The following is a 57,671-nucleotide window of genomic DNA, read 5'->3' as shown; positions in this document are numbered from 1 at the left end:
GCTTCCGCATTTTGCTTTCTTGCTTCCGCACTTTGCTTTTTCGCTTCCGCATTTTGCTTTTTCGCTTCCGCACTTTGCTTTTTTGCTTCCGCATTTTGCTTTCTCGCTTCCGCACTCTACTTTTTAACTCCCATCACTCCCGTACCGAAATCCCAACCCGACCTCATAGGATACTCCGTTAAAAACAACGAAAGTACGCAGTGAGAGTGATCCGCGTAGTCGAGGAGATACGACGAGCGGTTCGGGTCACGAAACGCAGTACTGAGGTAGTTTTTAGGAGTAGACTATGCAGTCTTGACCTTTGCCGTGTCTCGTCCCTAGACGAGATTTCTGCCTGTCTCGTCATCAGACGAGATGTCAAGACAAAAAAGAAAAGACAAGTCGAGGAGGAACGACGAGCGGTTCGGGTCACGCAACGCAGTACTGAGGTAGTTTTTAGGAGTAGACTATGTAGTCTTGATCTTTTGCATCAAGGCAAAAGAAAAGAACATGAAAAATAGTTCGTTTTTAGATTCCTATTACGTCATCCCCTTCGGCCTCAGATTCGCAGGCGAGGTTCCAATTATTGAAGAATCCGTAAAAAGAAAAGCTGTTTGAGTCTCGTCAGTCATGACGAGATGAGTTCTTTTCTTTTAGGATTCGAAATGGAATTGGAACGCCGAGAATCGAAGCCTTGACTTTTTGTTTCTTTTGTGTCAAGACAAAAGAAAAGAGTAAAAAATGAGTTAGTTTTTAGGCGTAGACTATGAAGTCTCGGCATTAGACGAGATATCAAGACAAAAGAAAAGAAGTCACTTTGTACGATGCAGTCGAGCAAAAGATATATTCTCTATTTTTTTTTGGAATTTTGAGATTGGAATTTTGAGATTGGGATTTTGAGATTGAGATTTTGAGATTGGGATTTTGAGATTGGAATTTTGAGATTGAGATTTTGAGATTGGAATTTTGAGATTGGGATTTTGAGATTGAGATTTTGAGATTGAGATTTTGAGATTGGAATTTTGAGATTGGAATTTTGAGATTGGAATTTTGAGATTGGGATTTTGAGATTGAGATTTTGAGATTGGGATTTTGAGATTGGAATTTTGAGATTGGAATTTTGAGATTGAGATTGAGATTTTGAGATTGAGATTTTGAGATTGGGATTTTGAGATTGGAATTTTGAGATTGAGATTTTGAGATTGGAATTTTGAGATTGAGATTTTAAGATTGGGATTTGGAATTTGAATTCCAGAAAGTCGAACAATCTAACAAACCAATTTACTATTTTTGCCTTATGCGTAATAATAACATTGATCTTTTAAAAATCGTTCTGGCCTTTTTGGTTATTGCCTTACATATGTTCCCCGTAACAAAACTCAAAGGGATTGAGGGTTTGATTTCGTTTGAAATTGCCAGTGGGATTACACGTATTGCGGTGCCCACTTTCTTTTTGATTTCAGGCTATTTTTTACGCAACAAATTGAATGATGCCTCGTATTTGCTAAAATACTCCAAACGGATCTTGTTGCTCTATGTTATATGGCAGTTGCTTTACCTGCCTGATTTGATTCGGTTTTATCATTTGGGATGGTTCAAACGTACCGATATGATCCTAAAACTGGTCTACGGATATTGGCATTTGTGGTATTTACTAGCTACTGTTATTGCTGTAGGATTGTTGTATAGTATCCGAAATAGTGCAATCCGTTTCAAATGGATGGTAATTATCTTACTTTTGACTATAGGCTTTGTATTTCAGCTTTTAATCCAATCGGATGCTTTACACCGATACCTGAACATTCAGTTTGTTTATGCAGTAATGGGAACAAGTCGTAACTTTTTGTTTTTTGCCTTTCCAATGATGCTCGTGGGAACTTTATACGATTCTTGGCAGCCATTTGTTTCGAAGATAACAAAATACTACGCTCTTTTATGGATCGTCTTGTTAATTGAAGTGGCTTTGTATTACCGCTTTCAAGTAAAAGCCATGGATTTTTTATTGGTGTTACCGCTGTTAAGCATGTTAACCTTTAGTATCGTAAAAGAAAGAGCATCCTTTTCGGATGCTCCTGTCAGTGCTACTTTATCGTTAGGGATATATCTTACGCATCCATACGCCATTCGATTGGTCTATGAAATCCTACCTCAAAAAACCTTCGGTTATATTGTGGTGAAGTACTTTTTGGTTTGCCTCACCGCTGTACTGTTCTGGTGGATTTTGGATAGAATCAATAAGAAGTTCCCTTATTTCTTTTAGTTCAAAATCTCAGCAAAGAATTGCTTCATGGCTTCCCACGAACGTCTCGCTGCTTTTTCATTATAAGCCACACCCGAACTTTTGTTATTACCTGCGTTTTTATGTGTGAAGGCATGTACTGCATCCGCATAGTAAATCATCTGCCAGTCGGCATTGGCTTTTTTCATTTCTTCTTGGAACGCTTTGATTTCAGCTTCCGGAACATAGAAATCATCGGCTCCGTGTAAGACTAAAACTTTGGGTTGGATTGGTGCTACGGTTCTTGTTGCATCTCTTCCCAAACCACCATGGAAAGAAACAATACCTTGTACTTTGAAATTGCCTCTTGCTGCTTCAATCGCTCCTGAACCTCCAAAACAATAGCCAATCACAGCAATCTTATTTGGATTGGCTCCTGCTTTTATAAGTTCGTCTAACGCAAGTTGAATGCGCTTTTGGTATTCGGTATAATTGGTCTTGTAATACCCCGCTTTTTGTCCGGCTTCTGTCGTGTTTTGAGGTCTTTTATCAACACCATAGATATCAGCTACAAGGGTAATGTATCCCATTTTTCCTAATTCTATGGCGTTCTCTTTCGCATTGTCATCAATTCCCATCCAAGCGGGTAATAGCAATACGCCGGCTTTGTTTTTTTGTCCTTTTTTGGGTTGCGCCAATAGGCCTTCCAGTTTTTGTTCACCATCGGTATAAGGAACAGTTTTTAGCTGGGCTTGTAATGGTAGTATACTCATCAGTATAAGGGTTATCAGAAAAAATGTTTTTGTATTCATGACGCTATTTTTTTAAAACCTAAAGTTACAAAAGTTCTGTAGATGATTTCTTTTTTGGATAGTATACCCTAAAAAAAAAGGTTGACATAGTTCCAACCTTTTTGAGAATTATAATACGATTCTATCGGCCTTGAATTGACCATTTGTAATCGTTAATGTCGATCCTCCATTATCGCCACTGAAAGAAAAGGTTCCCACAATATAGTCCTCAGTAATGGATGTAATGGTAATTGTACCGGATGTTGCGTCCATGTTGATAGACTCACCTTCAGAAGAATAAGCTGCATTGTAAGTGTCTAAATCAGATGGAGTGTCCGTTACCGAATAAGTGCCTGTACTAACATCATTAGGCAACCATAAAGAAATTCGCTTTAAAGTAGTATCACTACCTGCATATCCTTGGATTAATGTTTTGTTACTGCTGATCGTTTCCGGTTCATAATTGTAGTTTTGACCATTTACAGTAAATTTTATAAAGGTTCCTGAACCTTCATTTGATCCTTCACTATCAGATGAACATCCTGCTAATAATAATGTAAACAAGGTTAATAAACCAAAAATTTTTTTCATAGTTGCTTTTTTTAAAATTTCAGTACACAAATCTATAAGAAAATTCTTTAAAGTCATATTGGTTATTTTAATTTCTCAGGACAAGAAATAAAAATAAATACGAAGGAGTACGTCTTGTAACTACTTTTTAGAAGGATTGTTATTTAAAGATAAATTTACCCTTTTGTTCATCAAACAGGATATCATCATCATCAAAAAGGGTATTAAAGATACCACTCTCAATTAGTTTGCAAGGATCATCCTGAACGATACCGTCTTTGGTCATAACTATCATTTCATCACTCAATTGAATGGCTAAATCAATATCATGAGTAGAAAATAGGATGCATTTTCCCATCTCTTTCGATAATTTCTTCAATAGTTTGAATAGTGAAACCTTATGGTGTAAATCCAAATGGGTAGTGGGTTCATCCAAAACGATCAATGGTGTATCCTGGGCCAATGCTCTGGCCACAAGTACTTTTTGTAATTGTCCGTCACTTATTTCAAAGTGTTTTTTATTACCGATTGCCTCGATGTTAGTCAGTTCAATGGCATTAATGACTTTCTCATAATCGTCGGGTGCCATTTTTCCTATCCAGTTGGTGTAAGGCTGACGACCCAAGGCAACCAATTCGTAAACGGTTAAATTACTAGGTGGCAGTTTTTCTGTGAGTACAACGCTAAGTTGCTGCGCCAATTCCTGGAGTTGGTAGGAGTGGATGTCTCGATCATTTAAGTATACCTTACCACTTAGTGGTTTCTGAATCCCAGTAATGGTGCGTAATAATGTCGATTTACCAATGCCGTTGGCGCCAATCAGGGTAATGAGTTTTCCTTCATGAAAATCCAAATTCAGGTTTTCAGCAATCACGATATTTCCCTTTTTGGTAGGGTAACCAATCGATAGGTGATCTGTATTTAGTACTTTTTTCATCACTAACGCACTATTTTTTGTTTTCTGACTAACAACCATATTACTACCGGCGCTCCAAAAATAGAGGTAATGGCATTGATGGGTAAAGTAATTTCCATTCCAGGCATTTGTGAAATGACATCACAAATTAACATAATAGCGGCGCCTAGAAGTAATGTACTCCAGTAGAGAATAAAATGATTACTTGTCTGAAATAGTAATTTGGCTATATGCGGTACTGCTAATCCCACAAAGGCAATTGGTCCGGCGAAAGCAGTAATGCTTCCTGCCAAAATACTCGTTGCAAATATGATGAGTAATCGGGTTCTCTTGAAGTTCAAACCTAAGCTTCGGGCATAATTTTCGCCCAACAACAAAGCATTCAAAGGTTTAATACACAGCATGCTGATTAGTAAACCTAAAAGTACCGAAAATGCCAGTATGATAATGGATAACCAAGAAAGGTTTCCAAGATTCCCCAAAGACCAAAAGGTGAATTTCTGTAATTGTTCCGCAGAACTGAAAAAGGTTAATATACCAACAATTGCACTTGTAAAACTTCCGAACATTAATCCTAAGACCAATATGGCCATGGTGTCTCTTAGTTTCTGGGAAACAAGCAATACCAAAAGTAATACGGCAAAACTTCCTATTGTTGATGCAATTACTAAGCCGTAGGGTGATAGGAAAATCGAACCTAAAAAGGAAGGCACTAAACCAGCTCCTAATATCACAAAGGCAACGCTCAAACTGGCGCCAGAGCTTAGACCCAATACATCGGGTCCGGCTAATGGATTTCTGAATAAGGTTTGCATTAAAAGCCCGCTGATAGAAAGCCCCATTCCCACCAAAATTGCGGTAATCGCTTTGGGTAAACGGTAATTAATGATAATATATTCCCATGTAGATTTACTGGCTTTTCCACCGGTTAAGCTATTGATAACTTCTTCAAATGGAATAGTTACCGAACCAAAGCTGATATTAACCAATAAAAGGAATAGTAAACCTATTGCTAGAATTACAAATAGTTGAATATTTCGTTTTTGATTCGACAATTTAGTTCAGTTTTTCAGCAAAGGTTAGTGTGTAATTCGGTAGTATATCTGGATGAAATATCTTGATGTAATCTTTCAGGATCAAATCAGGGCGGCTTGGCCCCAATTCATAATAAATGGTTCCTCCGGTTGCACCTAGTTTGCTCTCAAAAGTATATACATTTTTCTTTCCAAATGCATCAAATTGAGTATAATGCGGATTATTGGAGGATAAATCATTCAATGTCTTAAAAGTACCAGCAGCAATCCAAACGTCTGCATTTTTGGCTTTTTCCAATACCTTTTCAAAAGTCAGTGGCAAACTTCCAGTACCTTTTTCATTTGCCCACAAGTAATTGGCTTTGGCATCTTTTAGGAATTGTGCTACCCAGCTGTTTCCTTTGGCTACAAACCATTGGTCCTGGTACATATTACCATATAAAACAGTAGCTTTTGCTTTTTTATTTTTTACTGAGGTTTTAGCAGTTTCGTATTCTTTTACAATAGTCTCGAACAATTGTTTTGCTTCCTTTTCCTTTCCAAACAAAGCGGCATATAATTTTAACCATTCTGCCTTTCCAAGAGGTGATTGTTCCATCCAATCCCCTTGAATCATAACTTTTAAGCCACTTTTTTCTAGATTTTTAATCATAGGATTATTGTTGTCTACACCAAAAGTTACAATCAGTTCCGGAGATAAATCAATTAGTTTCTCCATGTTCAAACGTTCGTTTTGTCCTACGTTTTTAACAATACCTTGGTCTATTAATGCTCTTGTTTTTGGGGACGAAACGTAATCGGTATGTGGAAATCCAACCAATTTGTTTTCAACGCCCAGCATTTCTAGAAACGGAATATTCGTGGTAGAGGTAACTACTATTGATTTTAACGGTACTGGAATGGTAGTGTATTGATGTAAACTGTCGGGAACTACAGCATTTTTCTCCTGAAGTATATAGGTAAAATCCCTATTCGCATCGGGCCATGGATTGGTTACCTTCACTACAGAATAACCATTGTATTTGTATATAGATAATCCACTGGCATATTGAATATCATTTGGAGCAGTTGTATGTAGTGATGTAGCAATGACTTCCTTTTTCTTACAACCAATCGTGAATGCTAAAAAAGAAATAAAAAGGGCTTTATAAAGAAAAGTCTTCATTAGTTTGTGTTTCATTCTCGCAAAGGTAAAAGAATTTGCAAAAAAATTCGGATTCTTTTTTATGCCAAAAATCCACAAACACTATCTTTACAGCATGAATACCTTACGTGTTAAAAAATGTTCGACTTGTAAAACCGAGTTCAATTGTGGAGATTCTGTTGACGGGAATAAATGTTGGTGTAATGATTTTCCACCTATTTTTGCTCCTTCCGATGTAATTGATTGTTTATGTCCCAATTGTTTTAAAGAAGCTTGTTCGGTTAAGATTGACAAGTATGTGCAAACCGTAACGCCGGAATCAGCGCATGACAATATTGCAAAAGATTTGCCTCTGGCTCCTCATTTGATCGAAGGGATTGATTATTATCTTGAGGATGGAAAGTATGTTTTTAAATCGTGGTACCATTTAAAAAGAGGACATTGCTGCAACAACAATTGCCGCCATTGTCCCTATAAATTGAAAGACTTACAATAATGATATATCTTATAACAGGAGGAGAACGCTCCGGGAAAAGTAGTTATGCACAGGATTTGGCAATGCAACTTTCAGCCAATCCAATGTATGTGGCCACTGCCAGAAAATGGGATGGTGATTTCCAAAAACGAATTGACCGCCATCAGGCTGAAAGAGATGAACGATGGATTAATGTCGAAGAAGAGAAACACCTGAGTACACTCAATTTTTCAGGAAAAGTTGCCATTATTGATTGTGTCACTCTTTGGCTGACTAACTTCTTCGTAGATGCCAAAAATGATGTGGCTTTGTGTTTAGAACAAGCTAAAGCTGAAATCAATGACTTGATGGCACAAAAAGACGCTACAATAATCATTATTACCAATGAAATTGGAATGGGAGTTCACGCCGAAACTCATATTGGAAGAAAATTTACAGAGTTACAAGGTTGGATGAATCAGTTCTTGGCTAAAAATGCCGATGAGGTTGTTTTGATGGTTTCAGGTATTCCTGTAAAAATAAAAGGATAAGATGAATTTTATGACCTCCTGGAGTGGCGGAAAAGATTCCTGCTTCGCAATGATGAAAGCGGTTGAATTGGGTTTACAACCGAAAGTCCTTCTGAATATGATGAATGAAAACGGTAAAGTTTCTCGTTCGCATGGATTGCCTTTGCGTATTTTAAAAGAGCAGGCTGCCAAAATGAATTTGCCTCTAGTAGCAATTCCTGCAACATGGAATGATTATGAAGCTATGTTTATAGAAACATTACAAACGCTAAAAGCAGAATTTGAATTAGATGCTGCTGTTTTTGGAGATATTGACTTAGAGCCGCATAGAGAGTGGGAAGAAAAGGTGTGTAAAGCAGCAGGTTTAGAAGCAGTTTTGCCTTTATGGCAACAGAATCGCATCGATTTAGTTCAAGAAATGCTCGCGAACGGAATCGAAACTATGATTGTTTCCTGTAATACTCAAATGGGGGAGCACTACCTCGGTAAAATAATGACTAAAGAATTGGCAGAAGAGTTAGAAGCGAAAGGAATCGATTCTTGTGGCGAGAATGGGGAATTCCATACAATGGTCATCAATTGTCCGTTATTTTCTGAAGCGATTGAAGTGCCAGAGTTTACCAAACAAATCTATAACGATTATTGTTTTGTTGTTTGGGAACCCACAAAATTAAGTGTATGAGTTATTTAGATGATATTATGAAATCCCGCCGTGATACGCGTCATTTCTTAAGTGATGCCGTACCTGATTCGGTTGTAGAGAAGGCTTTACAGGCTGGACATTGGGCTCCTTCTGTGGGGTTGACCAATGCTACTAGGTATTATATCATCAAATCGACCGAAATAAAAAAAGCAATCAAGAAGCTGTTTTTGGAATACGATGAAAAGGCAGCGAATCAAACCGATAATGCTTTACAAAAAGAACAATACCAAGCATTAAAACTGGAAGCTATTGAGGAAGCTCCGCTCGGAATGGTGATTTGTTACGACCGTTCAGTACTGAATAGTTTTACAATTGGAACTGTAGGGAGTAACGAAGCAATAAAGTTTAGCGCGGTATGTGCAGCACAAAATATTTGGCTGTCATTAACTGAACAAGGTTATTCGATGGGTTGGGTTTCGATTTTGAATTACTATCAATTCAAAAAACTATTGGACTTACCGGAACATATAGAACCATTAGGGTATTTCTGTATCGGTAAACCTGCCACCGATTATAACAACCAACCGATGTTACAACAATTGGATTGGAAGCAAAAAGAGGAAAAGCCTTCGGTTACAGAAATTACCGAAATGCATAAAGATGAAGTTGTAAGAATACAAAATGAGAATTTAGAGAGGAACGATTTTTACTCACTTTCATCAGAATTGCAACATAAAATCGATAACAAAACTAAGCCAACGGGAGCTTTAGGTGTGTTGGAAACCTTAGCCAAACAAATCGGTACCGTATATCAAACTTTAAGACCGGAAATCAAGAAACCTTCAATAGTTGTTTTTGCAGCAGATCACGGAATTGCAGTCCACGGTGTTAGTGCTTATCCACAGGATGTTACACGACAAATGGTGACCAATTTTTTGGAAGGTGGTGCAGCTATCAATGTTTTTTGCAAGCAACACGATATCGAATTGTCGATTGTGAATGCTGGTGTGAATTATGATTTTCCACCCAATGCGAAATTGATATCGAATGCAATAGATAAAGGAACGCAATCATTCCTGCATGGTGCGGCAATGAGTCTGGAGCAAATGGAGCTTTGTTTTGAAAAGGGAAGTGACATTGTAGTCGAAATTGCAAAAAAAGGATGCAATTGCATCGGTTTTGGTGAAATGGGAATCGGAAATACTTCTACAGCTTCGGTTTTGATGAGTATCATAACCGGTATTTCTATTGAAGAATGTGTCGGTAAAGGAACGGGTGTGAATGCAGAAAAGCTGAAATTCAAAAGTGATATCTTGAGAAAAGCGATTGAATCGTATACCGGAAAGGAGGATTTGGAGAACAAATTGGCTTATTTTGGCGGATTTGAAATTCTTCAAATGGCGGGAGGAATGTTGGAAGCTTTTAAAAATAACATGCTTATTTTGGTTGACGGATTCATTTGTAGTGTTGCTTTTCTGATTGCTTATAAAATGAATCCGGCAATAATCCGGAATGCTATATTCAGTCACCAATCAGCGGAACAAGCACATGGAAAGCTGCTGAATTATATGAATGCCAAAGCTGTTTTGCAATTGGATTTGCGATTGGGAGAAGGAACCGGTTGTGCCATCGCCTTTCCGATCATTCAATCGGCCGTAGCTTTTTTAAATGAAATGGCCAGTTTTGAAACGGCTGGTGTAAGTAATAAAGAAAAAACAGAATGAAAAAAGAACTCGATATATTTTTTACTGCGCTGATGTTTTACACTCGCATTCCTTGTCCGAAGAACATCGATCACAATCCGGAATATCTCAATAGAGCATCCCGTTATTTCCCTTTGGTGGGTTGGATTGTTGGAATGATTTCATTTGTGACTTTCTATTTGGCTAATAGTGTTTTTTCGACTGGAATAGCTATTGTATTTTCAATTGTCGCCGGTATATTAACCACAGGAGCTTTCCATGAAGATGGTTTTGCCGACGTCTGCGATGGTTTTGGAGGCGGATGGACGAAAGAAAAGATATTGCTAATTATGAAAGACAGTGCTATCGGGGCTTATGGTGCCATTGGATTGATATTACTCTTCATGCTTAAGTTTTATTCGATTGGAGAAAGTGTACTATTGGGAAAAGCAAGAGAACCATATGTAAATGTAATAGTACTGTTATTTGTTTCGGCACATGCAGTAAGTCGTTTGGCGGCTATTTCTATTGTTTTTACCCATGAATATTCCCGTGAAGATGCCAAAAGTAAAAGTAAACCGATTGCCCAAAGTTATACTTGGCGCGAAGTAGTTGGTGCTTTCTTTTTTGGATTACTGCCTTTGTTTGTACTTGCATTTTTTCAATGGCAGTTGCTTTTGACGCTGATTCCTGTCTTTTTGATGCGTGTTTATCTGGCTCGTTATTTTCAAAAATGGATTGACGGTTATACCGGAGATTGTTTAGGTGCCACACAGCAAGTTTGTGAGGTTGTTTTTTATCTATCGACTATTGCAATATGGAAATTTATTTAATCAGACATACAGAAACAGTTTGTGAAAAAGGGATTTGTTATGGGCAATCCGATGTTGAATTGCGGCAGCCATATATGGATCAGTTTCAAGAAATCAAAAAACAATTGCCAGAAAAAGCCTTGTTTTATACTAGTCCGTTACAACGTTGTACTATTTTAGCTAATTTCCTGTCATCATCTGATTATACTGTCGACAAACGCTTAATGGAAATGGATTTCGGTAGTTGGGAAATGAAAAAGTGGGATGAAATTCCGTCCGATGAAGTCGATCCTTGGATGAAGGATTTTGTGACTGTGAAAGTTCCTCAAGGCGAATCATTTGTGGATTTGTACAATAGGGTTTTAACGTTTATGGATGGGCAATTAATCCATGAAGAACTACCTATTGTTATTGTGACTCACGCTGGTGTAATTCGCAGTTTTCTATGTAAAATAATGCACCTTGAACTGAAAGACGCATTCTCCAATTCGGTAGAATTCGGTCAGGTAATTAAAGTTATAATTTAAATTATGAATACAAGCTCTAAAGAATTCATGTTTGCGATTTATACAATCGTTTTTATTCACATTTTAGTGATCTCTTTGATACTATATAAAAGATATAAAAAGAAAAAGAAATAAACTTTTTGATTTAACATTTTTTAATATAATAATTAAAAAGTAGATAAAATTTGCATTATTCCTAATTGGAACTCTATATTTGCACCCGTATTGAGGTTGTCGTTTTTACAAGTAGTGAAAACGCATTAAAAGGGAATTAGGTTAAATGCCTAAGCTGTACCCGCAACTGTAAGCTAATTAGCTTGTTGTTATCTACACACCACTGTTTCGTTTTAAAATAGGAAATGGGAAGGTAAACAACAGGACGCAAGCCAGGAGACCTGCCTAGTACATTGAGTATCAAACTTTCGGGAAAAAAGGTTTGGGTATGGGTAAATTCTATACTTTTCTCCCAATTTAGTATTACAAATGTTTAATTAAAATGAACAAAAAGATTACAATGGTCAGTGCTTTTGTATTGGCTTCTCTTGGTGTATTCGCTCAAGAAAATGATTCTATCCGCAATTTGAATGAAGTAGTGGTTTCTGATTCAAAATTTGCTTTGTCAAAAGAGAAATCGGGTAAAGTTGTTGTGAAGATTACTGCAGAAGATTTAAAAAAGAAACAAGGACAGTCCCTAGCCACAGTTTTAAGTACCGTTGCTGGTGTTGAAATTAATGGAAATCAAAGCCGTAATGGAAAAGATTTAGGCTATTACATTAGAGGCGGTAGAAACCATCAGACTTTAATTTTAATTGATGGTATTCCGGTTACCGATGCTTCCGGACCTACTTTAGCTTTTGATATGCGTTTACTTCCTGTGGATCAGGTGGAAAGTATCGAAATTTTAAAAGGTGCTTCAAGTACTTTATACGGTACTGGTGCGGCAGCTGGAGTTATCAATATTACTTTAAAAAAATCACCAAAAAAAGCATTTCAAGGGAATGCATATATGAATGTGGGTTCGCAGGAAACTGTTGATAAAAACAATAACTATGAACCAAATGAATTCAATCAAGGTTTCTCTATTGGTGGTTCTGTGGAGAAATTCAACTATTCAGCAAGTTTAAATAGTACTTTTTCCGATGGTATTTCGGAAGCTAAACCAGTTAACAGCGCATCTATTTTTGAAAATGATGCTTTTTCGAGAGTGAATTCTGTGGTTAAAATTGGTTTTACCCCAACTAAGAAATTATCGTTCGACATTTTTGCGAATTACGACCGAATGAAAAACGAATTTGACACTGGTTCATTTGCAGATGATTTAACGAACTTCAGTACTTCCGAACAATATCGTGTTGGATTTACACCAAAATATAAATATAACAAAGTAGAATTTGTAATTAATTCTGGAGCGAATTTAGTAAACAGAGATTTCTTTTCTTACGGCACACCGGCAGAATACAAATCGAGAAGCGTAAATTCCGATTTGTATAATAAATATGAAATTTCAACACAGTTTTTTGTGGTGACAGGAGCACAATTCCAGTTTCATGATATGTCAAACTGGAGCCCAAGCAGCTCAATCGTAAAAGAATTGGCAAAATTCAATATGATTGATCCGTATGCTACAGTAGTTTATAATTCTGATTTAGGTTTCAATCTGAATGCAGGTGCTCGTTATAACATGCATAGTAAGTATGGTGAAAACTTAGTTTTCAATGTAAATCCTTCTTTCAATTTCTTGGATTCGAAATTTAAATTATTGGCGTCATATAGTACAGCTTTTGTAACACCAAGTTTATACCAGTTGTATTCTCCATATGGTCGTTTAGATCTTACTCCCGAAAAAGATGCTACAATAGAAGCTGGTTTCGACGCGAATGTTTTGGATAAAAAGCTGAATATTAATGCTGTATTTTTTCACAGAGAAGAGAAAAATGCAATAGGATTTGACATGACAACTTACAAATATTTCAATGTTGAAGGGAAAAACAAAGTAAATGGTTTTGAAACCATGGTTTCTTATGAAGTGAATGATAAAGTGAAATTGAATGCCAATTATACTTTTACAGAGTTGGAAAAACAATCCCGAATTTTAAATCCAAAGCACAAAGCAAATGCGTCTGTTGATTTTACAGCGACATCACGTTTAGGAATTAATGTAGCCTATCAATTTGTTTCTGATAGATTGACGCAGTATACTATTTATGATCCAATTACTTGGACTCCAACAGTGATTAATGAAATTTTAAAAGACTATCAATTAGTGAATACCAATTTGCGTTATGCATTGATTAAAGATAAGTTCAACGCGTTCTTAGCAGTGGATAACGTTTTAAACAAAGATTTTGTGGAAGCCAGAGGTTACAGTACAAGAGGCAGAAACTTCAAGATTGGATTCAATTTCTTATTTTAGAAATATTGAGTTTTTTGTTTGTCCCGGTTTAAGCGATTAAATCGGGATTTTTTTTTACCGAATTTTCTCATTATCTTGTACAAAATTGACATAGTTATGAATGAAAAATCTAAGATAAGTAGAACGCTGGTTTGGAGTTTGATTTTATTTTCGGTAATAGGAATATATGGTTTAATTACTTTTTTTTCGAATAATATTGAGTCGCAAGAGGCTAAAAATGAACTAGGTACTTTTAAAACGCCCGAAGAAGCTTTTCTTGAAACTCAAAAAGCGTTGAATTTATTATCTTCGAATATCAATTCTGGCATGGAAAATGCACAACATTTAAAAGAATATGAAATTGTCAAAAACAAAGTATTCAAAAAAGAAAAATAAAAGATGAAAAAGATAGTAGTATTATTCGCCCTGATTTTGTTACCCTTTTATGGTGGTGCTCAAACTGCTTTTGATAAATACGACGGTCAGGAAAATGTTTCTTCTGTTGTCGTTAACAAAAAAATGTTTGAATTGATGAGTAAAGTTAAGATGGAAAGTAAGGAAGATATTGCTTACCTGAACCTTATCAAAAAACTGGAAAATTTAAAAGTATATAAAACTTCGAGTCCCAAAACTACAGCAGATATGCGTTCAACAGTAGATAAGTATTTGGGAAGTGTTAAGATGGATGAATTGATGCGTATGAATGAAAACGGCAAGAATTCCAAAATCTTTGTGAAGTCAATAGCAGGTAGTAATAATGTAAGTGAATTGTTAATGTTTATTGAAGGTACTGGAGTCAAAGGAAATGAAACCGTTTTAATGTCTTTGACAGGAGACTTTAATATTAATGAAATCTCACTCTTGACTAAAAGAATGAATCTACCGGGCAGTGACGAATTGAATTCGGCGTCAAAAAAATAAAAGTGAAAAGCGACCATTAGGTCGCTTTTTTATTGTTTGAAATATTTTCTGGGTACAAGTAACATCCCAAAACATTCTCCATGTTCTTTACCAATATGTTTGTGATGCATTTTATGTGCTCTTCTGACTGCTTTTGCATAACGGTTGTTTACATTTCGAAAAAATTTGAATCGTTGGTGTATGAAAATATCATGAACCGTAAAGTAGGCTAACCCATAAGCGAAAATACCCAGCCCTATTGCTAGGCCTATTGCTAAAATATTATTTTGCCATAGGAGGAAAAAACCAATGCTAACTGCTGCATAGAACAAGAAAAAGGCATCATTACGTTCAAACCAGGAATCGTGATCTTTTTTGTGATGATCAGCATGCAGATGCCATAAAAAACCATGCATTATGTACTTGTGGCTAAACCAAGCCATGAATTCCATAAAGCAAAAAGTAAGTATAAAAACCAATAGATGAAGTAGCATTGTTTTAATTTTTAGTGAATGAATATTCGTGTCTTTTTATCCAATTTTTTGTACCCTCAAATTGAACATCCTTAATGATTGTATATTTCTTTGAAGATATAAAATAGGTATTTCTCAATAGTGCAGCTTTTTTATCATTTCCATCAGTACCTTTAATTTCAGTAATTATTTCAATAGCAAGCTTAGTTCGTTTAATTTTTTTAATGCTTTTTTTATTGAATAATGCACCGTCTTTTGAAATGACCAATGTGTCAGTTGAATTGGCCTTTGTTTCGTTAGGATAAATATTTTGATAAAGATAATTGTAGTTGTCAATTTTGTCTATAAAAACTTCTGCCGGCATGGTATAGGGTTTTCCTGAACTATAGTCCAAATAGGTTAATTCACCTTTCCATTTTCCAACCAAATAGGCTAAATCTTTTTCAATATCTAATTTTTTTTGTTGTGCAAATGAGTTGATACTGAATGTTAAAAGGAGTGCGATAAGTGATTTCATAATGAATGAGTTAGAGTAAATTCAATCGATATTTTACATAACAATTGGCAAGTAAACTTACTTTTTGATAATCGGGAACACGTATCCTTGTGTTTTTAATTTCAGTTGAAGGTGTTTTGTGTAACTTGGATAACAATTTTTTATAATAGATATAGGCAGTATATACTCCAAATTTAGCTTCTATGGGTAAATTTTTAATACCTTGAAATCCTGCTGCGAAATCGGCTTCAATGTCTTTAATGATTTCAGTCTTAGCTTCTTCGTTTAGGTTGTTTAAATCCGTATTCGGAAAGTAAGTTCTGTCAAGTTCATCATGATCAGTTTTTAAATCTCTTAAAAAATTTACTTTTTGAAATGCAGAACCCAAGCGCATCGCCGGATTTTTTAATTTGTCATACAGTTCATTATTTCCTTTTACAAAAACCTTAAGACACATTAGCCCAACAACATCCGCACTTCCATAAATATATTCCTCGTATTCTTCATTGGTAGTGTAGGATTTTTTGGTGAGATCAAGTTTCATGCTTTTCATGAAATCAGCTATCAGGCTGTAAGGTATTTTGTGCTTGTGAACGGTATCTTGAAAAGAGTTCAAAATAGGATTGAGACTGATTTTATTTTCCAGTGCTGATTCCAAATCCATTTCGAATTGAGCAAATAAGGATTCTTTATCATAATCGTGAAATGTGTCAACAATTTCATCGGCAAAGCGAACAAAACCATAAATGTTATAGATGTCCTGACGAATACTGGGGGCCAACATTCTTACGGCTGAGGAAAATGAAGTGCTGTACGATTTAGTGACAATCTTACTGCAATCAAACGAAACGGTATCAAAAAGTGATTTCATGGTCTTTTTTTATGAATATTTTTGAATTAATTCTGCGGCTAATTTTCCTGAAATTAAAGACGGTGGTACACCAGGTCCCGGTACTGTTAATTGTCCAGTGAAGTATAAGTTTTTTACTTTTTTACTTTTTAGTTTAGGTCTAAGGAAAGCAGTTTGTAGCAAAGTGTTTGCCATTCCGTATGCATTTCCTTTGTACGAGTTGTATTCTTTAACAAAATCATTCACACAAAAGGATTCTTTGAATAGAATGCTGTTTTTCACTTCTTGACCAGTTAATTGCTCAAAACGATCCATTATTTTATGGAAATATTCCTCTCTCAAAGCTGGAGTATCTTCAAGGTCTGGCGCTAAAGGAATTAAAAAAATACCAGCTTCCTTACCCTCTGGTGCAGTACTTTTATCGGTTTTAGAAGGGAAACTGGCATAAAATAAAGGGTTTTTAGGCCAATTGGGTTGATCGTAAATAGCTTTCGCATGCTCATCAAAATCAACATCAAAAAATAGGGTGTGATGCTCTGTATTTTCAATTTTTTTATCAAAACCTACATAAAAAAGTAGGGATGAAGGTGCGAATGTTTTTTTGTCCCAAAATTTTTCAGAGTAAGTTCTGTGTTCTTTGTCCAATAAACTTTCAGAATGATGGTAATCTGCACCAGATAAAATCACATCTGCTTCGATGATTTCTCCATTCATTTGAATGGCTCTAGCCTTTCCGTTACTTACAATTATTTTTTCAACATTGGAATTAGTAACTATCGTTACTCCTAACTTTAATGCTAATTTTTCCAAGGCGAGAATCACACTGTACATACCTTCTTTCGGGTGGAAAGTACCCAATCCAAAATCAGCATAATTCATAAAACTATAAAAGGCAGGTGTGTTCGACGGTTTAGCGCCAAGGAATAAGACAGGGAATTCTAGTATTTGTATTAACTTTTTGCTTTTAAATCGACTTCTGATTTCCTTAGAAATGTTACTAAAGAACTGATTTATTTTTTTTGCAGTTTCAACCGTAACTAATTCTAAAGGTGACAATCCCGGACGATAAACTAAATCTTTAATGGCAATATCATAGTTGTTTTTAGCTTCTTTTAAGAAGGATTCCAGCCGAAGTGCACTTCCTGGCTCTATTGTCTCAAATGTTTTCTTAATGGCTTCAATATTATCATCAATTGTGACAGTGTCATTTTTTCCAAAATAGACTTGATAAGCTGGCGATAATTTGATGAGTTCATAATAATCGGAAGGTTTCTGTTCGAAGTCTGAAAAAAAACGTTCAAACACATCTGGCATCCAATACCACGTAGGACCAATATCAAATGTAAAACCGTCTTTTTTCAATTGACGGGCTCTCCCGCCAATAGTTTGATTTTTTTCATAAATAGTTACATTCCATCCTTCTTTAGCTAGATAGCAGGATGCAGCAAGTGATGAAAACCCAGAACCGATAATAATGACTTTTTTTTCCATAATTTGTTTAACAAATATATAAAAAAGTTAAACAAAAAAAATAGATTTAATTGTTTAATTGTCTTAAAACTTCTTTTATGGTGTTGAAGACTTTTATATTTTGAGTAATATACTCCTTTTTTACATATGTTGCAAGTCTTCCCAAAATCCAATATTCTGAATTTCCGTAGGTTAGTATTTCTTTTTTTAGATTATCGATATATTCTTCAATAGTATCTGGGCTAGGTTGTGTTGTCCAATAACTTACAAAAACGATGTTGTCAAAGTATTTCTGAACATCTTGAAGGTTGTCAGTAGGGATGCTTTCCCCAAGATATATGGTATGACATCCGTGGCGGATGAGTTCGTAGTTAAGGTAAAGCAAGCCAATTTCATGAATTTCATTTTGAGGTAAATACAGAATGTAGGCTTTGTCGTTCTTTATGTTTGTTTCTAATTGCGCCTTTTCGGTGTGAAGAATAATCTTTTGGCGTATCAAATGACTAATAAAGTGTTCGTGAGCCGGTGAAATGGTTTCAGATTGCCACAACAAACCGATTTCATTCAGTAATGGTATGAATATTTCTTCAAAAATTTGATAAAATGGTTTTTCTTTGATTAGTTCTTCATATGTTTTAACAAATTGAAACTGATTGAAATTCATCATGGCTAATTTGAATTCGCTAATCGCATGATGATGAATGCTTTTTTCAGAGATAATTCCACGTGCAATAGTAGGTATTTCTTCATCTGAATAATTGGCTATTTTAGAAATCTTGTATCCATGATTGTGTAATAAAACGACATTAAGTAGTTTTTGGAGATTTTGTGCATCATAAAGTCTGATGTTTGTTTCTGTTCGCATTGGTTGTAATATCCCGTATCGTTTTTCCCAAATACGTATAGTGTGCGCTTTGATGCCGGATAGGTTTTCCAAATCTTTTATACTGAAAATGGATTTGATATTGTTCATTCTTTTTAACTTTATGTTAAACAAATTTAAAAATTAATTTCATCATTTGGTTATATTTGCTTAAATATCTAAATAAAGATGCGTTACGATTATATTTTTTCAGGAATGGGTTTGTCGAGTTTGATGATTTTGCATAAAATGATTCGGGCTGGGGTTTGTGATGGAAAAAAAATATTGGTAATAGAGCCTGAAACGCAAAAACGAAATGACAGAACATGGTGTTTTTGGGAGAAAGGCAGCGGTTCTTGGGATTTTTTACTTAAAAAGGCTTGGGAAGAAGCCTATTTTATGACTGAAGATGTGAATGTGAATTGTCTTGAAAGGGGATTTGTGTATAAAATGCTAGAATCTCAATCTTTTTATGATTTTGTATCTGAAGAAGTGTATCAGAACAAAGCTATTCAAATCGTGAGAGAGAAAACATTTTCATTCAAGGAATACGAATCGTACGTTGTGGTACAAACCGATAAAAGTGAATTTGAGGGATTGTGTTTCTTTAATTCGGTATTGGATCGAAAGGTAATGCAGCCAAACCGATATCCTTTGTTGCAACAGCATTTTGTTGGTTGGTTTGTGCAGACTGATGTGCCTGTTTTTGATGATTCCAAGGCCTTTTTTATGGATTTTTCGGTCAAGCAGAAAGGCAATACCCGATTTATGTATCTTTTGCCTGTGTCTGTCAATGAAGCTTTAGTGGAATATACTTTGTTTTCGCCGAATGTGTTGTCGGATGAGGAATATGAAACTGAAATAGTATCTTATTTGAAATCTCAGGGAATTGAACGTTTTACGATAACAGCTAAAGAAAAAGGGAATATACCCATGACTTCGTATCCGTTTTGGCAAAACAATTCGAAGAAGATCTTGCATATTGGTACGGCTGGTGGTTGGACAAAAGCGAGTACAGGTTATACTTTTAGAAATTCGGATGTGCTTTCTGATAGGGTTGTTGCACAATTAAAGCAAGGAACAATCGATTTTAGGTTTTTTAAAAGCCCTAATCGGTTTACTTTTTATGATCGATTGTTTGTAAGTGTGCTGTATGATGAAAATGCACTAGGTAAAAACCTTTTTACACGAATGTTTACAAAAGTACGTCCGGATAAGATTTTACGTTTTCTAGATGAAGAATCTTCAGTATTGGAAGATTTGGAAGTGATTTGGGCTTGCCCCAAATGGCCTTTTATCAAAGCGTTATTTAAAAAGTGACCTTGATGGGATTCGAACCCATACGTCTTGCGACACCACCCCCTCAAGATGGCGAGTCTACCAATTCCTCCACAAGGCCTGAAACAAAAAAAGTCAAACTTGCGTTTGACTTTTTGTGACCCCGCTGGGGCTCGAACCCAGGACCCCATCATTAAAAGTGATGTGCTCTACCAACTGAGCTACGGAGTCAGTGCTTTCAAGAAATTAATTCGGTCAAATTTGTGACCCCGCTGGGATTCGAACCCAGGACCCCATCATTAAAAGTGATGTGCTCTACCAGCTGAGCTACGGAGTCGAAATCATTTCCTGATTGCGGGTGCAAATATAATACCTTATTTTTAACATTTCAAAGGAAAATGATAATAAATTTGTCTTTTTTTTAAAATGGTTTTCAAAGTGTTTATTTATAGGGATTTATAATTATGAAAAAAATTGTCTTAGTGGGTTATATGGGGTCAGGTAAAACGAAAATCGGTCAACTTTTGGCGGATAAACTCGATTTGACTTTTCGAGATTTAGATTTTTTAATCGAAAATGAGCTAAAAAAATCGGTTATGGAGATTTTTTCCGATGAGGGAGAAGTGTTTTTTCGTAAAAAAGAGCATGAAATTTTCAAAAAAGTAATAGAAGAGGATGCTTCTTATATATTAAGTACAGGTGGAGGAACGCCATGTTATGCCAATAATCATGTTTATCTTCAAAATGAGGATGTTTTTTCGGTGTATTTGAAAGCAAGTATTCCGGTGTTGGTTGGAAGGCTTAAAAATGAAATAGCAAAGCGTCCGTTATTGCACAATTTGAATGATGAAGAAACCGTTGAGTATATTGCTAAACATCTTTTTGATAGAAGTTACTATTATAATCAATGTAAATACACAGTTGTGGTAGATGATAAGTCTCCGGAAGAAATTGTAGATGAAATCACACGCCTATTCTAAATAGGCGTGATTGTTATTGTCTTCGAAAACGACTTGAACGTGTTCTAAAATCGAGGTTGAAAGTGAAATGCCCTTAAAATCGGCTTTTACAGGGTATTTTTTATGATTGCGATCAACCAATACTGCAGTCTTGAATTTTTTAAGTGGTACATCCAGAAAATGACGTACACCATAGATTAACGTTGTGCCCGAATTTAGTACATCATCGACTAATATTAATCCCTTCTCGGTGTAATCCCTTTTGTCAATAGATGTGGTGATGGTTGTGTTGGGATTCTTTTTGTCAATTTTGACTTCACACAAAATAACTTTTATAGGCGATATTGATTCTAGTATGATACTTAGTTTTTGAGCAAAAACTAACCCGTTTCCCTGAATGCCTGCGATTACAATCTCTTTTTCTTCAATAAAGGTTTCATAAATCTGATATGCAATTCGTTTGATTTTGTAATCGATTTCCTGATGATTTAAGATTGTGTTGTGGCTCATAGTTTTGTTTTTTTGGTAAAGATAAAAAAGAGTTCGTTTCCTTGTCGTGGTTTGATTGAATTATGACAAGTTTCCAATACGTTAATATGAAATAATGAAGTAAACGAATTTTCATATTCCTTTTTGCTTCCTCCAAAAGGTGGTCCTACATCTGTTAGCGGAAATTGGAAGAGTAAACCTGATAGTTTACCGTTTTCAGAAAGCAGCGAATGCATCTTTTGGATGTATTTAGATCTCAATTCCGGAGATAATGCGCAAAAGAAAGTCTGTTCTATGATTAAATCATAAGAAGCGTCATGTTCAAAAAAATCCTGTTGAAGTATTTGCTTATGGTACGATTCGGGTAAACGATTTTTTAAATTTTGAACCGGGGTTGGGGCGTAGTCTAGTACAAAAACGTTTTGAAATCCGTTGGCGACTAAGTATTCAAATTCATAACTGTTGCCACAACCCGGAATAAGAATACGGATGTTTTTATCCTGAATCTGGTCAAAATATTCTTTTAAAGGAGTTGTGATGCTTCCTGCATCCCACGGAAAATCATTTTGACTGTATCGGTTTTCCCAATAGTCTTTATTCAGGCCCATCTTCTTCTTCGTTAAAGTCAAATTCAAATTCATCTAAATCACGACGGTCTTTTTTGGTGGGTCTTCCTTCTCCGAATTTTCGGTAATGGGATTTTGAAAGTTTAAGCATTTCCAAATGAGCAAAGGCTTCGGCTGGTGTTTCGTCGATTCTGTACAAGTCGACTAGCTTAGCGCCAACACGATTATCAGGAATTGCCAATACTTTTATAATATAGGTAATTTGGTCTTTTCTGAAAGTGATCTTGTCTCCAGGAAGAATGTCTTTGGATGGCTTAGCAATATTTCCGTTAAGGGTAATCTGATTTTTTTTACAGGCTTCAGTTGCCATGTTTCGTGTTTTGTAGTAACGAACGCACCACAGGTATTTGTCAATTCGCATAAATTTTAAAAAACTACGTTAAAATTTAAAACAAAAATAAATCAAAATTGTATCTTGCGAGCATTAAAATTAAAGTAATGAGTAGATTTTTTAAGACAATATTGGTAGTAACTGCCGGATTATTTGTTTTTTCTTGTAACAAGGATGATGATTCTAATGGGGCAAAGCCCGAGCCGTATGATGTACAATATAAAAAGGATTCGACAAGCATCAGGGAGTATATGAATAATCATTTCATGAAAGTGGATCCTGTTACTTTTGAAGTTGAGTTTACTAGAATTAAAACGCATGGGCCTGATAGTTTGCCTATTTTTAAACAGACTGAATATCCTATTGATTCTTTGGTTGTTGATAATTTAGTACATAAAGTAAAGTATAAAGTATATTACGTTAAATTTAGACAAGGCACTGGAACTAATCCATCACGTGTGGATTCTACACTTGTTTCTTATAGAGGAGAATATCTTTATAAAAAGAAAGTGGCTAAGGGTACGAGTCCTGAAACATATGATGAATTTATTACGGGTCAACAATTTGATCAGGCACAAAACCCAATTTGGTTTTCTTTGGATCAGGTAGTTGATGGTTGGAAAGAAATGTTGCCGTTATTTAAATCCGGAACATATTCTCATGATTCGGGTACGGGTGTTATTTCCTATGATAATTTTGGAGCAGGTATCTTTTTCCTTCCTTCAGGATTAGGATATTATTCGTCTTCTGGAACTATTCCTTCCTATTCGCCAATGGTATTTTCTGTTCAATTAAAACATATTAATAGAGTAGATCATGACTTTGATGGTATCGATTCTTATTTGGAAGATTTGAATGGTGATGGGAAATTTAAAGTTGTAGAAGGTGTAGATGCCAATACGGTGGATGATGATACTGATGATGATGGAAGGCCAGATTATAGAGATTTTGATGATGATGGGGATAGCTATTCTACAAAAGAGGAACGTCCAAATGGTGTAAGTATTGACACCGATAGTGATGGAAAACCTAATTACTTGGATAATGATGATGATAATGATGGTTTGATTTCTGCTGAAGAGAAATGGGGTGATGAGGATAATGACGGTATTAAGAATTACATGGATCCAGATACAGTGATTAGGAGATAATCAGACTAATATAAAATAAAAAATCCGCTCATTGAGCGGATTTTTTTATGAAGTAAATTCGTTGTGAATTATTTTCTTTTGATTACTTTTTCAACAGCTTCAACAATTGCTTGGTTGTTCAATTTGTATTTCTCCATCAATTGTTCTGGAGTTCCAGATTCACCAAAACTATCGTTTACAGCAACAAATTCTTGTGGCGTTGGCGTGTTTAGTGCTAATAATCTAGCAACGCTTTCACCTAAACCACCTAAGATGTTGTGTTCTTCTGCTGTAACTACACATCCTGTTTTAGCTACTGATTTTAAAATAGCTTCATCATCCAAAGGTTTGATGGTGTGGATGTTGATTACTTCTGCAGAGATTCCTTTTGCTTCTAAAGCTTCAGCGGCAACTAAAGCTTCCCAAACTAAATGTCCGGTTGCAACGATAGTTACATCAGTTCCTTCGTTTAATAGGATTGCTTTACCGATTACGAAAGGTTCGTCAGCAGGAGTGAAGTTAGGAACAACGGGGCGACCGAATCGTAAATAAGCTGGACCGTGATGATCTGCCAAAGCAATTGTAGCTGCTTTGGTTTGGTTGTAATCACATGTGTTGATTACAGTCATTCCCGGTAACATTTTCATCAAGCCGATATCTTCAAGGATTTGGTGTGTTGCACCATCTTCACCTAAAGTTAAACCAGCGTGAGAAGCACAAATCTTCACGTTTTTATCAGAATAAGCTACAGACTGACGGATTTGATCGTATACACGTCCTGTAGAGAAATTAGCGAATGTACCTGTGAAAGGAATTTTACCACCAATGGTTAAACCGGCAGCAATACCGATCATGTTTGCTTCAGCGATTCCAATTTGGAAGAAACGCTCAGGATGATTTTTTTTGAAGTCGTCAAACTTTAACGAACCGATTAAATCGGCGCAAAGTGCAACAACATTTTCATTCTTCTGACCTAACTCGGTCATTCCAGCTCCGAAACCGGAACGGGTATCTTTACTTCCTTGATTTGTATATTTTTTCATATTCAATGTATGATTGAAGTGATTTAAAAATTAAAAGTTACAGTCAAAATCATAACTTAAAATTCGTAACTCCTAATTCTTAATAATCGATTTCGTCTTCTAAATGGTTTTGAACCAATGCTTTTTCCAATTGCTCATCGTTAGGCGCTTTTCCGTGCCAAGCGTGAGTATGCATCATGAAATCTACACCATGTCCCATTTCAGTGTGTAATAGTACACACACTGGTTTTCCTTTTCCTGATAATGATTTAGCGTGAGTCATTCCGGCAATAATCGCTTCGATACTGTTTCCTTCTTTGATTTCTACAACATCCCAGTCGAAAGCTTCGAATTTAGCTTTTACGCTACCCATGTTCAATACTTCGTCAGTAGTACCGTCGATTTGTTTACCGTTCAAGTCGATAGTAGCAATCAGATTGTCTACCCCTTTAGCAGAAGCATACATGATTGCTTCCCAGTTTTGACCTTCTTGTAATTCACCATCACCACATAAAGCATATACTAAATGGTTGTCTTTGTTCAATTTCTTAGCTTGTGCTGCACCAATTGCAACAGATAAACCTTGTCCAAGCGATCCAGAAGCCATTCTGATACCCGGTAGACCTTCGTGAGTAGTTGGGTGACCTTGTAATCTAGAGTTTAACTTACGGAAAGTAGCCAATTCTTTTACAGGGAAATAGCCGCTACGTGCTAAAACCGAATAAAAAACTGGAGAGATGTGACCGTTGGATAAGAAGAAGATGTCTTCTCCGATACCGTCCATGTCGAATCCTGGTTTTCTGTCCATTAAATGTTGGTAAAGCACTGTGAAGAATTCTGCACACCCTAAAGAACCTCCCGGGTGACCTGAATTTACTGCATGCACCATACGAAGAATATCTCTTCTTACCTGTGTTGTAAATTTTGTTAGTTGTTGAATGTCAGACATTTTGAATACGTATAAATTATTTGCGTCCAAAATTACTTTATATTTTTCCGATAGGCAAAAGTTTTGTACAATTTGTGAGTGATTAGTAACTAGTAAAGAGTAATTCATGAGTTCCGCAATAGATGATATTGATTCCAGAATAGTTTACAGAGGCTCCGCAATAAATATATTGGCTCCACAATAGTTCATGGAGGCTATGGAACAGATTGTATTGGTTTTGCAACAGTTCACAGAGGCTATGCAACAAAAGATATTGGCTATGCAACAGATGTTATTCATTCTGCAATAGTTTACAGAGGCTTTGCAACAAAACATATTGGCTTTGCAATAGATGTTGTTCATTCTGCAATAGTTTGTGGAGGCTATGCAACAGATGCTATTGGCTTTCAACAGCTGTTGTTTATTAATCCATAAAACACTAAAACATTCCTAAATTTTCAAAAGAACTGATTTTCAAATTAACGAATTAACTTATCTTTGCCTTTCGAAATTTAAGGAAGAACGCATTATATGAAGTTTGATTTATTACACACCGATCCGCAAACACAAGCCAGAGCCGGTAAAATTACTACAGATCACGGAGTTATTGAGACTCCTATTTTTATGCCTGTTGGTACCGTTGCTTCGGTAAAAGGCGTGCATCAGCGCGAGTTGAAAGAGGAAATCAATCCGGATATCATTTTAGGAAATACCTACCATTTGTATTTACGTCCGCAGACACCCATTTTGGAAAAAGCGGGAGGTTTGCACAAATTCATGAATTGGGACAGAAACATTCTGACCGATTCGGGAGGGTATCAGGTATATTCACTTTCTTCCAATCGAAAAATTAAAGAAGAAGGAGTAAAATTCAAATCACATATTGATGGTTCTTATCATTTCTTTTCACCGGAAAGCGTAATGGAGATTCAGCGTACGATTGGAGCTGATATCATTATGGCATTTGATGAATGTACACCTTATCCGTGTGATTACCGTTATGCTAAGCGTTCAATGCATATGACCCATCGTTGGTTGGATCGTTGTATTGCGCATTTGGAGAAAACACCATTGAAGTACGATTATAATCAGGCTTTCTTTCCGATTGTTCAGGGAAGTACGTACAAAGATTTACGTCAACAATCGGCCGAATATATTGCGAATGCAGGAGCGGTTGGTAATGCGATTGGAGGGCTTTCTGTTGGAGAACCAGCAGAAGAAATGTATGCAATGACAGAAGTGGTTACGGCTATCCTTCCGAAAGACAAACCTCGTTATTTAATGGGAGTAGGGACGCCAATCAATATTTTGGAAAACATTGCGTTAGGTATTGATATGTTTGACTGTGTGATGCCAACCAGAAATGCTCGTAACGGGATGTTGTTCACGGCGCATGGTACGATTAATATCAAAAACAAAAAATGGGCGGATGATTTTTCACCTATTGATGAAATGGCGCATACGTTTGTGGATGTAGAGTATACAAAGGCGTATTTACGTCATTTGTTTGCAGCAGACGAATATTTAGGAAAGCAAATTGCGACCATTCATAACTTAGGGTTTTATATGTGGTTGGTTCGTGAGGCAAGAAAACATATCTTAGCAGGAGATTTCCGTGAATGGAAAGAAAAAATGGTTAAACAAATGAGCCAACGATTATAATGTTCAAGCAATTATTTTCTAAACTGACAATTATTGACAGGTACATATTAAGAAGGTATATTATGACTTTCTCTACTATGTTATTGTTATTTATTCCTATTGGGATTACTGTTGACGTATCTGAGAAGATCAATAGGATTTTAGAAAATAAAGTACCTTTTCCGAAGGTTGCTGCTTATTATTTGGATTTCATCATCTACTTTGCGAATTTATTATTTCCGATATTTCTCTTTTTATCCATAATTTGGTTTACATCCAAATTGGCTAATAATACAGAGATTGTAGCTATTTTAAGTTCAGGAATATCGTTCAGCCGATTTTTACGCCCCTATATTTTTGGAGCGACACTCGTATCAATTTTTGCATTGTTGATGGGTTTTTTCCTTGTGCCTAAAGCGAGTGATGGTTTTAATAACTTTAGGTATATGTATTTGCGTGGTGGCGGTCGGAGTGAGATGCGGCAAACCAGTGATGTGTATCGTCAAATCAGTGATACTGAATTTATTTATGCCAGTAATTTCAGTCAGGAAGCCAAAACAGGGTACAACTTTGTGTATGAGAAGTTTGATAAGGAAAAGCTTTTGTACAAGATAACGGCATCGTCGATTATGTATAATCCCAAGACGAAAGATTATACATTAATGAATTACATGAAGCGAACAGTAGGAGACTTGGACGATACTATTGTAACGGAGAACATGAAAAAAATGAAGTTCAATTTTGAGATGGACGATTTGACGCCTGTGATTTACATTGCCGAGACGTTGAACATGACCGAATTGAACAAATTCATAGAAAAAGAAAAACAGCGAGGATCTTCGAATATCAATCGTTATTTGGTGGTGAAATACCGTAAATACAGTATTCCGATTTCCGCTTTTATTTTAACCATTATTGCAGTAGCCGTTTCTTCGATGAAACGAAGAGGAGGGATGGGAATCAACTTGGCTATTGGTATTGCTGTAGCGTTTTCGTATGTCTTTTTGGATAAAATTTTCGGAACGATTGCTGAGAAATCTACTTTTTCCCCTTTATTGGGTGTTTGGATACCTAATATTATTTTCGGGATTTTAGCCTATTATCTACTTAAAAATGCCAAAAGATAAAGTTTTACAGAGTTATCTGCATCTGCACTTTATTGTGTTTGTGTGGGGGTTTACTGCGGTTTTAGGAGCGTTAATAACGTTAGATGCCTTACCCTTGGTTTGGTATCGAATGCTTTTCGCTTCCTTATTTATCTTGGTATATATTTATTTGACAAAGACTTCGGTTCGACTTCCTTTAAAAACCATACTCATTTTGCTCTTTGCCGGGCTGGTCATAGCCTTGCATTGGTATACCTTCTTTGAAGCTATTAAGGTTTCTAATGTATCGGTGACATTAGCTTGTTTGTCTACGGGCGCTTTTTTTGCATCGCTATTGGAGCCTATTTTTTTCAAAAGAAAGATTGTTGGTTACGAAGTATTGTTCGGGTTGATTGTAATTGCGGGTTTGTATCTCATCTTTAAGGTGGAAGGTAATTATGTAGAAGGTATTGCTTTGGCCTTGATTTCGGCTTTTTTATCCGCTTCCTTTTCGATGATTAATGGAAAGTTCGCACAGATGTATAATCCAACGATTATCTCATTTTACGAATTGGTGGGTGGGGTTTTGTTTTTCTCGATCTTCTTATTGATTGGAGGGAGTTTTAGCGCTGGTTTTTTCAAGCTGTCGTGGGAAGATTTGATGTATCTGTTCATATTGAGTTCGTTCTGTACAGCGTATGCGTTTATTGCGTCGGTAGCGGTAATGAAGTATTTGAGTCCGTATACTGTAATGCTTACCATCAACTTAGAACCCATTTATGGAATTCTATTGGCTTTGTTGGTTTTTGAAGAAAAAGAACAAATGAACAGTCAGTTTTATATTGGAGCCTTGATAATACTTTCAACAGTCGTATTGAATGGATTTTTGAAAAATAAACAAAAGGAAAAGCAAGTATAAATTATTGAATATTAGCGTAATACTTTGGTTTTGTAATAATATCGTAAAATATACTTTTAAACTCAACTAGAAATTTTATCTTTGTTCATTCATAATTAGACACAAAAAATAAAAATCTCATGGAATATTTGGATTTTGAATTACCAATTAAGGAACTAGAAGAACAATTGGAGAAATGTCAGGTTATAGGTCAGGAATCCGATGTTGATGTTACTACGACCTGTGATCAAATCACTAAAAAATTAGAAGAAACAAAGAAAGATATATACGCGAACATGACGGCATGGCAACGTGTTCAAATGTCAAGACATCCTAACAGACCTTATACATTAGAGCATATTGCGAGTTTAACAGACAATACTTTTTTAGAGTTGTTTGGTGATCGCGGAGTGAAAGATGACAAAGCCATGGTAGGAGGTTTAGGCCGAATTGGCGGACAATCGTTCATGATTATCGGTCAGCAAAAAGGAATCAACACCAAAATGCGTCAGTTGCGTAATTTCGGTATGGCGAATCCTGAAGGGTATCGTAAGGCGTTGCGTTTGATGAAAATGGCGGAGAAGTTTAATATTCCGGTATTGACTTTAGTAGATACTCCTGGAGCTTACCCTGGATTGGAAGCAGAAGAAAGAGGACAAGGAGAAGCTATTGCACGTAATATCTTAGAGATGATTCGTTTGAAAGTGCCTATTATTACTGTAATTATTGGTGAAGGTGCTTCTGGAGGAGCTTTAGGAATAGGTGTTGGAGATAGAGTATTAATGTTGGAAAACACATGGTATTCTGTAATTTCACCAGAATCTTGTTCTTCAATCTTGTGGAGAAGCTGGGAATACAAAGAGCAAGCTGCTGAAGCTTTGAAATTGACACCAGTCGATATGAAAGAGCATAAGCTAATTGATGATATTGTACCAGAACCACTTGGAGGAATTCACAGAGATAAAGAAACCGGTTTTAAAACCGTTAAAGAATATGTTTTAAAAGGATTTAATGAATTAAAAGACTTATCAACAGCTGATTTGATTGCACAAAGAATGGATAAATACAGCAAGATGGGGCAGTTCAACGAGTAAAATTCTTACAAATTAAGATAAAGTCCGAAGCCCTATGGTTTCGGATTTTTTTTATGTTATCAACAGAAAAATATAGTTTTCAACAAAAATTTGTTCACACATTTACGATAGCCTTTTGAACCGTTTTAGGCACAGAAGGTGTATTTTTGCATTATGGAAAATCTCAAGAATATTAACCCTGTAAAAGTTGATAAAACCACTATTATCAACTTAGAAAAAGGAAAGTTACCACCACAGGCTCTCGACTTGGAGGAAGCGGTGTTGGGCGCTATGATGATTGATAAAAAAGGGGTAGATGAAGTTATTGATATTTTGCAGCCGGATGCCTTTTATAAGGATGCTCACAAGTATATCTTTGAAGCAATCGTAACCTTATTTAATGATTCACAGCCTATTGACTTATTAACAGTTTCCGCCCAATTAAAGAAAATGGCGAAACTGGATTTAGCTGGAGGTGATTTTTATCTGATTCAGTTGACGCAGAAGATCTCTTCTTCGGCACATATTGAATTCCACTCCAGAATTATACTTCAAAAGCATATCCAACGTAGTTTGATCAAGATTTCTTCTGAAATCATTGAAGATTCCTATGACGAGTCCACGGACGTATTTGATTTGTTGGATAAGGCAGAATCGAAGTTGTATGAAGTAACGCAAGGAAACATCAAACGTAGTTCTGAAACGGCACAAAGTTTGGTGATTCAGGCGAAAAAGAGAATTGAGCAAATTGCCGGAAAAGAAGGATTGAGTGGTGTTGCGACAGGTTTTCATGCTTTAGATAAAGTAACTTCGGGTTGGCAACCTTCCGATTTGATTATTATTGCAGCGCGTCCCGGTATGGGTAAGACGGCTTTCGTCTTATCAATGGCGCGTAATATGGCGATTCAATTTGGTAACGCTGTGGCAGTATTCTCTCTTGAGATGGCTTCGGTACAGTTGATTACCCGTTTGATTTCTTCGGAAACCGGATTGTCATCGGAAAAATTGAGAACCGGTAAGTTGGAAAAACACGAATGGGAACAGTTGTCAGTGAAAGTACGTGACTTGGAAAAAGCGCCTTTGTTCATTGATGATACCCCATCTTTATCTATCTTCGATTTACGTGCAAAAGCGCGTCGTTTGAAATCGCAGCATGATATCAAGATGATCATTGTCGATTATCTTCAGTTAATGACTGCCGGTGGAGGTGGAAAAGGAGGAGGAAACCGTGAACAGGAGATTTCGACTATTTCTCGAAACTTAAAAGCATTAGCGAAGGAATTGGATGTTCCTGTAATTGCACTTTCACAGTTATCCCGTGCGGTAGAAACCCGTGGATCGAGTAAACGACCATTACTTTCTGACTTACGTGAATCGGGAGCGATTGAGCAGGATGCCGATATTGTATCATTTATTTATCGTCCGGAATATTATAAAATTGACGAGTGGGATGACGATGAGCGTTCACCTACCCAAGGTCAGGCTGAGTTTATCATTGCAAAACACCGTAACGGTAGTTTGGAAAATATCCGATTGAAGTTCTTAGGCCATTTAGGAAAGTTTGACAATTTGGATGAATTCGGAACTGTATTCGACGATTTACCATCGAAAATGAATCTAGACGATTCGAATCCGTTCATTACACCCAATCTTCCAACTCCTAATGAAGCTTTTGGAAGCAACATGAATAGTTTTGATGATGATGATAGTGATGTTCCTTTTTAAAAAATACGATAAAGAGCTGTTCCTGATAAAGAACAGCTTTTTTATTTAGGAAAAGGGGAGAATAGAATTCTTTGAGTTTTTTCCTGTATTTCATCACAAAGAGGAATTGTTGTAGTACAATTTCTATTCTACCGGTTAAAAAGAATATTGTTGATTGGATAATTAAAATTGTATTTTAGTAGAAAATTAGGTTTCCTATGAATTCAATGAACAATTAAATGACTACTGTTTTATCAATTATAATTCCTGTTTATAATGAGGAAAGAACGATTCTGAAAATTCTGGAAAAAATTGAACTTGTTGATTTAGGACAAGCGATTGAAAAAGAAATTATTGTCGTTAATGATTGTTCTTCGGATGCCTCAGATAGCTTACTTCGAAACTATCTTCAAGAAAATACACATCTCAATATACGCTATTTTTCAAATGAAAAAAATGTAGGGAAGGGAGCGTCAATTCATAAAGGCATTAGTGAAGCTTCCGGGAACTATATTATCATTCAGGATGCTGATTTAGAATACGATCCCAGAGAATATAGTATACTTCTTCAACCCTTATTGGACGGATTTGCCGATGTTGTTTATGGTTCTCGATTTATGGGAAGTAAACCACACCGGATTTTGTTTTTCTGGCATACCGTAGGGAATAAGTTTCTCACGTTTTTGTCCAATATGATGACCAACTTGAATTTAACGGATATGGAAACCTGCTATAAGATGTTTTCTGCCGATGTTCTGAAATCGTTACAATTGAAGGAAAAGCGTTTTGGATTTGAACCTGAAGTTACGGCTAAAATTGCACGAATTCCGAATATTCGGATTTATGAAGTAGGGATTTCGTATTACGGCAGAACCTACCAGGAAGACAAAAAAATTACCTGGAAAGATGGATTTCGTGCTATCTATTGTATCATTAAATATGGACTTCTAAAATTATAATTCTACTATTTTATACTAAACTATTTTGATATGGCTGAGAAAAAGAAAATACATTCAAAAGATACTGTTGAAGTGAAAACAACGCAAAAATCCTATTCATGGATGCTTTGGGTGGTTGGGATTGTTTCTTTTGCTTTGTATGCGAATACTTTGGCACATGGTTTTGTTTTGGATGATATTGCTGTAATTCAGGAAAATAAATTTGTAAAAAATGGAATTCTTGGAATTAAAGATATTTTTACCACTTTTTATTGGCAAGGCTATTGGAATTCCAATAGTGGTTTGTACCGACCAATGTCATTGGTCTTTTTTGCTATTGAATGGCAATTGATGCCTAATTCTCCTTTTATACACCATTTTAGTAATGTACTATTTTATGTGTTGAACAATGTGTTGTTGTTTATAGTACTCCGACACTTTTTTAAAAATTATTCGTATTGGATTTCATTTGTTATTGTCATTCTTTTTGCTGTACATCCAATACATACAGAAGTAGTTGCCAATATAAAAAGTAGAGATGAGATTTTGTGTCTGTTCTTTTTTCTTTTAACAGTATATGGTTTATTCTGCAGGAAAGAGAAGTATTGGAAAATTCTTTCAGTTGTTTTCTTCCTTTTTAGTTTACTATCCAAAGAAGCGGGAATTTTATTCCTACCGATTTTGGCTATTCTATTCTGGAGTCAATTCAAGAATACTAAACAAGTAGTTCAATCTATTTTGCCTCATGTAGTTGTAACGATCAGTTGGTTAGTTGGTCATCAATTGGTGATCAATTCATCACCATTCCCAAAAATACAATATACGTATTTGGACAATTCTTTAGTTGCGTGTACTGACCCGCTAACACAAATAGCGACTGGTTTTACCATTTTAGGACGGTATATCTGTAATTCGTTTTTTCCAATGAATATGAGTTATGATTATTCCTTCAATCAAATTCCGTGTGTTGGTTTTTTTTCGTTGCCTTTCTTAGGAAGTGTGTTGGTATTTCTTCTATTATTAGTGATTGCGTGGTATTATAGAAAGAAATGTACTGAGATTTCGTTTGGTATTATTTTCTTTTTTGTAACGATTGCTTTAGCTACAAACATACTACTGTTGATTGGTACTACTATCGGAGACAGGTTATTGTATACTCCAGTTTTAGGGATTTGTATCGCTTTGGTTTTTATAGTTTTCCATAGCTTTAAAAAGTTGCAAAATGATACGAATAGTGGAAAATTAATTTTAGGCTTTGGTTTACTTTTTTTGACTTTCTTTATACATACTTTTCAAAGAAATAAAGATTGGAAATCGAATCATACGCTTTTCACTTCGGATATCCATCATGCTCCAAACAGTGCAAGAGTAAACTTTAATTATGCTACAGCCTTTTTTACACAGTTACCAGAAGATGTTTCCGATCAGCAATCACAATTGCCTTTAATTATTGAATATTATACTAGAGCGTTACGTATTGATCCCAACGATAAAAGTACATTGGTTAACCTTGGAGTTTGTTATTATAGAATTAAAGATTACGATAACGCTTATACATGCACTAGCAAGGCAATAGCAATTGATCCAAATGATACAACACTTTTTGGAAATTTAGCAGACATCTACTTTATGAAGTCGGATTATGAAAAGGCCATTATAGCATATAAAAAATGTATTTCAACTAAATCGGATTCATTTAATACGTATAATTTTTATGGAACTGCGCTTTTTAATTTGAAACGATACAATGAGGCAATCACTGTTTTTGATGAAGGACTTAAAAAAGAACCCAATCATTCCCAAATGTGGTTGAATTATGGTAATGCATTGGCAATATCCAGTCGTTTCAAAGAATCTATTACAGCTTTTGAAAAAGCATATGCTTTAAATCCAAATCAAAAACAAGCTTTAAATTGCTTGTTTATGGCCTACAATGCCATTGGAGATACTTACAAAGCCAATTATTATTACCAACTTTATATAAACAAATAGGCCGTAATACTACGGCCTATAATTTAGTATTTAAGGATTAGTTATTTCTTTATAACTAATTTCTTTGTTGGAATGTTTGTTCCTTTGTTTCCTTTAACAAAGTAAGTTCCATCACTTAGTTTCTCAATATTGATCGTTGTTCTAGCATTTGCTTTTGCAGTAAAACTTTCTACAATTTGACCTAATTGATTTACAATTACAAAATTCCCATCGGTTTCTGTTTCAATAGTAAGACTTCCATTGTTTGGATTAGGATACATTTTGAACTTATCAAATAAATTAAAATCATCCGTGTCTAGCGTAGTTACGGTGATGCAACTTGAGGTAACGGTACAGCCACCGAAAGTGATTTCAGCTTTATAATCGCCAACAATAGAAGGAGTATACGTTTGATTTGTTTCTCCAGTTAGCAATGTATTAGGACAACTGTACCATTGATAGGTCGCACCATTTTGAGTTGCGGTTAATATACCAGCAGATTGCGTTACACTGGCATCAACAGCTGTTGGTTGAGTGATTGTAAAGTTTACATCTGTTGTACAAGAGTTCGCATCGGTAATAGTACATGTCCATGTGCCGGCAGTTAGACCAGTCACAGATGTTGTACCATCACCTGTTGGATTGCCAGGTGTCCAGTTGTAAGTATAGCCACCAGCACCACCAGATACAGGATTAATTGAAGCTGCACCGTTCGATCCGCCATTACAAGAAACATTGGTTTGTGAGGCCGCAGTAGCCGATAAAGCTGTTGGTTGTGTAATAGTAAAGTTAACCGCTGTTGTACAAGAGTTAGCATCTGTAACTGTACACGTCCAAGTGCCTGGCGATAATCCAAATACAGAAGTTGTTCCATCCCCTGATGGGTTTCCAGGAGTCCAATTGTAAGTATATCCACCAGCACCACCTGTAGGTGTATTTATTGAAGCTGAACCGTTCGATCCACCATTACAAGATACATTGGTTTGTGAAGCCGCAGATGACAATAAAGCGGTCGGTTGGGTAATGGTAAAGTTTCTAGCGGTAGTACAACCATTAGCATCGGTTACCGTACACGTCCAAGTACCAGCAGATAATCCAGATACTGAGGTTGTTCCATCACCTGTTGGGTTTCCAGGGGTCCAGTTGTATGTATAGCCACCAGCACCACCTGTAGCTGTATTTACAGATGCTGATCCATTTGATCCACCATTACAAGATATATTAGTTTGAGTATTTGCATTCAAGACTAAAGAAGTAGGCTGAGTAATTGTAAAGTTAATCGCTGTTGTACATGCATTGGCATCGGTAACAGTACACGTCCATGTCCCCGCAGTTAAACCAGTTACAGAAGTTGTTCCATCACCTGTAGGGTTACCTGGAGTCCAGTTGTAAGTATATCCACCAGCACCACCTGTAGCTGCGTTTACCGCAGCCGCTCCTGTCGAACCACCATTACAAGCAATATTCGTTTGTGAGCTTGCTGTTAGCGAAAGAGAAGGAGGTTGTGTAATTGTAAAGTTTCTAGCTGCAGTACAACCATTGGCATCAGTAACAGTACACGTCCAAGTTCCCGCTGTTAATCCGGTTACAGAAGTTGTTCCGTCACCTGTAGGGTTTCCTGGAGTCCAGTTGTAAGTATATCCACCCGCACCACCTGTAGCTGCGTTTACGGCAGCCGCTCCTGTCGAACCACCATTACATGCGATATTCGTTTGAGAACTAGCATTTAATACTAAAGCTGTAGGTTGTGTAATAGTAAAGTTAGTTGAGGCTGTACATCCAATAGCGTCGGTTACAGTACACGTCCAAGTACCTGCTGTTAGACCAGATACGTTCGTAGTTCCATCTCCAGTTGGATTTCCTGGTGTCCAATTGTAAGTGTATGGCCCAATTCCACCAGTTGCTGCATTAACTTGTGCCGCACCATTGGATCCGCCGTTACAAGCTATGTTGGTTTGGCTTGCGTTGGTTAACGAAGGTACCGAAATAGTAAGTGTTGCCGAATTTGAATTTGTGAAACAGGTTAATGGACCATTATAGGTTACACAACGGTATAAATAACCACTCATACCTGAAGTTGCGCCGGTTATGGTTAAAGTATTTGTTGTCGCGGTTGAATACACACCACCATTGGTTATGTCTGTAAATCCGCTTCCTGTGTTTACCTGCCATTGATATCCAGTAGCACCTGTAGCAGTAACCGCAAAAGTTGTATTTGCATTATTACAAATACTTCTATTTGCAGGTTGTGCAGTTATTGTTGGCGCAACACAAGCAGGGGTTTCAAATAATCTAAAATTATCTATGGCCCATTCTTCATTAGTACCATTTGAATAGGCTCTAATTCGGATGTCAAGGGTATTTCCAGTTCCGACGATGTTGCCTTGAATATCAGCGAAAGTGCCCGATAATATTGGCGTATTTCCCACACTATCGCCATCTGTATCTAATGCTAATGCTTTATTATCCGTTCCTGGACTAGTAGCATTATTAGCAAAAAATGCCAAAAGTCTGGTATAAGCCCCGGCACCATTGAATCGATATTCAACAATTACATAATCGGTATGCGAACCTCCTAAACTACCGTTTGCGTTTTCAAAAGCTGCGTTGATATTGTTTGCGGCGAAATAACCTCTGAATGAAAGCCCAGTTTTACCACTTACATTAATTCCTGTCCAATTGATCTCTTGTTCTTCTTGTCCGCCTCCAAGTGGTGTATCATGATCTTCACCTGCCCAAAATTTTGCACCTTCCAAATTTAGATATCCACCAGGTGAAAACATGGTTTGTATACCCGCATTATTTGTTCTGAAAAAATAAGCAGTAGCCGGAGAACCAGTACTGGATTCATTTTCCGGACTTCGTGTTCCGTTTGATGGTGCTCCAGCGTCTTCGAACGTATCACTCCAAAACTGTGTTTGTGCATGAAGGTTAAAAACACCAAAAAGTACCATTACTAAGAGCAATGTAATTTTTTGTTTCATTTTATTAAGTATTTAGTTTGTATCTGAAAATATTTTATTTTACCAATTTAAAATTGAAAAAAGAAGCTATTTCGTTTTCTAAATGTTGGTTTTTTGGACAATCATTATAGTCGAAATTTTTGTTGTAATTCCATTCGTCACTATGCAAGTTACAACCGCTGGTAGACAAATAGATATATCCTGTATAGGGTTTGTATCCTGTAGCCGTAATTTCAACTTTAACTTTTTTACTTATTTTGCCTTCATCGGTAAAACCAGATACAATAGCATAATCACCGTTAGAGGTTACTATATCTTGAGTTGAGTTAAAAAGTCGATTTGCTTTAGCTTTAACAGACATTTTACAATTCTCAATTGGTTTTAAAGTAGTTGCATCTAAAATTGCTCCTTGTAAAACAATTTTTTTAGATACCTTTCTAAGAGGTAATAAATCGATGACAGTACTTTTATCTTTTTCTGTAGTATTCGCCAATACGTCAGTTCCAGACATTGCTAAAATACCTATCGAAGCTATACTCACATTTTTTACAAACAATCTTCTTTTCATAATTTCTCAGATTTGATTTTTATAAGAATACTTTTCAATGATAATTGGGAATTATCATTGAAAAGTTTGGATTTTTTAATTGGATTTATAAAAACTATTTATTAATAATTATTTTTTTGGTAACCATTTTTGTACCGTCTGTACCTTTTACAAAGTAAATACCGTCAGATAAATGAGTAAGATTAATACTGTTTATTGTATTTGAAATTACCTTAAAAGTACTTACGGTTTGTCCTAATTGATTGACTACTTGAAAATCTCCATCGAAATCTGATTTTATATTCATCGTAGTACCATTATTAGGATTTGGATATAAAAGGAAAGATTTGTTTGCCACAAAATCATCGTTGCTTAATGTGCTGTCTAATAATCTTAAATTATCCATTGCCCATTCTTCGTTACTAGAATTAGAATGCGAACGTATTCTTATATCCATCGTAGTTCCTGTACCAACGATATTGCTCTCAAACTGTTGAAAATTTGTTGTTAGTATTGTACCATCTCCTATATTGTCTGAATTTGTATCGACAGCCAAAGATCTATTGTTTGTTCCAGAAGGAACATTGTTATTACCATAAAATTTCAGAATTGGTGTATATGAACCTCCATCAATTCTACATTCAACAATAATATAGTCGCTGTGTGTTGCTCCTAATGCTTGTGTGTCGAAGGCAGCTGAAGTATTGTTTGCTGCAAAAAGTCCTTTAAATACAAGATCTGTTTTGCCACTAATATTGATACCAGTCCAGTCGATTTGTTGTTCTTCGTTTCCTGCTACTGGTGCTCCGGATAACTCATCGTGATTTTCTCCAGCCCAAAATTTAGCTCCTTCGGATAATTGGTATCCACCACTAAGTGATGAAACTAAACTAATGTTAGCATTGGTTGTTCTTGTGAAATACGAAGTGAATGGGGAACCTGAACCCGAATTGCTTTCAGCTGTTCTAACTCCACTAGAAGGCGATCCTGTGTCTTCAAAAGTATCATTCCAAAATGAAGGCGTTGCATCTGGTACATAATTTACCACAGCATCACCATTCATTGTTGCCGTACAAAGCCCAACGTTTCTTGTTCCTATTACAGTATAAGTTCCTGATGTTGTTTGTACACCAAATGAAAGGGCAGCTCCTGTGCCTGCAACTGGTGACCCCACATTAGCTACACCATTTTTTAATTGATAAGTTACACCCACTTCTGAATTGGACAAACCAACTGAAATTGATGAACCAGTTCCACCGCCAGTAACATTGTATACAATTGGAGTAACACATGCTGGTCCTTCCTGAAGTCTGAAATTATCTATAGCCCATTCTTCACTACCACCATTCATGTAACTTCTAATTCTAATCGTTAAAATGGTTCCGGTTCCTGCGATTTGTTTCTCAAAAGTTTGAAAAGTTGAACTAAGTATTGTGCCATCACCTACATTATTTCCATCTGTATCTAATGATAATGACTTGTTATTTGAGCCGCTATTTATTCCGTTGTTTGCATAAAATCTTAAAAGTGGTTGATAAGAACCACCATCAATATTGTATTCTACAATAACGTAATCATTATGACCTGAGCCAAAAGTTGTGTTTTCAAATGCTGCAGTTGAATTGTTTGCAGCAAAAAGTCCACTAAAGTGTAAATTTGTTTTACCACTGATATTTATAGAGGACCAGGTGATTTGTTGTTCCTCTGTACCTGCTACAATTGCTCCAGTGATTTCATCATGATTTTCCCCGGCCCAGAACTTCGTACCTTCTCCAGATAAATACCCTCCACTAATAGAAGTTACTACATTGATACTAGCATTATCGGTTCTTGCAAAATAAGAAGTATACGGTGAACCGGTTCCAGTGTTGTTTCCCGGAGTTCTTGTACCGCTTGAAGGAGCTCCCGCATCCTCAAAGGTATCACTCCAAAAAACTTGTGCTTGCCCGCTAAAAACACTAAAGACAAGTAAGATGATTGATAAAGTAATTTTGATCTTCATTTTATTAAGTTTTTTAGTTATAGAATGTTTATGTTGTTTGTTCTTAATATTCTTTAGTTTAATACGTATTGATTTATTTTCTTTAATTTCGAATACTCTTTAGAAGTCATAATCCCTTCATCGGTGCTTAAAATTGTTATTCCAATCATTTCATTATCAGAGCAAGCAACTTTTAATAAGTCTTCGTCAGATAATGCTATGATAGTGCCAACTTGCAAGTCATCATGGTGTTCATCTAGAACAACTGCTGATATAATTTTGATTTGTTCACCAAGTAGGGTGGCATCTGCACCACTATTCCAAGGATTACAAGCATTTATCAAAGCAATGATTTCCTGGGCATTCATATTTTTCCAATTAATGTAGGTATCTGATAATTCTGGTTTTTCATAATAACAAGAATCATTTTCATCCTGAACAAAGTTGGGTATTTTAGAACCGTATTCTAACATATTTGCCACATTCAGAACGACTTGCGATATCCGGGTACTGATTTTGACGGTTAGACTACCGTAAGTTTCTTTTTTATCTATAGCAATGGGATCATTAAATATAATATTACCTTGATCAAAGCGGTTACTCATAAAATGGGCACAAATTGCCGTGTTATTTTCTTGATTTCTTAAAACCTCAAAAATGGGCATTGGACCTCTGTATCTTGGTAATGGACCGGGATGAAAATTGATAAATTTGTCATATCCGTAGGATAAAACAGATTCAGGTAATAGAAATGGAAATGAAATCGAAAAAATGTAATCCGGTTGTAGTTCATCTAACCAGTCACGCATTGCAGATAGCGATTTTCTTGTTGGAAAAGAATGAAAAGCCAATCCGCTGTTTGAAGCTTCATTTTCTAAAGCTTCCGTAACTGTTGTATTGCCTTTGCCAATTGCTATTCCATATAGAAATTTCTCAAATGCTAATAATTGCAATGTTTTGAAAGCGAACTTTCCACCACATAATACGACTATTTTCTTTTTGTTTTCCATATTATATACAAACGTAACTATTATACCAAGCGGAGGTGATTCCTTCTAATTCTTGACTATATAAATCATCAAAATAGTGGTTGGTATTTTCAATTGTTGAATTTATCAGTACCGAACAGTTTCCATTGGCATCAGGCACAATAGAAGCTTCGTATAAAGGAGCAATGGTTTGATTGTGCTTTGAATAAAATGTAATCATTCCTCTGGGACTTTTAAATTGAAACTCATTCAATCCTTCAATGACTTTCGGGATATTATTAGTGTTAGATTCTAAAAGAGATGCTATTTTTTTTACTAACTCGGCGCTTTCCCATCCCAATAATGAAAATATATTGGGTGTTTTTCCTAACGATTCGATTGTTTCAATAAATGCTTTGTTTTCCGGATTGATTATGTTTTTCGACCATGACGCAATACCATGAATATTATCACTTGGACAAATTACATTTTTCAACATCGTTTCTTCAAAACCAAAAGGAGCTAAAAAAATCGGAATGTTTGTACCATTAAATAAGGCTTTTATTTTTTCAAAATACCATTGTACATAATCGCCACTGAAAAGTGATAAAAAAGCAGAATCTGGATACGAATTCAGAAAACCGGTTAAAGGCTCCATGGTAAAATCCTCTTCTTTGTATCCAGTCGCATGATTGAAACAAATTGTACCGCCTTCATTTTCAAAACTTTTAGATAAGCTATAAGTTTGTAAATATCCGCCATCATAATAGCCTGTTATCATTCCACCTGTAGTATAGCCTTTTTTTATAGCTAATTTTGAAGATAAAAACGCTCCCAACGAATTATGAAGGGAATGATAAATTATATTGGGACAAACAGACCATTCCTGAGGCATATTGGCACCTGCATCGAGAACAATCAAAATTTTATTCGTTGCTAAGAATAAAGGACGTAACAACTCGGCCATTCTATGACCTATATAGGCTATAACCAGATCAGCACTTTCGTCCAATAATAACTTTTCTGCAGATCTATAACATTGTTGCTTATCAGCACCAAATCCTATATTCTCAGTAACAATCTTAAAATCCTCTAATCCTAATTTTTTTAAATTGGATTTGAGCCCTTCGAAGAGGTCAAATCCAATTGTTGTGTAATAAGTGGATTTAGGTAATAAAAGTCCAATTTTTCTCATTTATAGTATTCTTGACAATCGATTATTGTCTTTATTTTTTAGTTACGTGAAGGGAAAATTCCTTCAATGGCAATAGAATAATTGATTGTTAAGTATGGATTCAAAATGGAAAACGGTTGACTTCCACCAGCTGGTGCTGTAGATCCAGAAACAACAGGTGCTCCTAATGAAGCCGTTGGTGAAGCTGCAGGTCCAAAAGTGTCATTCACCGCATTCCCTATATAATTGTTAGCAGCGGCAGAATCTTCACTTGCAGCAGTCACAGGTATTCTTACATTTATCCCAGTAGCAGCATGATTGTGTATTGGCATATTGTTAGTGGTTAATGTAGCCGTTGTTGTACCTCCAACTTGTCCCATAACATAGTTTGGTAATCCTGGTCCAGTTCCTTGTCCAATGGGTGCACGACCTTGTAAATCAGGTAAAGCAAATGTAGTTTGACCATTCCCGCCATAGGTTGTACCTAATAATGAAAATAGCGCTGTGTTTTGAGCAATACTCATAATTTGACCTTGACAGGTTGCATAACCTCTTGGTGCAAAGTTGAATCCGAGAATTTTGATTTCTCCAATAAATGGTTCGGTAGACATAGTTTTATTTTTTGATTGTTAATAAATTAGCTGGATTAATTTCTTGAAGGGAAAATACCTTGAAGAGCAATAGAGTAATTAATTGTTAAATAAGGGTTTAGGACTGAAAAAGGTTGGCTCCCTCCAGCCAATGCTGTAGACCCAGAAACTACAGGAGCTCCTAATGAAGCTGTTGGGGAAGCAGCTGGACCAAAAGTGTCATTCACCGCATTCCCAATATAATTATTTGCAGCTGCAGAATCTTCACTTGCTGCAGTTACAGGTATTCTTACATTGATACCAGTTGCAGCATGATTGTGAACTGGCATGTTGATGGAAAGTAATGTCACATTCGTCGTTCCTGCCAATTCTCCCATACTATAAGGAGGTAATCCCGGACCTTGTCCTTGTCCTACGGGTACACGACCTCTTAGGTCAGGAAGGGCAAATGTAGTTTGACCATTTCCACCATAAGTGGTTCCTAATAATGAAAAAAGTGCTGTGTTTTGAGCTATACTCAAAATTTGACCGGAACAAGTAGCATAACTTCTCGGAGCAAAATCAAAGGCTAAAATTTTGATTTCCCCAATAAATGGTTCTGTAGACATAGTTTTAGTTAGTTTAAGTTTGACTATTACACAAATATATGCTTTTTATTTAATTTCTCGAAGGGAAAATTCCTTGAAGTGCAATTGAGTAATTAATTGTTAAATAGGGATTTAGTATTGAAAACGGTTGGCTTCCTCCAGCCAAAGCTGTAGCGCCCGATACTACTGGTGCTCCCAATGAATTTGTAGGTGAGGGAGCAGGTCCAAAAGTGTCATTTACCGCATTTCCAATATAATTATTGGTAGCAGCAGAATCTTCACTTGCCGCAGTTACTGGTATTCTTACATTGATTCCAGTGGCAGCATGATTGTGTATCGGCATATTGTTGGTAGTCAATGTCGTTGTAGTTGTACCTCCAACTTCTCCCATTGTATAAAAAGGTAATCCTGGCCCTTGACCTTGACCAATAGGCATACGACCTTGTAAATCAGGAAGCGCAAATGTAGTTTGCCCATTTCCACCATAGGTAGTGCCTAGCAATGAAAAAAGTGCTGTATTTTGAGCAATAGATAATATTTGGCCTTGGCAAGTTGCATAACTTCTTGGGGCAAAGTTAAAACCGAAAATTTTGATTTCCCCAATAAATGGTTCTGTAGACATACAATTAAAGTTTAAAAGTTAATTTTTCTTTGAAACTGCTAATTTATCGTATAACTAAAAATAGGCTATAGGTATTTTTACTTGTTTTTCAATGAAGCCTTTTTTAATTGAATTATAGTATTATTTTTGTTAAATAAACAAACTTTTAAAATTATGAAAGAAAACACTATTACTTTAGAACAAGCGCAAAAATGGGCCGCTAGATGGAGAAATGAAGAAGGAACGTATAATGCACACAACAAATTAAAAGCGTTCTTAATCCCTAAAGTGGATATTATAGAAGTTTTAGCGGAAGATATTGATGCAGCTAGAGCATACATTGGGATCGATGATGATGGAGTAGAACGCCTTATGATTGTTGGTACAAAATACGATCCGAAAACAGATACTTATGTTGATATGATTTCCGGAACCACAAATGGGGAAACTTTGGTTGAAGGAGATATTTATGACTTTACACAACCTTGCCCAGATACGTGTGACAGGAAAAGTCCTTTATATCTTTAAATTAAAATTTAACATTGTGAAAAGAAAATTATTAGGATCTTTTTTAATCTTTTTAGCTTTAGAATCATGTCAAAAGGAGGATTTAAAAATCGAAAATTCAAGTGAGTCAAATTTTGTTGCTTTTCAAAAAAAATGGAAAGAAGCTGAACTAAATTCTAATGCATTAAAAATACAAGGGAATTCAACGTGTTATTTGTTTTCTAAAGAAACTATAAATGGATTGCTACTAAACACGCATGTAGTAAATTTTAGATTTGTGCTGGGGCTGACAAATGAAAAGTTAGACATAAAAGTGCAAGGTGTCGATTTGGAAGGTGTAAATAGGGGAGTTGTTAATTCTATAATTTCTAATGATAGGTCAGTAGCCTCTGTTTTAAAGGTATTGCATACATCAACTCTAAAATCTTCGAGCAATAGATCGATTGTTGGACAACATTTATTAGAACCCAAAGTAGCTTTTGATTATATAAATAAATGGAATACTAAATTGAAAAATGCTACAGGGGTAGAAGATGTTGTTTCCTATGATATGGAGCGTATAAGACATTTTAGTATTGAAAAAGAAGTTATAACTGAAATAGCTAAATCCAACGGGTTTAAATATTTGGGGGTGTTTTTTGGTATTAACCCAGAAGGGAAATTGACAACTGTTTTAGTAGGTTTAGATGAAAACAAAAATATAATATTACCATCTTCTCTTTCTAGAGATGCTAGTGAATTAGGAGGAGTTTATGATTTTACAAAACCTTGTCCTAATACTTGTGACCCTGGAAGTTCATTAAATAGGCAAATGAGTCAATAGTTTGATACTATGAGAAAAAAAATAATTGGATCTTTTTTAATCTTTTTAACTTTAGTGTCATGCCAAAAGGAGGATTTAAAAATCGAAAATTCAAATAAATCAAGTTTTTTTGATTTTCAAAAAAAATGGGAAGAGGCCGAACTAAATCCTAATCTATTAAAAAAACAAGGAAATTCAACGTGTTATTTGTTTTCTAAAGAAACTATAAATGGATTGCTACTAAACAGGGATGTAGTAAATTTTAGATTTTTGTTGGGGCTGACAAATGACAAGTTAGACATAAAAGTGCAAGGTGTCGATGTAGAAGGTGTAAACAAGGGAGTTGTAAATTCAATAATTTCTAAAGATAAGTCAAATGCCTCTTTTTTAAAGGTATTGCATACATCAGCACTAAAATCTTCGGATAATAAATCGATTGTTGGACAACATTTATTGGAACCCAAAGTAGCTTTTGAATATATAAATAAATGGAATACCAAATTAAAAAATGCTACAGGGGTAGATGATATTGTTTCCTATAATATGGAGCGTATAAGACATTTTAGTATTGAAAAAGAAGTTATCACTGAAATAGCTAAATCCAAACGGTTTAAATATTTAGGAGTGCTTTTGGGTATTAATCCAGAAGAAAAATTGACAACTGTTTTAATAGGTTTAGATGAAAACGAGAGCATAATAGAGTCATCTTCACTTTCTAGAGATGCTAATGAATTTTTAAGTGTTTATGATTTCACAAAACCTTGTCCGGATACTTGTAATAAATGAGGTAACTTTTAAGTAAAGATGATTGTAGAAATTGTTGCGGATTTAGGGTATTTACTTTTATTATTAAATATAATTCTTTTTACTATAGGTTTTTCCAATAAAGGAAAAGCCTATAGGATTTTTTTAAGCTATTTGATAATTATCTTTTTTATTCAAATAATTGCGAAGGTTTTTAATTATTTTAATTACAATAACTTATTTCTTTCGCATTTTTATTTTGTTCTGCAATTTATATTGTTGAGTTATTTCTATTTGAACTTAGATTTGAATGAATTTCAAAAAAAAACTATCAAAATGGGATTTCTTTTGTGCTTGTCGGCGTTAACTGTACAATACTTTTTGGATAGAAATTTTTTTACAAAATTTAATTTATTTGAAATTTTTATCACCTCATTTTTACTAATTATATATGCTACATTTTATTTGTATAATTTATTAAATGAGAGAAGGGATTTCTATTATGTGAATTTAGGGGTTTTAATTTACCTGTTTGGAAGTACTGTTATTTTTTTAGCAGGAAATTTATCTATCCTTTATGAGTTGAAATTGAAATTTAGTATATGGGTACTTAATGCTCTACTATATGTGATCTATCAGTTATTTATTTTTATGGAATGGAAAAAAAACTTTTCAGAAAAGGAATTATAAAAAATGGATAATAACAGCACAATTCAGCAAAATGAGCTTATAAGCGCAATTATATATACATTCAGTGGTTTTTTGTTGATGGCGTTGGTATTGGTATTGTTTTTTTATTTTTCAAGAAAAAAAATCATACAAAAGGAAATTGAAAAGAAAAATTTAGAGGTAAATTATCAAAAAGAATTACTGCATTCAATTATAGTAACTCAAGAAGAAGAAAGAAAGAGAATAGCACAGGATTTACACGATGATATTAGTTCTAAATTAAACATTGTTTCCTTAAATAGCCATCTTCTTACAGCAGATAACTTATCGGAAACCGAAATTCATACCATTTCTGCCAATATTATTAATTTGACTACAAAAGCGCTGGATAATTCAAGAAGAATTGCGCATGATTTGTTGCCTCCTGTACTAGAGAAATTTGGGTTACATGCAGGTGTTGAAGAATTGTGTTTTGAGATAAACAGCAGTAAGTCAATACAAATAGAATACATGAATTCCGTTACGTTTGAGTACGAAGATATTCACAAGCATTTACACGTTTTTAGGATAATTCAAGAGTTGTTTAATAATTCTATAAGACACGGGAAAGCTACCAAAATAAACCTTTCTTTTGAACAGAAAAACGGATTCGTGTATTGTTATTTTACGGACAATGGAATTGGCTTTGATACTAAAAAAATGGAGAACCAGAAAGGATTGGGAATGAAAAATATTGAAAGCCGAATTAGCTTTCTTAATGGAGCTATAGAGGTAAATTCTGAAATAAATAGAGGAACACAGGTAACGTTTAATTTTTGAAAATGGAAAATACGATTAAAATCATTTTGGCTGACGATGAAGTTCTTTTCAGAAAAGGAATCTCTTTTTTATTGGAAAGGGAGAAAAATTTTGAAATCATTTTTGAAGTATCCAATGGTGAAGAACTCGTTTCTTTTTTGAAAGAAAGTACCATTCATCCGGATATCATCATGATGGATTTGAAAATGCCTCAACTGAACGGTGTGGAAACTACCCGTATAATACATAATGATTTTCCGGATATTAAAATAATTGCATTAACGAGCTACGATTCAAAGTCATTTATTGCGAATATGATTGGTATTGGTGCGGCTTCTTATTTAGTCAAAAATACAACACCAACGGAAATGATTAAAACAATCAATGAAGTGTACCAGAAAGGAATTCATTATAATGAACAGGTATTGAAAATACTGCAAGAAGGAATTACTTCCTCAGTAAAGCAAAACAGAACCTTATTTGATGAAGATTATTTAACGAATAGAGAAAAAGAAGTACTACTGTTGATATGTAAGCAACTCAATACTCACGAAATTGCCGACAAACTTTTTATTAGCCCCAGAACTGTCGAAGGCCACAGAAACAATTTGCTACTTAAGACTGAATCTAAAAATGTGGCAGGATTAGTAGTATACGCAATTCAAAATAAAATAATTGCTGTCGAAGATTTAATGATTTGAGACAAGGTTTGAAATGGCCAAGAAATAATAAATTACCAAAAGCAAAGCCAATAGTAATACGCCCAATTTTTTAAAGGGATACGTAGCACTCTTTCTGATTTTATCCTCCAATGGCTGAATAGCTTTCATTTGTTAAGCTTTCAAATGGTTAAGTGTCAAAGTTAACGCATTGCAGTTGCTTTAAATTGCGTATTTATACGTGTTTTAGTATAGCTATAACAGTTTATTAGAAAAGAACTGATTATATTTGAATAGAAATATAATGAAGATGCGATTCCAAAAAATAGTTTTTTGTACTGTTTTGTTTTTGATTTCATTTGCAATGAGATCCAATTACGTATTGCTTCCTATGGATGAGAATTCTCAAAAAAACCATCTGAAAGCTTATGGAATAACCTATTGGGCTATAGAAAAACAATACAAAGCCAGCTGGTTGCTTAACTATCGTGGCGGTTCTTTTTTATTACCGGATGCCGGCGAAATCAAGAAAGAATGTCAGATAAGAGGGGTTAGTTTTGAAATACTCTCGGATGGAGAAACCAATCAACTCTTAGCCGAAATCGCTTCTCCTTCTCAAAATATGGAAGTAGTGGCTTTGGAAAAAGCACCTAAAATTGCCGTGTATACACCAAAAGGAAAACAACCATGGGACGATGCCGTAACCTTGGTGCTTAATTATGCTGAAATTCCATATAAAGAGGTATACGATGAAGAAGTTTTAAGTGATCAATTGTTATTGTACGACTGGTTGCATTTACATCATGAAGATTTTACCGGACAATATGGGAAATTCTATGCCAATTACCGGAATATGCCGTGGTACATCGAACAGAAAAAAGAAGCAGAAGCACTTGCCAATAGATTAGGTTATAAAAAAGTGGCTGAAGAAAAATTGGCGGTTAGCAAGAAAATTAGAGATTTTGTCATCGGTGGTGGTTTTATGTTTGCTATGTGTTCAGCTACCGACAGTTTCGATATTGCGTTGGCTGCCGAAGGGGTTGATATTTGTGAAACTATGTTTGATGGTGATCCAAGTGAATCCAATTATCAGTCGAAAATCGATTTTAGTAAAACGTTTGCTTTCAAAAATTTTGTTTTGGAACGCAGACCAGAAAAATATGAATTCTCGAATATTGATATGACAGAAAAAAGAGTGGTGCCTTTCGAAAAGGATTATTTTACGTTGTTAGAGTTTTCAGCAAAATGGGATGTAATTCCGTCGATGTTGTGCCAAAATCATACTCAATTGGTGAAAGGTTTTATGGGGCAAAGTACTTCTTTTGACAGGGAGTTAATCAAATCCAATGTCTTGGTTATGGGAGAGTGCCAAATTAATGGTGAAGCAAGATATATTCATTCTCAAAAAGGAAAAGGTTTCTTTACTTTTTATGGAGGGCATGATCCGGAAGATTATCAACATCGTGTTGGTGATGAGCCTACTACACTTGATTTACACCCCAATTCACCAGGTTATAGATTGATCCTAAACAATATTTTATTTCCAGCTGCTAAAAAGAAACATCAGAAAACATAGTTTTTTTCTGTAAGGATACAATAAAAAAATAGTATTTTTGTTGTATAGACAAACCAAACCCTAAGTTGCCCAATGAATAAAGATTCTGATTTTAGAATCACTTATAAAGATGTATTGTACGTGATTGCTGTATTTTTTTTAATAGTTATTATACTAGTCGCATAATCTAATCTAAGTGAAAATAAAAAGTCCCAAAGTCATTCGTGTTGAGTTTGGGATTTTTTAGTACTACATTAGCAGAAATTTTAGCAAATGAACTATTCAGGAATTCTTAACGATATCTATAATGAAGCGAAACTACAACCCAAAATAGGGCAGGTAGCGACTTCAATTCCAGAATTGGCTTCCATCTCTCCGGACAAATTTGGAATGCATCTTTTGACAATTCAAGGAGAAGATTATCACATCGGTGATGCTGCTGAAAAATTTTCAATACAATCGGTTTCCAAAGTATTATCTCTAACTCTTGCTTTTTCTTTTATTGGTGAAAAAATATGGGAAAGAGTAGGTGTAGAACCTTCGGGTAATCCGTTCAATTCATTGGTTCAGCTCGAATATGAAAAAGGAATTCCAAGAAATCCTTTCATCAATGCGGGTGCCTTGGTGATAGCCGATATATTGGTTTCGGAATTGAATAATCCAAAAGAGGATTTTTTGAATTTTATAAGGGAGGTTTCGGGCTATGATACAATCGATTTTAACCATTATGTTGCCAATTCTGAAAAGGCTACCGGATTTAGAAATGCAGCATTGGCCAATTTTCTCAAATCGTTTGGGAATATAAAAAATGATGTAGAGCAAGTACTCGATTTTTATTTTTATCAATGTGCTATCGAAATGACTTGTAAAGAACTAGCACACTCATTTTATTTCTTTGCTAACGAAGGAAAAACGAAAGCGGGAAAGCAAATATTGAATAATAGTCAAGTCAAACGATTGAATGCAATTATGCAAACCTGCGGGTTTTATGACGAATCCGGTGAGTTTACCTATAAGGTTGGGTTGCCTGGAAAGAGTGGAATAGGCGGGGGAATTGTAGCGCTTTATCCTAAGAATTTTGTGGTAGCTTCCTGGTCACCCCGATTGAATGAAAAAGGAAATTCGGAATTGGGAATGTTCGCTCTGGAACAATTGACAACCAAAACCGGAATGTCTATATTTTAAATAAAAGAGTCACTAATCAGTGGCTCTTTTTATTTTATTTGTTGTTTTCGATTACATAATCCAAAACTTTCTGAATCAAATGTACTCGGTCTTTGCCTATTACATTGTGCTTGTGCATTGGATAAGGGAAATAATCCACTTGTTTTTGCACTTCAACAAACTTCTTAACCAAAGATAGGTTATGTTGTTCTAAAACCACATCATCGCTTGTGCCGTGAATCAATAACAATTTTCCTTTTAAGTCTTTGGCATAATTCAATACGCAGGCTTCATCATATCCTTTAGGATTTTCTTCAGGAGTGTCCATATAACGCTCTCCATACATGATTTCATACCATTTCCAATCAATTACTGGACCACCTGCTACACCCACTTTGAAAATATTGGGTTGACGTAACATTAATGAAGTGGTCATGAATCCTCCAAAACTCCATCCGTGAACCGCTAAACGGTTGGCATCCACATAGGGTAACGATTTTAAGTACTCAATTCCTAATAGTTGATCTTCGATTTCATGGACTCCCAATCTGCCGTGAATGGCGCTTTCAAATGCTACTCCTCTGTTGTCTGATCCTCTGTTGTCTAATGTAAATACTAAATAGCCTTGCTCAGCCATATAATACATCCATAAATTAGCGCCGTCCAAATATGAGTTGGTAATCAACTGGGCATGTGGACCACCATAAACATATACCAAAACCGGATATTTTTTGTTGGGATCGAAATTACTTGGTTTGATAACACGGGTAAATAAATCGGTTACACCATCTGTCGATTTAATGGTTTTGATATCCGCCGTACCCATGAAGTAATCCGCATATTTATTTGCACTCTCTAAAAGTAGCTTGGATTTTAAACTTTTATCGTATAAAACAGATTTTGACGGTGTTGCATGGTTAGAATATTCATCCAAAATCCAATTGCCGTCAGAACTAACAGCTAAGGTATGTACTCCTTGGTCTTTAGTGATTAGGGTTTGTTTTCCTTTTAAATCTACTTTATAACCCAACATATTAGTGCCGTTTTCTCCGGTAGCCATAAAATAAATTTCAGTACCAGCTGTGTTCGTTCCTAAAATTGTTCGGGTTGGGAATTTATTCTGCGTTAGCTTTTTAATTAATCTTCCTTCTAGATTATAGTAGTACAAATTGTTGAATCCGTCTTTCTCCGAAATCCAAATGAAGTTGTTGGTTTTTGCTGATGGGAAGAATGCTTCATGTTCAGGTTCTATCCACTTGGTACTTTTTTCATTCAGTATGGTATGAACAAATGCACCCGAATTCGCATCGTACAAATTCAAATTCATGTCATTCTGACCGCGATTTAGTTCCGCTATGATGATGTATTTTTCATCCGGTGTCCAACTTAAATTGGTCAGGTAATCGTTCGGATTTCCTTTTGGTGCAATGAAAACGGTTTTGCCAGTTGACACATTGTAAATACCAACTTTTGGTTTTTCGGATGATTGACCCGCCATTGGGTATTTAATATTGACCAATTTTCCTGGTGTTTGAGTAATGTCTAACAATGGATAGTTGGCAACCTCAGATTCATCTTTTTGGTAGAAAGCCAAAAAGTTTGATTTTGGTGACCAGAAAATACCGCCATTAATACCGAATTCATTTCTCGCTATCGATTGGCCTGATATGATTTCAGGATTACTTTCGTTAGTTACTGCAATTTTTTCCTGATTTTGATTGTAGAAATATAAATTGTTTTTTTCGGTAAAGGCTAACTTTTGTTTCGCTTTATCAAAGGTTAGGTTGTCTGCGCCTTCTCCAATCTGTTGTATTTTTTTTCCTGTTTTAGTAGGAATATTGTAAGTATAATAGTTTGCACCATCAGTGAGTAAAACCGTAGTGGCGTCAATCCATTCCAATCCTCCAAAATTCTTCAGTTTGGTACCTAATGCTTCATTAATTTCGGTAAGCTTTAAGTATTCTGAAGTCGTGTTGTCTGTGGCTTGAGCTGTTACCATTTTGGTCCAAGCATCAGTGTAGTACACATATTTGTTGGTATTCGGTATCCACTGAAAACCGGTTAGTCGGTCCGCTCTGAATTGTCTGTTTTGTTGTAAAACCGATTCTTCTAAAGTTAGTTTTTTGCTTTGGGCAAAAGCACCGATACTTAAAGAAAGGCTCAACACCAAAAGTATTCTTTTATTCATAATAGAGTAATTTGATTTGTTGGCAAATGTATTAAAAATGAGATACTAATGTTTAATTTTTAGAAAACCTTAAGAAATAAAAAATCCCATTCGTTAGAATGGGATTTGAGGTAAGTAAGTCAAATATATTGTTAAACGTTTATTATTTTACTTTGTTAAGAATAGCTTTGAAAGCTTCTGGGTGATTCATCGCTAAATCAGCTAATACCTTACGGTTTAACTCGATGTTGTTCGCTTTGATTTTACCCATGAATTGAGAGTAAGACATTCCTTCTAATCTTGCACCAGCGTTAATACGCATAATCCATAAAGAACGGAAGTTTCTCTTTTTTTGCTTTCTGTCACGGTAAGCATAAAGCATTGCTTTTTCTACCGCATTCTTAGCAACTGTCCAAACGTTTTTTCTACGACCAAAGAAACCTTTGGCTTGCTTCATTATCTTTTTTCTTCTTGCTCTTTTAGCAACTGAATTTACTGATCTTGGCATAATTTTACTTTTTTTTGAAGTAAGGCGTTCTGATCGATATCAGACTCTTAATAAAGCCCACCCCAGGGTTATTGATTTTTTTAACCAAAGAACTTGAAAGTTCTATGTTATAAAATTGTATTCTCTAAGCCTTCGCTCAAAGTGTACAGTTTTTATTACATCATTCTTAATTGTTCTTTAACACTTCTCTCATCTGATGGGTGAACCAATGCAGAGTGAGTTAACGCTAATTTACGTTTTTTAGACTTTTTAGTCAAAATGTGACTTTTAAAAGCGTGTTTTCTTTTAATTTTTCCAGAGCCAGTAACTTTAAAACGTTTCTTAGCACTAGATTTAGTTTTCATTTTAGGCATAATTTCCCAAATTTATTTAATTCAACTTACTTACTTATCTTGGCTGTAAGCTTTAAGCAATTGCTTATAACTTGTAGCTATTATTTTTTCTTTTTCGGAGTAATGAACATAATCATTCTCTTTCCTTCAAGAACAGGCATAGCTTCTACTTTACCAACTTCTTCTAAGTCCTGAGCCAATCGTAATAATAAGATTTGTCCTTGCTCCTTATAAATGATAGAACGTCCTTTAAAGAATACGAAAGCTTTCAATTTCGCACCGTCTTTCAAGAATTTCTCTGCATTCTTCTTTTTGAATTCATAATCGTGCTCATCTGTCTGAGGCCCAAAACGAATCTCTTTAATTACAATTTGAGTAGATTTTGCCTTTAGTTCTTTCTCACGCTTCTTCTGCATGTAAACGAACTTCTTATAGTCCATGATTTTACATACCGGCGGTTCTGCGTTCGGAGAAATCTCAACTAAATCTAATTCTAGTTCATCTGCTAAACGTAAAGCTTCTGAAGTTTTTACTACTCCTGGTTCTACATTATCTCCTACAAGACGTACTTCTGGAACACGAATGAATTGATTGATTCTGTGCTCGTCTTTTTTTTCTACTCTGGGTTGAAATCCCCTGTTGTTTCTAATTGCGATAACTTTTAATTTTTTAGTTAAACATCAAATGACTTTAATGATTTGTTCACTTCTTCGTTAACAAGAGCAACAAACTCATCTATTTTAATGGTAATATTTCCTTTTCCTTCTTGACCGTGACGTCGTACCGATACCGTTCCGTTTTTCTCTTCTTCTTCGCCGACAATCAGCATAAACGGGTATTTCTTCACTTCAGCCTCACGGATTTTCTTACCGATCGTCTCGTTACGGTTGTCAATTAGGGCGCGAATTTCGTGATTTTCTAGCAAATCTGAAACTTTTTTCGCATAATTTTCATATTTCTCACTCAAACTAAGGATAATAGCCTGCTCCGGCATCAACCAAAGTGGGAAATTTCCTCCTGTGTGCTCTAATAAAATCGCAATAAAACGTTCCATCGATCCAAAAGGCGCTCGGTGAATCATTACCGGTCGGTGTAATTCATTGTCCGCTCCTTTGTAGGTTAAGTCAAAACGCTCTGGTAAGTTGTAGTCTACCTGAATGGTTCCTAACTGCCAGCTTCTTCCTAATGCATCTTTTACCATGAAGTCAAGTTTCGGGCCATAGAAAGCGGCTTCTCCTGCTTCAATAACATAGTTCAAACCTTTGTCTTTCGCTGCGCTGATAATTGCATTCTCTGCTTTTTCCCAGTTTTCAACACTTCCGATGTATTTGTCAGGATTGCTTAAATCACGTACCGATACTTGTGCAGTGAAGTTTTCAAACCCTAATGATCCGAATACATACAATACCAAATCAATTACATTTTTGAACTCCTGATCCAATTGATCTGGTGTACAAAATAAATGCGCATCATCCTGAGTAAATCCTCTCACACGTGTCAATCCGTGTAATTCTCCTGATTGCTCATAACGGTATACAGTACCAAATTCAGCATAACGCTTCGGTAAGTCTTTATACGACCAAGGTCTAGCATTGTAAATTTCACAGTGGTGCGGACAGTTCATCGGTTTTAGTAAAAACTCTTCGCCTTCTGCCGGTGTATGAATCGGTTGGAAACTGTCTGCTCCATATTTTGCATAATGTCCAGAAGTAACATACAATTCTTTCTGACCAATGTGTGGAGAAACTACTTGCTCGTAACCTGCTTTTTTCTGTGCTTTTTTCAAAAATTGCTCCAAACGATCGCGTAACGCAGCTCCTTTTGGTAACCATAACGGTAAACCTTGACCTACGCGTTGCGAGAAATGAAACAATTCCAATTCTTTTCCTAGTTTTCTGTGATCACGTCGCTTCGCTTCTTCAAGTAACTCCAAATAATCAGTCAAGTCTTTTTGTTTCGGGAATGAAATTCCGTACACACGTGTCAACTGCTTGTTCTTTTCGTCACCTCTCCAGTACGCACCCGCAACCGAAAGGATTTTCATCGCCTTGATGATTCCTGTGTTCGGGATGTGTCCTCCACGACATAAGTCGGTGAAAGTGGAGTGATCACAAAACGTAATCGTTCCGTCTTCTAAATTCTGGATCAATTCGGTTTTGAATTCGTTGTTTTTGTATAGTTCTAATGCTTCTGCTTTAGTAGCGGAGCGCATTTTGAATTCGTGTTTTTCACGAGCAATTTCAAGTACTCTGTCTTCAATTTTCTTGAAATCAGCATCGGTAATTTTTTGATCGCCAAAATCTACATCATAGTAAAATCCTCTCTCGATTGCTGGACCAATTGTTAGTTTGATGCCAGGGTATAACTCTTCAAGAGCTTGCGCCATCACGTGCGAAGTCGAATGCCAGAATGCTTTTTTACCATCTGCATCATTCCATGTAAATAATGTAAGCGTACCATCGGTCGTTAATTGGGTTTCGGTTTCAATCGTTGTAGCGTTAAAAGAAGCCGAAATCACATTTCTTGCTAAACCTTCACTGATAGATTTAGCCACATCCATAGGAGTTACGCCACTTGCGTACTCTCTAACCGAACCGTCTGGTAAAGTAATCTTAATCATTATTGTTAATTTAAGTCCGCAAATATATACCTTTCGCAAAACACATACAATATATATAGGTATATTCTTTCGTGTAACTAGTGATTAGTAGTTAGTGATTAGTGAAGAGTCCTTGGTCTTTAATGAGTGCAACCGACGATTAGCGTCTAAGTAATCTGAATTGTTTAAGTAGTCTAGATAATGGCGTGCCCCTTCGTTCCTTCGGGTCGCGTGTTCCGTTGTATCTTTTGTCTATTGCCATAGGTTGTATTTGGATAAGTTCAAACGCTACTCTGGGCAATAGATAAAAGGATGCCACTGCACCCGCTCACGCGAACATTGGGTTCAAAGAAAGTACACCTATATATATAGGAGTAAATATATAGGTGTGTAGAATTCGAAACAACTAAGTAGTTAACCCTGTCAGCGGTTTCCAACCCTGACAGCGGTTGCTTCCAAAAGTAGAACTTAGTAAAGCCGTTGATTTCAATAGCCTGCCACAAGAATTACAATGATGATAATCCCTAAATAGGGTATAAGGTTTGTATCGAATTGTTCAAAGTAGTATTAAAGTAGTATCAAAGTAATATCAAAGTAGTATCAAAGTAGTATCAAAGTAGTATCAAAGTAGTATCAAAGTAGTATCAAAGTAGTATCAAAGTAGTATCAAAGTAATATAAAGGTAGTGTTAGGCTAATAGTAAAGGATATAAAATCATGCCATCGCTCCTGCTAAAAGCCTACTTTATGTATTGTATAGTGCAATGGTGATAGGGTAGTGTAGCGGATGTGCTACAAAGCTGAAAAAAACTTTAACGTCTAACTTACTGAGGTTCAGATGGAGTAAAAAAAAGATGTAAAAAAGGTTATGAAAAGGTTAGGAAATGTAAAAAGAAGTGGTACTTTTGCACCCGCATTGAACAACAAGTGACATGCGAAACCGCAAAGTTCTTTATAATAAT

55 protein-coding genes, 3 tRNA genes and 1 riboswitch are annotated in these 57,671 nt (G+C 35.6%); of the genes, 27 read left to right on the top strand and 31 right to left on the bottom strand.

Annotated elements, in window-relative coordinates; genetic code table 11:
* Positions 1 to 1,276: 1,276 nt before the first annotated feature.
* Positions 1,277 to 2,239 (top strand): acyltransferase family protein, encoded by a 963-nt coding sequence (locus ACS8MM_RS08180; protein ID WP_379715129.1) that lies wholly within the window; start codon positions 1,277 to 1,279, stop codon positions 2,237 to 2,239.
* Here ACS8MM_RS08180 and ACS8MM_RS08175 read toward each other — a convergent pair.
* The 5 genes from ACS8MM_RS08175 to ACS8MM_RS08155 form a co-directional block, all read right to left on the bottom strand.
* Complete coding sequence (locus tag ACS8MM_RS08175; protein WP_379715127.1) at positions 2,236 to 3,009, bottom strand: dienelactone hydrolase family protein; 774 nt, start codon at positions 3,007 to 3,009, stop codon at positions 2,236 to 2,238. The two genes, ACS8MM_RS08180 and ACS8MM_RS08175, sit on opposite strands and share 4 nt — an antisense overlap.
* Before the next feature lie 108 nt (positions 3,010 to 3,117).
* Complete coding sequence (locus tag ACS8MM_RS08170) at positions 3,118 to 3,579, bottom strand: hypothetical protein (protein ID WP_379715125.1); 462 nt, start codon at positions 3,577 to 3,579, stop codon at positions 3,118 to 3,120.
* Positions 3,580 to 3,718: 139 nt separating this feature from the next.
* Positions 3,719 to 4,495 (bottom strand): ABC transporter ATP-binding protein, encoded by a 777-nt coding sequence (locus tag ACS8MM_RS08165; RefSeq protein ID WP_379715123.1) that lies wholly within the window; start codon positions 4,493 to 4,495, stop codon positions 3,719 to 3,721.
* A gap of 2 nt (positions 4,496 to 4,497) precedes the next feature.
* Entirely contained in the window at positions 4,498 to 5,529 is a 1,032-nt protein-coding gene (locus tag ACS8MM_RS08160; protein WP_379715121.1) for an iron chelate uptake ABC transporter family permease subunit, read from the bottom strand.
* A gap of 1 nt (position 5,530) precedes the next feature.
* Positions 5,531 to 6,673 (bottom strand): ABC transporter substrate-binding protein, encoded by a 1,143-nt coding sequence (locus ACS8MM_RS08155; RefSeq protein ID WP_379718963.1) that lies wholly within the window; start codon positions 6,671 to 6,673, stop codon positions 5,531 to 5,533.
* A gap of 61 nt (positions 6,674 to 6,734) precedes the next feature.
* Between ACS8MM_RS08155 and ACS8MM_RS08150 the strand changes: the two genes are divergently transcribed.
* The 9 genes from ACS8MM_RS08150 (at position 6,735) to ACS8MM_RS08110 (ending at position 14,592) form a co-directional block, all read left to right on the top strand.
* Positions 6,735 to 7,148 carry a DUF5522 domain-containing protein gene (locus ACS8MM_RS08150; protein ID WP_379715119.1) on the top strand — a complete coding sequence of 138 codons (414 nt, stop codon included), beginning with the start codon at positions 6,735 to 6,737 and terminating at the stop codon, positions 7,146 to 7,148.
* Complete coding sequence (gene cobU, locus ACS8MM_RS08145; RefSeq protein ID WP_379715117.1) at positions 7,148 to 7,657, top strand: bifunctional adenosylcobinamide kinase/adenosylcobinamide-phosphate guanylyltransferase; 510 nt, start codon at positions 7,148 to 7,150, stop codon at positions 7,655 to 7,657. Before ACS8MM_RS08150 ends, cobU begins: the two co-directional genes overlap by 1 nt.
* Before the next feature lies 1 nt (position 7,658).
* Complete coding sequence (locus ACS8MM_RS08140) at positions 7,659 to 8,318, top strand: diphthine--ammonia ligase (RefSeq protein WP_379715115.1); 660 nt, start codon at positions 7,659 to 7,661, stop codon at positions 8,316 to 8,318.
* The gene (cobT, locus tag ACS8MM_RS08135) at positions 8,315 to 10,003 is read left to right on the top strand and encodes a nicotinate-nucleotide--dimethylbenzimidazole phosphoribosyltransferase (RefSeq protein WP_379715113.1); all 1,689 of its coding nucleotides are present in this window, start codon (positions 8,315 to 8,317) and stop codon (positions 10,001 to 10,003) included. The genes ACS8MM_RS08140 and cobT overlap by 4 nt, the downstream gene beginning before the upstream one ends.
* Complete coding sequence (locus tag ACS8MM_RS08130; RefSeq protein WP_379715111.1) at positions 10,000 to 10,794, top strand: adenosylcobinamide-GDP ribazoletransferase; 795 nt, start codon at positions 10,000 to 10,002, stop codon at positions 10,792 to 10,794. Before cobT ends, ACS8MM_RS08130 begins: the two co-directional genes overlap by 4 nt.
* Positions 10,779 to 11,300 carry an alpha-ribazole phosphatase gene (cobC, locus tag ACS8MM_RS08125; RefSeq protein ID WP_379715109.1) on the top strand — a complete coding sequence of 174 codons (522 nt, stop codon included), beginning with the start codon at positions 10,779 to 10,781 and terminating at the stop codon, positions 11,298 to 11,300. Before ACS8MM_RS08130 ends, cobC begins: the two co-directional genes overlap by 16 nt.
* A gap of 190 nt (positions 11,301 to 11,490) precedes the next feature.
* Positions 11,491 to 11,696: riboswitch (cobalamin riboswitch) on the top strand.
* A 79-nt stretch (positions 11,697 to 11,775) separates the two neighbouring features.
* Entirely contained in the window at positions 11,776 to 13,692 is a 1,917-nt protein-coding gene (locus tag ACS8MM_RS08120) for a TonB-dependent receptor plug domain-containing protein (protein ID WP_379715107.1), read from the top strand.
* Positions 13,693 to 13,788: 96 nt separating this feature from the next.
* Positions 13,789 to 14,067 (top strand): hypothetical protein, encoded by a 279-nt coding sequence (locus tag ACS8MM_RS08115; RefSeq protein WP_379715105.1) that lies wholly within the window; start codon positions 13,789 to 13,791, stop codon positions 14,065 to 14,067.
* A gap of 3 nt (positions 14,068 to 14,070) precedes the next feature.
* The gene (locus tag ACS8MM_RS08110; protein WP_379715103.1) at positions 14,071 to 14,592 is read left to right on the top strand and encodes a DUF4252 domain-containing protein; all 522 of its coding nucleotides are present in this window, start codon (positions 14,071 to 14,073) and stop codon (positions 14,590 to 14,592) included.
* Positions 14,593 to 14,621: 29 nt separating this feature from the next.
* On the opposite strand, the gene ACS8MM_RS08105 is transcribed toward ACS8MM_RS08110, so the two are convergent.
* Genes ACS8MM_RS08105 through ACS8MM_RS08085 form a run of 5 tightly spaced genes read right to left on the bottom strand, consistent with a single transcriptional unit; the run spans position 14,622 to position 18,833 of the window.
* Positions 14,622 to 15,065: a beta-carotene hydroxylase gene (locus ACS8MM_RS08105; RefSeq protein WP_379715101.1), complete on the bottom strand. Its 444-nt coding sequence runs from the start codon at positions 15,063 to 15,065 to the stop codon at positions 14,622 to 14,624.
* 4 nt (positions 15,066 to 15,069) lie between these two features.
* On the bottom strand, positions 15,070 to 15,561 hold the full coding sequence (locus ACS8MM_RS08100; protein WP_379715100.1) for a hypothetical protein: 492 nt from the start codon (positions 15,559 to 15,561) through the stop codon (positions 15,070 to 15,072).
* A gap of 10 nt (positions 15,562 to 15,571) precedes the next feature.
* Entirely contained in the window at positions 15,572 to 16,411 is an 840-nt protein-coding gene (locus ACS8MM_RS08095; RefSeq protein ID WP_379715098.1) for a phytoene/squalene synthase family protein, read from the bottom strand.
* Positions 16,412 to 16,420: 9 nt separating this feature from the next.
* Entirely contained in the window at positions 16,421 to 17,881 is a 1,461-nt protein-coding gene (locus tag ACS8MM_RS08090; RefSeq protein ID WP_379715096.1) for a phytoene desaturase family protein, read from the bottom strand.
* 46 nt (positions 17,882 to 17,927) lie between these two features.
* Positions 17,928 to 18,833 (bottom strand): MerR family transcriptional regulator, encoded by a 906-nt coding sequence (locus ACS8MM_RS08085; RefSeq protein WP_379715094.1) that lies wholly within the window; start codon positions 18,831 to 18,833, stop codon positions 17,928 to 17,930.
* Positions 18,834 to 18,911: 78 nt separating this feature from the next.
* On the opposite strand from ACS8MM_RS08085, the gene ACS8MM_RS08080 reads away from it, so the two are divergent.
* Positions 18,912 to 20,042, top strand: a complete 1,131-nt coding sequence (locus ACS8MM_RS08080; RefSeq protein WP_379715092.1) for a lycopene cyclase family protein — start codon at positions 18,912 to 18,914, stop codon at positions 20,040 to 20,042.
* On the opposite strand, the gene ACS8MM_RS08075 is transcribed toward ACS8MM_RS08080, so the two are convergent.
* From ACS8MM_RS08075 to ACS8MM_RS08065, 3 genes are all read right to left on the bottom strand, one after another.
* Positions 20,040 to 20,121: transfer RNA gene (locus ACS8MM_RS08075), tRNA-Leu, on the bottom strand. The genes ACS8MM_RS08080 and ACS8MM_RS08075 overlap by 3 nt on opposite strands.
* A 37-nt stretch (positions 20,122 to 20,158) precedes the next feature.
* Positions 20,159 to 20,231, bottom strand: a tRNA-Lys gene (locus tag ACS8MM_RS08070).
* Positions 20,232 to 20,264: 33 nt separating this feature from the next.
* A tRNA-Lys gene (locus ACS8MM_RS08065) sits at positions 20,265 to 20,337 on the bottom strand.
* A gap of 127 nt (positions 20,338 to 20,464) precedes the next feature.
* On the opposite strand from ACS8MM_RS08065, the gene ACS8MM_RS08060 reads away from it, so the two are divergent.
* On the top strand, positions 20,465 to 20,980 hold the full coding sequence (locus ACS8MM_RS08060; RefSeq protein WP_379715090.1) for a shikimate kinase: 516 nt from the start codon (positions 20,465 to 20,467) through the stop codon (positions 20,978 to 20,980).
* Here the strand turns inward: ACS8MM_RS08060 and ACS8MM_RS08055 are convergent.
* Genes ACS8MM_RS08055 through ACS8MM_RS08045 form a run of 3 tightly spaced genes read right to left on the bottom strand, consistent with a single transcriptional unit; the run spans position 20,972 to position 22,435 of the window.
* Positions 20,972 to 21,469, bottom strand: coding sequence for a phosphoribosyltransferase domain-containing protein (locus tag ACS8MM_RS08055; protein ID WP_379715088.1), 498 nt, complete (start codon positions 21,467 to 21,469; stop codon positions 20,972 to 20,974). The genes ACS8MM_RS08060 and ACS8MM_RS08055 overlap by 9 nt on opposite strands.
* Positions 21,466 to 22,056 carry a methyltransferase gene (locus ACS8MM_RS08050; RefSeq protein WP_379715086.1) on the bottom strand — a complete coding sequence of 197 codons (591 nt, stop codon included), beginning with the start codon at positions 22,054 to 22,056 and terminating at the stop codon, positions 21,466 to 21,468. The genes ACS8MM_RS08055 and ACS8MM_RS08050 overlap by 4 nt, the downstream gene beginning before the upstream one ends.
* Positions 22,043 to 22,435, bottom strand: coding sequence for an RNA-binding S4 domain-containing protein (locus ACS8MM_RS08045; protein WP_379715084.1), 393 nt, complete (start codon positions 22,433 to 22,435; stop codon positions 22,043 to 22,045). Before ACS8MM_RS08045 ends, ACS8MM_RS08050 begins: the two co-directional genes overlap by 14 nt.
* Positions 22,436 to 22,512: 77 nt before the next feature.
* Here ACS8MM_RS08045 and ACS8MM_RS08040 point away from each other — a divergent pair, with 77 nt between their 5' ends.
* Positions 22,513 to 23,556 (top strand): FKBP-type peptidyl-prolyl cis-trans isomerase, encoded by a 1,044-nt coding sequence (locus tag ACS8MM_RS08040; protein ID WP_379715082.1) that lies wholly within the window; start codon positions 22,513 to 22,515, stop codon positions 23,554 to 23,556.
* 68 nt (positions 23,557 to 23,624) lie between these two features.
* Here ACS8MM_RS08040 and ACS8MM_RS08035 read toward each other — a convergent pair whose 3' ends face one another.
* Positions 23,625 to 24,578 carry a transketolase family protein gene (locus ACS8MM_RS08035; RefSeq protein WP_379715080.1) on the bottom strand — a complete coding sequence of 318 codons (954 nt, stop codon included), beginning with the start codon at positions 24,576 to 24,578 and terminating at the stop codon, positions 23,625 to 23,627.
* A 79-nt stretch (positions 24,579 to 24,657) separates the two neighbouring features.
* On the bottom strand, positions 24,658 to 25,506 hold the full coding sequence (locus tag ACS8MM_RS08030) for a transketolase (protein WP_379715078.1): 849 nt from the start codon (positions 25,504 to 25,506) through the stop codon (positions 24,658 to 24,660).
* Positions 25,507 to 26,016: 510 nt separating this feature from the next.
* Between ACS8MM_RS08030 and tgt the strand changes: the two genes are divergently transcribed.
* The 7 genes from tgt (at position 26,017) to ACS8MM_RS07995 (ending at position 34,816) form a co-directional block, all read left to right on the top strand.
* A complete protein-coding gene (gene tgt / locus ACS8MM_RS08025) occupies positions 26,017 to 27,147 on the top strand; it encodes a tRNA guanosine(34) transglycosylase Tgt (RefSeq protein WP_379715076.1) in 1,131 nt (376 codons plus the stop codon).
* Complete coding sequence (locus ACS8MM_RS08020) at positions 27,147 to 28,253, top strand: LptF/LptG family permease (protein WP_379715074.1); 1,107 nt, start codon at positions 27,147 to 27,149, stop codon at positions 28,251 to 28,253. The genes tgt and ACS8MM_RS08020 overlap by 1 nt, the downstream gene beginning before the upstream one ends.
* Complete coding sequence (locus ACS8MM_RS08015) at positions 28,240 to 29,130, top strand: DMT family transporter (RefSeq protein WP_379715072.1); 891 nt, start codon at positions 28,240 to 28,242, stop codon at positions 29,128 to 29,130. The genes ACS8MM_RS08020 and ACS8MM_RS08015 overlap by 14 nt, the downstream gene beginning before the upstream one ends.
* 119 nt (positions 29,131 to 29,249) lie before the next feature.
* Positions 29,250 to 30,203: an acetyl-CoA carboxylase carboxyltransferase subunit alpha gene (locus ACS8MM_RS08010; RefSeq protein WP_379715070.1), complete on the top strand. Its 954-nt coding sequence runs from the start codon at positions 29,250 to 29,252 to the stop codon at positions 30,201 to 30,203.
* Positions 30,204 to 30,356: 153 nt separating this feature from the next.
* Positions 30,357 to 31,907: a replicative DNA helicase gene (gene dnaB / locus ACS8MM_RS08005; protein ID WP_379715068.1), complete on the top strand. Its 1,551-nt coding sequence runs from the start codon at positions 30,357 to 30,359 to the stop codon at positions 31,905 to 31,907.
* 218 nt (positions 31,908 to 32,125) lie between these two features.
* Positions 32,126 to 32,845 (top strand): glycosyltransferase family 2 protein, encoded by a 720-nt coding sequence (locus ACS8MM_RS08000; protein ID WP_379715066.1) that lies wholly within the window; start codon positions 32,126 to 32,128, stop codon positions 32,843 to 32,845.
* 30 nt (positions 32,846 to 32,875) lie between these two features.
* On the top strand, positions 32,876 to 34,816 hold the full coding sequence (locus ACS8MM_RS07995; protein ID WP_379715064.1) for a tetratricopeptide repeat protein: 1,941 nt from the start codon (positions 32,876 to 32,878) through the stop codon (positions 34,814 to 34,816).
* 41 nt (positions 34,817 to 34,857) lie between these two features.
* On the opposite strand, the gene ACS8MM_RS07990 is transcribed toward ACS8MM_RS07995, so the two are convergent.
* The 8 genes from ACS8MM_RS07990 to ACS8MM_RS07955 all read right to left on the bottom strand — a co-directional run bounded on the left by ACS8MM_RS07990 (position 34,858) and on the right by ACS8MM_RS07955 (position 44,227).
* A complete protein-coding gene (locus ACS8MM_RS07990; protein WP_379715062.1) occupies positions 34,858 to 37,779 on the bottom strand; it encodes a T9SS type A sorting domain-containing protein in 2,922 nt (973 codons plus the stop codon).
* 34 nt (positions 37,780 to 37,813) lie between these two features.
* The gene (locus ACS8MM_RS07985) at positions 37,814 to 38,326 is read right to left on the bottom strand and encodes a hypothetical protein (protein ID WP_379715060.1); all 513 of its coding nucleotides are present in this window, start codon (positions 38,324 to 38,326) and stop codon (positions 37,814 to 37,816) included.
* A gap of 94 nt (positions 38,327 to 38,420) precedes the next feature.
* The gene (locus ACS8MM_RS07980; RefSeq protein WP_379715058.1) at positions 38,421 to 40,307 is read right to left on the bottom strand and encodes a T9SS type A sorting domain-containing protein; all 1,887 of its coding nucleotides are present in this window, start codon (positions 40,305 to 40,307) and stop codon (positions 38,421 to 38,423) included.
* A 53-nt stretch (positions 40,308 to 40,360) separates the two neighbouring features.
* Positions 40,361 to 41,296 (bottom strand): methionyl-tRNA formyltransferase, encoded by a 936-nt coding sequence (locus tag ACS8MM_RS07975; protein ID WP_379715056.1) that lies wholly within the window; start codon positions 41,294 to 41,296, stop codon positions 40,361 to 40,363.
* A gap of 1 nt (position 41,297) precedes the next feature.
* A complete protein-coding gene (locus ACS8MM_RS07970; protein ID WP_379715054.1) occupies positions 41,298 to 42,449 on the bottom strand; it encodes an ABC transporter substrate-binding protein in 1,152 nt (383 codons plus the stop codon).
* 38 nt (positions 42,450 to 42,487) lie between these two features.
* On the bottom strand, positions 42,488 to 43,039 hold the full coding sequence (locus ACS8MM_RS07965) for a phage tail protein (protein WP_379715052.1): 552 nt from the start codon (positions 43,037 to 43,039) through the stop codon (positions 42,488 to 42,490).
* Positions 43,040 to 43,074: 35 nt separating this feature from the next.
* Positions 43,075 to 43,626, bottom strand: coding sequence for a phage tail protein (locus ACS8MM_RS07960; RefSeq protein ID WP_379715050.1), 552 nt, complete (start codon positions 43,624 to 43,626; stop codon positions 43,075 to 43,077).
* Positions 43,627 to 43,675: 49 nt separating this feature from the next.
* Entirely contained in the window at positions 43,676 to 44,227 is a 552-nt protein-coding gene (locus ACS8MM_RS07955) for a phage tail protein (RefSeq protein ID WP_379715048.1), read from the bottom strand.
* A 153-nt stretch (positions 44,228 to 44,380) separates the two neighbouring features.
* Between ACS8MM_RS07955 and ACS8MM_RS07950 the strand changes: the two genes are divergently transcribed.
* From ACS8MM_RS07950 to ACS8MM_RS07920, 7 genes are all read left to right on the top strand, one after another.
* The gene (locus ACS8MM_RS07950) at positions 44,381 to 44,734 is read left to right on the top strand and encodes a hypothetical protein (RefSeq protein ID WP_379715046.1); all 354 of its coding nucleotides are present in this window, start codon (positions 44,381 to 44,383) and stop codon (positions 44,732 to 44,734) included.
* 16 nt (positions 44,735 to 44,750) lie between these two features.
* Positions 44,751 to 45,536: a hypothetical protein gene (locus tag ACS8MM_RS07945; protein WP_379715044.1), complete on the top strand. Its 786-nt coding sequence runs from the start codon at positions 44,751 to 44,753 to the stop codon at positions 45,534 to 45,536.
* 9 nt (positions 45,537 to 45,545) lie between these two features.
* On the top strand, positions 45,546 to 46,301 hold the full coding sequence (locus ACS8MM_RS07940) for a hypothetical protein (RefSeq protein ID WP_379715042.1): 756 nt from the start codon (positions 45,546 to 45,548) through the stop codon (positions 46,299 to 46,301).
* A 651-nt stretch (positions 46,302 to 46,952) separates the two neighbouring features.
* The gene (locus tag ACS8MM_RS07935) at positions 46,953 to 47,747 is read left to right on the top strand and encodes a sensor histidine kinase (RefSeq protein ID WP_379715040.1); all 795 of its coding nucleotides are present in this window, start codon (positions 46,953 to 46,955) and stop codon (positions 47,745 to 47,747) included.
* A gap of 2 nt (positions 47,748 to 47,749) precedes the next feature.
* Entirely contained in the window at positions 47,750 to 48,427 is a 678-nt protein-coding gene (locus ACS8MM_RS07930; protein WP_379715038.1) for a response regulator, read from the top strand.
* A 322-nt stretch (positions 48,428 to 48,749) separates the two neighbouring features.
* Positions 48,750 to 49,961, top strand: a complete 1,212-nt coding sequence (locus ACS8MM_RS07925; protein ID WP_379715036.1) for an asparagine synthetase B — start codon at positions 48,750 to 48,752, stop codon at positions 49,959 to 49,961.
* A gap of 252 nt (positions 49,962 to 50,213) precedes the next feature.
* Entirely contained in the window at positions 50,214 to 51,125 is a 912-nt protein-coding gene (locus tag ACS8MM_RS07920) for a glutaminase (protein WP_379715034.1), read from the top strand.
* Positions 51,126 to 51,159: 34 nt separating this feature from the next.
* On the opposite strand, the gene ACS8MM_RS07915 is transcribed toward ACS8MM_RS07920, so the two are convergent.
* The 5 genes from ACS8MM_RS07915 to thrS form a co-directional block, all read right to left on the bottom strand.
* Positions 51,160 to 53,292, bottom strand: coding sequence for a S9 family peptidase (locus tag ACS8MM_RS07915; RefSeq protein ID WP_379715032.1), 2,133 nt, complete (start codon positions 53,290 to 53,292; stop codon positions 51,160 to 51,162).
* Positions 53,293 to 53,434: 142 nt separating this feature from the next.
* Complete coding sequence (gene rplT / locus ACS8MM_RS07910) at positions 53,435 to 53,779, bottom strand: 50S ribosomal protein L20 (protein ID WP_250600736.1); 345 nt, start codon at positions 53,777 to 53,779, stop codon at positions 53,435 to 53,437.
* 155 nt (positions 53,780 to 53,934) lie between these two features.
* A complete protein-coding gene (rpmI, locus tag ACS8MM_RS07905; RefSeq protein ID WP_379715030.1) occupies positions 53,935 to 54,132 on the bottom strand; it encodes a 50S ribosomal protein L35 in 198 nt (65 codons plus the stop codon).
* A gap of 80 nt (positions 54,133 to 54,212) precedes the next feature.
* On the bottom strand, positions 54,213 to 54,707 hold the full coding sequence (gene infC, locus ACS8MM_RS07900) for a translation initiation factor IF-3 (protein WP_379718960.1): 495 nt from the start codon (positions 54,705 to 54,707) through the stop codon (positions 54,213 to 54,215).
* 77 nt (positions 54,708 to 54,784) lie between these two features.
* Entirely contained in the window at positions 54,785 to 56,731 is a 1,947-nt protein-coding gene (gene thrS, locus ACS8MM_RS07895) for a threonine--tRNA ligase (protein ID WP_379715028.1), read from the bottom strand.
* Positions 56,732 to 57,671: the final 940 nt, after the last annotated feature.

It is taken from the genome of Flavobacterium sp. MAHUQ-57 (genome assembly GCF_051908335.1).
In the GTDB taxonomy this organism is placed as follows: Bacteria; Bacteroidota; Bacteroidia; order Flavobacteriales; family Flavobacteriaceae; genus Flavobacterium.
The sequence above is the reverse complement of the archived record's forward strand: the minus strand, read 5'-3'. Positions and strand labels throughout refer to the sequence as shown.

Excerpts from the sequence above, each read along its gene's own strand:
- ACS8MM_RS08180 (WP_379715129.1), top strand. The coding sequence starts at position 1,277 with ATGCGTAATAATAACATTGATCTTTTAAAAATCGTTCTGGCCTTTTTG.
- ACS8MM_RS08175 (WP_379715127.1), bottom strand. The coding sequence starts at position 3,009 with ATGAATACAAAAACATTTTTTCTGATAACCCTTATACTGATGAGTATA.
- ACS8MM_RS08170 (WP_379715125.1), bottom strand. The coding sequence starts at position 3,579 with ATGAAAAAAATTTTTGGTTTATTAACCTTGTTTACATTATTATTAGCA.
- ACS8MM_RS08165 (WP_379715123.1), bottom strand. The coding sequence starts at position 4,495 with ATGAAAAAAGTACTAAATACAGATCACCTATCGATTGGTTACCCTACC.
- ACS8MM_RS08155 (WP_379718963.1), bottom strand. The coding sequence starts at position 6,673 with ATGAAGACTTTTCTTTATAAAGCCCTTTTTATTTCTTTTTTAGCATTC.
- ACS8MM_RS08150 (WP_379715119.1), top strand. The coding sequence starts at position 6,735 with ATGCCAAAAATCCACAAACACTATCTTTACAGCATGAATACCTTACGT.
- cobU (WP_379715117.1), top strand. The coding sequence starts at position 7,148 with ATGATATATCTTATAACAGGAGGAGAACGCTCCGGGAAAAGTAGTTAT.
- ACS8MM_RS08140 (WP_379715115.1), top strand. The coding sequence starts at position 7,659 with ATGAATTTTATGACCTCCTGGAGTGGCGGAAAAGATTCCTGCTTCGCA.
- cobT (WP_379715113.1), top strand. The coding sequence starts at position 8,315 with ATGAGTTATTTAGATGATATTATGAAATCCCGCCGTGATACGCGTCAT.
- ACS8MM_RS08130 (WP_379715111.1), top strand. The coding sequence starts at position 10,000 with ATGAAAAAAGAACTCGATATATTTTTTACTGCGCTGATGTTTTACACT.
- cobC (WP_379715109.1), top strand. The coding sequence starts at position 10,779 with ATGGAAATTTATTTAATCAGACATACAGAAACAGTTTGTGAAAAAGGG.
- ACS8MM_RS08120 (WP_379715107.1), top strand. The coding sequence starts at position 11,776 with ATGAACAAAAAGATTACAATGGTCAGTGCTTTTGTATTGGCTTCTCTT.
- ACS8MM_RS08115 (WP_379715105.1), top strand. The coding sequence starts at position 13,789 with ATGAATGAAAAATCTAAGATAAGTAGAACGCTGGTTTGGAGTTTGATT.
- ACS8MM_RS08110 (WP_379715103.1), top strand. The coding sequence starts at position 14,071 with ATGAAAAAGATAGTAGTATTATTCGCCCTGATTTTGTTACCCTTTTAT.
- ACS8MM_RS08105 (WP_379715101.1), bottom strand. The coding sequence starts at position 15,065 with ATGCTACTTCATCTATTGGTTTTTATACTTACTTTTTGCTTTATGGAA.
- ACS8MM_RS08100 (WP_379715100.1), bottom strand. The coding sequence starts at position 15,561 with ATGAAATCACTTATCGCACTCCTTTTAACATTCAGTATCAACTCATTT.
- ACS8MM_RS08095 (WP_379715098.1), bottom strand. The coding sequence starts at position 16,411 with ATGAAATCACTTTTTGATACCGTTTCGTTTGATTGCAGTAAGATTGTC.
- ACS8MM_RS08090 (WP_379715096.1), bottom strand. The coding sequence starts at position 17,881 with ATGGAAAAAAAAGTCATTATTATCGGTTCTGGGTTTTCATCACTTGCT.
- ACS8MM_RS08085 (WP_379715094.1), bottom strand. The coding sequence starts at position 18,833 with ATGAACAATATCAAATCCATTTTCAGTATAAAAGATTTGGAAAACCTA.
- ACS8MM_RS08080 (WP_379715092.1), top strand. The coding sequence starts at position 18,912 with ATGCGTTACGATTATATTTTTTCAGGAATGGGTTTGTCGAGTTTGATG.
- ACS8MM_RS08060 (WP_379715090.1), top strand. The coding sequence starts at position 20,465 with ATGAAAAAAATTGTCTTAGTGGGTTATATGGGGTCAGGTAAAACGAAA.
- ACS8MM_RS08055 (WP_379715088.1), bottom strand. The coding sequence starts at position 21,469 with ATGAGCCACAACACAATCTTAAATCATCAGGAAATCGATTACAAAATC.
- ACS8MM_RS08050 (WP_379715086.1), bottom strand. The coding sequence starts at position 22,056 with ATGGGCCTGAATAAAGACTATTGGGAAAACCGATACAGTCAAAATGAT.
- ACS8MM_RS08045 (WP_379715084.1), bottom strand. The coding sequence starts at position 22,435 with ATGCGAATTGACAAATACCTGTGGTGCGTTCGTTACTACAAAACACGA.
- ACS8MM_RS08040 (WP_379715082.1), top strand. The coding sequence starts at position 22,513 with ATGAGTAGATTTTTTAAGACAATATTGGTAGTAACTGCCGGATTATTT.
- ACS8MM_RS08035 (WP_379715080.1), bottom strand. The coding sequence starts at position 24,578 with ATGAAAAAATATACAAATCAAGGAAGTAAAGATACCCGTTCCGGTTTC.
- ACS8MM_RS08030 (WP_379715078.1), bottom strand. The coding sequence starts at position 25,506 with ATGTCTGACATTCAACAACTAACAAAATTTACAACACAGGTAAGAAGA.
- tgt (WP_379715076.1), top strand. The coding sequence starts at position 26,017 with ATGAAGTTTGATTTATTACACACCGATCCGCAAACACAAGCCAGAGCC.
- ACS8MM_RS08020 (WP_379715074.1), top strand. The coding sequence starts at position 27,147 with ATGTTCAAGCAATTATTTTCTAAACTGACAATTATTGACAGGTACATA.
- ACS8MM_RS08015 (WP_379715072.1), top strand. The coding sequence starts at position 28,240 with ATGCCAAAAGATAAAGTTTTACAGAGTTATCTGCATCTGCACTTTATT.
- ACS8MM_RS08010 (WP_379715070.1), top strand. The coding sequence starts at position 29,250 with ATGGAATATTTGGATTTTGAATTACCAATTAAGGAACTAGAAGAACAA.
- dnaB (WP_379715068.1), top strand. The coding sequence starts at position 30,357 with ATGGAAAATCTCAAGAATATTAACCCTGTAAAAGTTGATAAAACCACT.
- ACS8MM_RS08000 (WP_379715066.1), top strand. The coding sequence starts at position 32,126 with ATGACTACTGTTTTATCAATTATAATTCCTGTTTATAATGAGGAAAGA.
- ACS8MM_RS07995 (WP_379715064.1), top strand. The coding sequence starts at position 32,876 with ATGGCTGAGAAAAAGAAAATACATTCAAAAGATACTGTTGAAGTGAAA.
- ACS8MM_RS07990 (WP_379715062.1), bottom strand. The coding sequence starts at position 37,779 with ATGAAACAAAAAATTACATTGCTCTTAGTAATGGTACTTTTTGGTGTT.
- ACS8MM_RS07985 (WP_379715060.1), bottom strand. The coding sequence starts at position 38,326 with ATGAAAAGAAGATTGTTTGTAAAAAATGTGAGTATAGCTTCGATAGGT.
- ACS8MM_RS07980 (WP_379715058.1), bottom strand. The coding sequence starts at position 40,307 with ATGAAGATCAAAATTACTTTATCAATCATCTTACTTGTCTTTAGTGTT.
- ACS8MM_RS07975 (WP_379715056.1), bottom strand. The coding sequence starts at position 41,296 with ATGGAAAACAAAAAGAAAATAGTCGTATTATGTGGTGGAAAGTTCGCT.
- ACS8MM_RS07970 (WP_379715054.1), bottom strand. The coding sequence starts at position 42,449 with ATGAGAAAAATTGGACTTTTATTACCTAAATCCACTTATTACACAACA.
- ACS8MM_RS07965 (WP_379715052.1), bottom strand. The coding sequence starts at position 43,039 with ATGTCTACCGAACCATTTATTGGAGAAATCAAAATTCTCGGATTCAAC.
- ACS8MM_RS07960 (WP_379715050.1), bottom strand. The coding sequence starts at position 43,626 with ATGTCTACAGAACCATTTATTGGGGAAATCAAAATTTTAGCCTTTGAT.
- ACS8MM_RS07955 (WP_379715048.1), bottom strand. The coding sequence starts at position 44,227 with ATGTCTACAGAACCATTTATTGGGGAAATCAAAATTTTCGGTTTTAAC.
- ACS8MM_RS07950 (WP_379715046.1), top strand. The coding sequence starts at position 44,381 with ATGAAAGAAAACACTATTACTTTAGAACAAGCGCAAAAATGGGCCGCT.
- ACS8MM_RS07940 (WP_379715042.1), top strand. The coding sequence starts at position 45,546 with ATGAGAAAAAAAATAATTGGATCTTTTTTAATCTTTTTAACTTTAGTG.
- ACS8MM_RS07935 (WP_379715040.1), top strand. The coding sequence starts at position 46,953 with ATGGATAATAACAGCACAATTCAGCAAAATGAGCTTATAAGCGCAATT.
- ACS8MM_RS07930 (WP_379715038.1), top strand. The coding sequence starts at position 47,750 with ATGGAAAATACGATTAAAATCATTTTGGCTGACGATGAAGTTCTTTTC.
- ACS8MM_RS07925 (WP_379715036.1), top strand. The coding sequence starts at position 48,750 with ATGAGATCCAATTACGTATTGCTTCCTATGGATGAGAATTCTCAAAAA.
- ACS8MM_RS07920 (WP_379715034.1), top strand. The coding sequence starts at position 50,214 with ATGAACTATTCAGGAATTCTTAACGATATCTATAATGAAGCGAAACTA.
- ACS8MM_RS07915 (WP_379715032.1), bottom strand. The coding sequence starts at position 53,292 with ATGAATAAAAGAATACTTTTGGTGTTGAGCCTTTCTTTAAGTATCGGT.
- rplT (WP_250600736.1), bottom strand. The coding sequence starts at position 53,779 with ATGCCAAGATCAGTAAATTCAGTTGCTAAAAGAGCAAGAAGAAAAAAG.
- rpmI (WP_379715030.1), bottom strand. The coding sequence starts at position 54,132 with ATGCCTAAAATGAAAACTAAATCTAGTGCTAAGAAACGTTTTAAAGTT.
- thrS (WP_379715028.1), bottom strand. The coding sequence starts at position 56,731 with ATGATTAAGATTACTTTACCAGACGGTTCGGTTAGAGAGTACGCAAGT.